The organism is Adlercreutzia sp. CNCM I-6216, assembly GCF_977113345.1.
Genome location: NZ_CDSBIE010000007.1, coordinates 1 through 57,671, shown reverse-complemented (window position 1 = coordinate 57,671; position 57,671 = coordinate 1). Strand labels below are relative to the sequence as shown.

Genomic DNA, 57,671 nt, shown 5'->3' with positions numbered 1-57,671 from the left:
TCCTTCGAAAGGGCCACCATGATGATGTCCTCAAGGTCGGGATCGATGTTCGGGTTGATGGAAGAGGGGGCCGCCGGTTCGTCCTTCACCTGCTGCATGGCCACTGATACGGCGTCCGGGCCGTCGAAGGGCAGCTTGCCCGTGGTGGCCTCGTACAGCACGATGCCCAGCGAGTAAATGTCGCTGGCGGCGGTGAGGTCCTTGCCCTGGGCCTGCTCCGGCGAGATGTAATGGGCGGTGCCCAGCACAGCGGAGGTTTTGTCGTTCACGGAGTTCTTCGCTCGGGCGATGCCGAAATCCATCACCTTCACGTTGCCGTCGGGCTGCACCATGATGTTCTGCGGCTTGATGTCGCGGTGGATGATGTCCTGGTTGTGGGCCACGGTGAGGGCCTGGCACACCTGGGAGCCGATTTCAGCGGCCTTGCGCTGGTTGATGGCGCCGCGCTGCTGAATGGCGGTCTTCAGGTCGGACCCGCGCACGAATTCCATGACGATGTAATAGGTGTCGTCGTCCTGGCCCCAGTCGTACACGTTCACGATGTAGGGGCTCTGCAGATTCGCGGCAGCGGCGGCCTCCTGGCGGAAGCGCTGGGTGAAAGAGGGGTCGGCGGCGAATTGCGGCAGCATCACCTTCACGGCGACGACGCGGCCCAGCGTGCTGTCCTGGGCGCGGTACACCTCGGCCATGCCGCCGATGCCGATGCGGTCCTTTATCTCGTAACGGCCGCCAAAGACCTTGCCCGTCATTGTTCCCTGTCCGGTCACCTTGATACTCCTTAAAGTTCCATGTACGAGTGCGTTTGCGGTTTAAGTATGCGAACTCTGGTGAGTCTTGCCATTGTACTACAGCGCCCCCGTCACTTCGAGAGCCGTTTCCAGAACGTCGTGGGCGGCACTGGCGCCAGCCCCCGATTCGCCCTTCTCGATGACGACGGCCACCACGACCTTGGGGTCGGCAGCGGGGGCCATTCCCACGAACCAGCTGTCGTCGCTGCCATCGCCGCGCTCGTGGGTGCCGGTCTTGCCGGCCACGGCCACGTCGTCCAGTGCCGCCTTGCCGCCGGTGCCTTCGGTGACGACGCCCTTCATGATGTCGATCTCAGCGGCGGCGGTGTCGGCGTCCATGGCCTGCTTCAGCTTCACGGGAATGGGCGAGAAGCTGCGCTCGCCGTTGGCGTTGTAGATGCCGTCGACCAGGTAGGGCTGCATGATGGCGCCCTCGTTGGCGATGGCGGAACCCACCAGCGCCATTTGCAGCACAGTGGCCTGGGGGCCGGCGGGGCTCTCATGCTCGCCCACCGGCTCGCCGCAGGCGGCCCAGGCCGTCTCCCAGGTGGTCATTTCCTCGGGGTCGGGCATGAGGGACGTGGCCAGGGGAAGGTCGAAGGGGATAGCCTCGTTGAACCCGAAGCTTGTGGCCATCTGCACGAGCAAATCGCTGCCGAGCTGCACGCCCACCTGGCCGAACACCGTGTTCGACGAGTACCACAGGGCCTGCTCCAGGGTGATCTTGCCGTAGGAGCGTTTCTTCACGTTGGTCACCGGCGCGTTGCCGATGTCCATCTCGCCGGGGGAGTCGTACATCGTGTCCGCCGTGGCGATGTGGTTCTGCAGCGCGGCGGCCAGGGTCACCATCTTGAAGGTGGAGCCCGGGGCGTACAGCGCCTGGGTGGCGCGGTTGAACAGCTCGGAGGAGTCGCTGCCGCCGTCCGCAGCCGCCGTGAGCAGTTCCTCGTAGTTGGCGGCGTCGAAGGTGGGGGAGGAGGCCAGAGCGTACACGGCGCCGGTCTCGGGGTTCAGGGCCACCACGGCGCCTACCTGGCCGGCCAGGGCGTCTTGCGCCGCCTGCTGGATGCGGGAATCGATGGAAAGCACGACGTCGTTGCCCTTGGTCTGGATGCCCGCGAGCGAGTTCACCACATCGGTAAAGCTGGCGAAGTTCTGCTCGCCGCGCAGGGTGTCGTTGTAGGCGGCCTCGATGCCGGCGGTGCCGAAGCGCTCGGAGGTGTAGCCCACGATGTGAGCCGCCAGCTCGCCGGCGGGGTATTCGCGCTTGTAGGAGCCGTCCTCTTGGCGCACCGATGTGGCGAGCACCGTGCCGTCGGCAGTGGAGATGGTGCCCCGCTCCATGCGGGCCTCTTTCGCGATGGTGTGGTTGTTCGACGGCATGCTCTGGTATTCCGGCGCCTTGATGACCATGAGGTAGGTGAGGTTGGCCACGAGCACTGCGAACAGCACCGAGAAGACGATCATGGTGCCGGTGAGTCGCTTGCCCAACGCCACGCGTCCCAGCACGGCGTCCGACCCGTGGGCGCCGATGGCCCCGGTCTGGCGCATTTCGGAATCGACGCCGGTGCCCTCGTCGCCGCAGCGCAGCAGGCAGCCGACGATGATGAAGCTGGCGATGAGTGAGGAGCCGCCCTGGCTGATGAAGGGCAGCGTGATGCCGGTCAGGGGAATGAGGCGCGTGACGCCGCCGACGATGATGAAGGCCTGCAGCACGATGATGGAGGTGAGGCCCACGGCAGTGAACGAGCTGACGTCGGATTTCGCCCGGGCCGCCGTGACGATGCCGCGGATGGCGAAGCACAGGTACAAAAGCAGCACGCCGGCCGCGCCGAGCAGGCCCGTCTCCTCGGCAATGACGGGGAAGATGAAGTCGCTCTCGGCGACGGGGATGCCGCCCTCGGCTACGGGCTGACCGCCCATGCCCCGCCCGATGCCGGTGCCGAACAGGTCGCCGTCGGCGATGGAATAGAGGCTCTGCACTAGCTGGAAGCCGCCGCCCTGAGCCTCGGCGAAGGGATCCTGCCAGATGGCGACGCGGGTCTGCACGTGGCCCATCATGCCGTAAAGGGCCACAGCCGCAATGGCCGCAAGCCCAATGGACACCACGAGGTAGAGCTTCTTCCCCGTGGCCACATACAGCATGATGACGAACACGGAGAACAGTACCAGGGCGAGGCCGAGATCCTTCTCCAACACGACGACGATGAAGGCGAGCGCCCACATGACGATGAGGGGCAGAAGGGTGGCGAGGCTCGGCAGCCACAGCGGCCCTACCTTCCACGTGAACACCGAAAGCATCTCGCGGTTGGCGGCCAGGTAGGCGGCGATGAAGAACACGATGAGAATCTTCGCCAGCTCGCCGGGCTGGAAGCTGAAGCTGCCGAAGCGCAGCCACAGCTGGCCGCCGCCGGATTCGTAGCCGATGACCGGCAACATGGGGGAAAGCAGCAGCAGAATGCCCACGATCATGAGCGTGTACTTGTAATTGGCGAGCTTGTCCAGGTTGCGCACGACGGCGAGCGTGGCGATCATGGCCGCGATGCCGATGAACAGCCACAGCAGCTGATTCACGGCCAAATCGGGCACAATACGGGTGACGAAGGCGATGCCGACGCCCGACAGCGCGAACGAGATAGGCAGGATGGCCGGGTCGGCCGCCGGGGCGAGCAAGCGCACGGCAATGTGGGCCACAAGGAATGCGGCGAAGATGCCGAGGGGCACGCCCAGGGTGTTGAAGGAGAGCTCCTGCCCGCCGGTGACCACCATCATGGCAAAAAGCACGATGACGATGGGCGAGGCGATGAGCAGAAGCATCAGCTCTATGTTGCGCCGGGTCATCGGTTGGTTCCTCCCGAGGTGCCCCCGGCCGTGCTGCCGCTTGCGCCAGCGTCGGGGTTGCCCGTGCCCTTGCCGGTCGTGCCGGAGCCGGCACCGGCCGGGGGTTCAGTGCTTTGCGAGTCCGTGCCACCCTGCTCGCCACCGGCTGCGCCGCCGCCAGCACCTTCTGTACCCTTCGCGGGTTCCTCAGGCTGGTTGGCCTCAGCCGCTGCCCGGGCCGCTTCCTCTTCGGCGGCGCGGCGGTCGGCGATTTCCTTCTCGTATTCCGCGACGAGGCTGTTGGCGGCTTCCAGGGAATCCACCTTGATGCCCTCCTCGCGCAAGCGGTTGGCGGTGCCCGGTTGCAAATCGTCCAGGGCCACGTCGGTCACGCGATCGAGGTGATTGAAAGACAGCCCGAACAGATCGCCGGGAATGCCCTGGTACACGGCGACTTTTCCGTCCTGGGCCACCAAATAGGCGGCGTTGGACGCCAGGTAGTTGAACCCATAGGCGCAACCGGCGATGATGGCCACCAGCAAAAGCGCCAGCATGATGGCCGTCGCGCGGCTCTTGCGCGTCAGCTTGCGGCGGTGCTGCTCGGCCAGGCCCGTCACGTCCACGACGATGACGGTGACGTTGTCGTAACCGCCCCGGCCCACGGCCTCGTTCACCAGCTGGGCCGCGCAGCGCTGGGGCTCGCTGTGGCTGGCGAGGATCTTGGCAATCTGGTCATCTTCCAACATCGTGGAAAGCCCGTCGGAGCATAGAAGCAGGCGGTCGCCGGCTTCCACAGTCAGCTCGAACAGGTCCGGCTGGGTGCGCGGGTCGCTGCCCAAAGCGCGGGTGATGACCGAGCGCTGGGGATGAACGCGGGCCTCGGCCTCGGTGATCTGGCCGGCTTCAATAAGATCGGCCACCAGGGAATGGTCGCGGGTGAGCTGCTGCATCTGCCCCTTGTGCAGAAGGTAGGCCCGCGAGTCACCCACCTGGGCGATGACGAGCTTGTCCTTCTCCAGCATGGCGGCGGTGCAGGTGCAGCCCATGCCGGCGCGGCCGACGCCCTCGCGAGCGGCGCGGATGATGGCGAGGTTCGCCTCTTCCACGGCCTGTCCCAAAGCCGAGGCATCGGGGTGCGCCGGCGCGCGGTCGCAGATAACGTCCACGGCGATTTCCGAGGCCACTTCCCCCGCGGCGTGGCCGCCCATGCCGTCGCACACCACGTACAGCGGCGGGGCAACGGCCAGCGAGTCCTCGTTGTGCTCGCGCACGCAGCCGACGTCGGTGCGACTGCCGAAAGTAGCGCCGCTCTTCTTGCGCTTTGCCCGGGCCATTACTGGTTCCTCACGCGGATGTCGACGTCGCCGATGGTGACGAGATCCTTGTTGCGCAGGGCTACCGGATCATGGACAGGGCGCCCGTTCACGGCCGTGCCGTTCTTCGAGCCCAAATCTTCCACGAAGAGATTCTGGCCCATCAGCTGGAAACGGGCGTGGCGACCGGACACGTAGCCGGCGCCGATGACGATGTCAGCCCCGGGCGAGCGGCCCACGATGACGGGCCCATGCACGGCGATGGAGACGCCGCGCAGCTCTTTGGGGCCGCGTTCCACCGACACCGTCCAGCCGCGCTCCTTCTTGCGGGAGCCTTTGACCATGCCGATGCCGGTGCGCATGATGGCGAACAGAAACAGATAGAGCAGCGCCACGAACAACAGGCGCGCGATGAGCAGAACGAGATCGATCACCGATAGCCTCCTTTGGCTCGCTGAGGTGCGGGCGGGCTAGATGAGCTGGAACTCGAGGTTGGTGGTACCCACGATGATGCGGTCGGCGTCGTGCAGTGCGGTGGACTTGATCTGGCGGCCGTTGACGAAGGTGCCGTTGGTGGAGCCCAAATCGGTGAGGATCCAGGCGCCGGACTCGTCCTGGCGGATTTCCGCATGCACGCGGGAGACGTTGATGTCGGGAATGACGATGTCATTCTTCGACTCACGCCCGATGGTCTCGGCCTGGCCGGGCAGCGTGAAGGCGCGGTCGTTGGTGATGTCATATATATAAGCTTGGCGGGGCTCGTCGTCCTCGTAGTAGTCGTCTTCCCCGTACTCGTCGACGGGCGCGGCCTGGTAGTCATAGCCGCCGGCGGGCGCGGGGGCCGGAGCCGGGGCGGGTGCCGGCGGCTGGTAGCCGTAGCCGGCTTGCGGGGCGGCCGCGCGGGCCGGACCGCCGCCGGGGCGGATGCCGTAGCGGGCGTACTCTTCCTGGCGCAGCTGCTCAACCAAGGGGGAGGCCACCATCTCGGCAATGACGTCGAACTTGCCGTGGCGCAAATCGTCGTCGACGATGAAGCGCACGAGGGGCTGCCCGTCCATGACGAGGCCCTGCTCGGCGGCTTTGGCGGAAAGGTAGGTTTCGGTCTCACCAGCCAGAGTGGGGTAGTAGCCCAGAAGGCGGCGGTCATCGTCGGCGTTGACGAGCACGGTATAAAGCGTGGGAGCGTACTGCTTGCCTGCGCCGACCATCTTCTCGCGGCGCATCTGCTTCTCGGCCTTCTTGGCAATCTGCACGGGAGACAGGGGCGCTGCGCCCATGCGATCGGCGGCGCCTTCCACGGTGTCTTCCATCTTGCCTTCGAATTTTGAGAGGAGTCCCATGTGCTTCTCCTTGTTCTTGCGTGTTTAAGCTGCGTTCTTCTTGCGTGATTGCGCTGCGCTTTCGGAGCAGCGTTCAGTAGCACAGCAGCTTATTTTGCCATAAAACCTATGCACGCACCTCATCGACCAACCATTTTACTTAATTGCCACAGTGACAATTTTGTTCGATTACCTCAACTGCGTTAACAGCGACAAGAGCGTTCTCTGGTTTCGGGGCGCCCCCGGCCCGGGCAAAAAGCGGCCTCGGGCTGCGGGACGGCGCCGGTTCTGGCAAAAAGCGGCCTCGGGCTGCGGTGTAAGCGATGGATGACTTTTCGAAAATTCGGGAAACCCCAGGTGAAACGAGTGTGGCCATTTGTTAGCTACGGAATACACCGCAGCCTGAGGCACAAAAATGCCACACGCCTTCCGCATGGCAGAATTCCCGGGTTTAGTACCTGGCGGCGCATGATGTGCGACAAAACTAGCGAGAAAATCCCTTCGCTGGGAACCAAACTACCTGTTTTTGCCACGCCGCTTTTCCGTCGCGTGCCGACGGGTGTTTTCTGCGCATGCAATTGATCAAGTATGTTCCGTGCGTTAGCCTGACGGCACCTGGCGCTGTCGAAATTCGGAAAATGCAAACTGCAATCTTCGGATTTTGCAAAGTGAAATTTTCGGAAAATGCAAACTGGAATCTTCGGATTTTGCAAAAAGCTAGTGAAAACACCTGGTGAAGAGATACAATGCACAAGAAAGTAAAGATGCACATAGGAGCGCGAGATGCCCAACGAACTTCCTCCGCGAGATGAATATCTGCCTCGCATCATCGATGATCAGGTAAGTCGCTATCTGGAGATATTCGGGGCGGTGGAAGTGGCCGGCACGAAATGGTGCGGGAAAACTTGGACGGCCTGCCGTCATGCCGAAAGCGTTAGCTACGTTGACGAGGCGCTGGCTCTGGCTCAGTCCGATCCTCAGGCAATGCTCGAGGGCGATCGGCCCCACGTCATTGATGAGTGGCAGCTTGCGCCGTCAATTTGGAATGCCGTTCGCCATGCCGTAGACCGTAAGCGGGGGTTGCGCGGAGCTTGGCTTTTGACGGGCTCCTCCACTCCTCTCTTGAAAGACGACGAGCAAGCTAAGGCGATGCACAGCGGAGCAGGCCGCATCGGGCGTATACGCATGCGCCCGATGAGCCTCGTTGAATCAGGCGATTCAACGGGTCAGGTCTCTGTCGCAGCGCTTTTCAGGGGTGAATTCTCGCGGGCCGTAGTTCCCGGCGATGCCGCATCGTTGGCCGCCGCGGCCTGCAGAGGAGGTTGGCCGGAGACATTGGATTTGTCACCGAGCCAATCGCTTCTCACGGCAAGGGAATACCTGAACCTTCTGTTTACGGAAAGCGTTCCTCGTCACGGCAAAGATGGGGAGTTGGCGCGGCGCATCGCGCTGTCCCTCGCACGGAATTTAGGACAAGCGGCAACATACAAGACGCTTCTTGCGGACATTTCGGGTGGTGATGAGCCGCTGGTGACAACAGCAACCGTGGCATCCTATCTCGGTGCGCTGAAAAGCATGTACGTGATTGAAGAGGTGCCGGGCTGGGTGCCGGCGAGGCGCTCCCCCAAGCGTCTTTCGGTGAAACCGAAGCGCTACCTCGCGGATCCCTCTCTTGCCGTAGCCCTCCTCGGCATGAACGAGGAAGCGCTTCTCTCCGCTTGGCAGACGTTCGGACTGGTGTTCGAGAATATGTGTATGCGTGATCTCATGGTGTACGCCCAGGCGTTGCCCGATGCTCCGGCTGTGCCCGTGAGGTACTATCGCGACGATGCCGGTCTTGAGGCGAACGCTATAGTCGAGTTGCCTGATGGCCGTTGGGCGGCCTTCGAGTTCAAGCTTGGCATTGCGAAGGCCGACGCAGGGGTGGCAACCCTGAAGCGAGTGCGCGAGAAAGTGACGCGCAACCCTCACGCGCGCACGCGCCCCCCTGAGTTCATGGTGGTTCTGACGGGTACGGGTGAGTACGCTTACCAAGCTGAAGAGGGAATCTACGTCATACCCTTGCGTGCATTGGGCGCTTAATCTGCTTTTTTGACTGTCGTTGCCCTGCCATATTGACAAGATGCCCTATCAAAAGTTGCCATTCATAAGCCATTCTGTTGACATTTTGAAATAAAAGGCGAATTATTAGTCGGTCAGTCGTGTATCAACAGTCTTGAGGATTGGTGGTAGAAAATGCACATTGCGAAAAGAAAGGGCAAAGGCGTTCTTGCTTGTTTCCTAAGCGTGCTTCTTGTCCTGGGGGGGGGTTCTCCTCTCTGACGCTTGGCGCTAGTCAAGCCCACGCCGTCGACGTCGGCGCCAACCCGGCTCCGCAAATCGATATTGCGGTGAATGTCCCCTCTGATTACGAAGGAACCTTCCTCGACTTCAAACAAGAGCTAACGGCTCAGCTCATTGAGCAAGGCCTTGATCCTTCTACGTTCCGAATTACCAACACGGCCGTCTCCATTGATACGAACGATCTGAATGGTTGGTATGTATACGATCACTATCGGAATGATTCTTGCTACGATGCCCTGAAGCTCAGTGCTGAACAGAAGTTAAAGCAGCCCAAACGTATAACAGTGGATAATTCTACAACGGGTGATAACAGCATTGAAGCGGTTGTCAATAAGAATACAAATAAGTTTACCATTAATAAAGTTGCTAATCTAAACCATCATATTCTCTCTTATTTAAATGAGCAGACTGGCACGAGTAATATGGCTTTTGCCGGTTATGGCACAAAGCCATATGCCGACTGGATGTTGTATCCTGCCTCTAGTAGCAGCACTCGTTCTTTCAGCTTTAACATAGATGCATCGGTTATTAATACCCATACGCTTACTGGCTTCGGTTTCTTCATGAACGCTGGGGTAGAGGATGGCAAGCTGTATGGGTATCTCCTGTATTTCGATGCAGGCAATGCGTATAGCGGAACCGGCGCAGTGTCTATCAAGAAAATCAATGGGATATCGGCTGATTCAGAAACTACGGTTTTTACGGGCCAGTCTACCGTTTCGGGTGCTGACAAATCATTTTCTTTGGGATCTCAAAAGAAAGTGCGCCTTACATGCGAATTGAAGGAGAACTCTCTCACGATACAGCAGCAAGCGTTTTCGTCTGATGGTAACCTTTCCGATCCTGTGAACGTCTTGACCAACTTTTCCATCCCCCAGTTTTACGGCGGAAAGAAGCTCAACGGGTTTGGCCCCTGGGTGGGATACTCTTCTCATGGCTGCACTGATTTTTCCTCTATTATCTATACCGATCTTGCGATGTCCTATGAGGCCAGTGCTTTCGATGCTTTGAAGAATGTTCAGTATTACCAAGGGGCCGACCAGAAGTACTTCATCAACCTCGCTGGTGAAAGTGGCGACTCTGGTGTACCTGATGAGTACACGAAGGGCTCTGATCCTAAGCTTAACGAAGGTTATGCCGATGGCATCAAGCGTATGATCGAGAACGAGATCTTCTACATCTCCAACGACAACGACGGTCAAGTGATCACCGATCCGACCAAGAACGAAGACGGGTCGTTTGCTCATCGCGGTATTGGATCCATGAATGGTGCCTATACGCCTGGCGATGATCACGTGGCTCTCATGGCCGAATACATTGCCAAAAACTATTTCGACAAGGTGAAGTTCACTCCGCAAGAGACCGATAGTGAAATCCCTCTGGCCAACTTCTATTTGAAGGATATGGCGACGGGCAACCAAATCATGACGCTGCATCAGCAGCACTTGGTGAATACCAATCAAACGGTTGAGGTAAACATCCAGGGTCAGTCGAAGACCGCAAACAGTGGTGCTGCGCTCACAAACAAGCGCTTGGTGGTGTACAACCCCGACAACACGGTCGTATACGATTCGGGCTGGGTGAATTATTCGGTCTCAATTCCCAATTACCAGTTCACGAAGGACAGTGCTGCTGGCAGGTGGAGCTTCGAGCTTGCCGTGCGGGATGCGAATGGGAAAGAATCCAAGGCATTCCAGACATACCTGACGGCCTTTAAAGACACCGAGCATCCCACCATCACGGGAGAGAATCAGAAGCGCAACATGGCCACTATCACGCTGACGGATACGGGCCAGGGCATCGATGACGATGGCATCACCTTCATTGAGGACGGTCGTGGTTCAGGTGTTGCCTATTACTACATCACGAACGATGAATCGTTCTTGTCGAATAGCACGACTACTACTCCCACCAAGCTGCCCGATGAGGAAGACTGGATTCAGGTTCCTGGTGGCCCTGTTCATTCTTACACTTTTGATGAGCCCATTGTTAACACTGACCCGATGATTGTATTGGTGCGCGACGAGTGCGGCAATGTAGGCGTTCAGGCAGTATTCCAGCCTGTTCATGTCGTAGTTAAGGATAAAGACGACAACGATATCGAGGATTACTATGTCATAACTGACGAGCCCATCGTTGTTCTCCCCGACGATCCCGAGCCCGATGATCCCGACGACGAATTTGCCGTTTGGGAAACTCCCGGCGGGGATCCAGTGACTCCGGGCACGCCTATCGCTCCGCCTCATAACAACGAGATTATTATCCGGCCCGTGTTCACCAATGACACCTCGATCATTGCGTTCAATGCAAATGGGGGCACCCTTGCTGATTCGGGCGTGGATGTAGGGGCTGCAACTACTCGTAAAGTTCCTGCTGGTTCGTCGGTGCTTGATAAAGTGAGCAAGATGGATATCGTTGCCACGCGTAATGGCTATGATTTTGTAGGGTGGAAAATCGGCACTGCTGAAGTGACTGACCAAGTTACCGTAAAGGACGGAACGGTTACTCTTACTGCTCAGTGGGAGGCGCGTGGCTACAAGCTGTTTGTCGACGGCAATGGCGGCACGGTCAAGAGCGGCCTTTCTTACGAGGTTCCGTTCGCAAGCAACATTTTTGCAACCAGCTATCTGCCGACGTCGGGCATGAAAATTCCCGTGAAGCCTGGCTATACGTTCCAGGGGTGGTCGACGACCAAGGTAGAGCCGTTCGAGTCTGATCAGGGAGCGGCGGCTTTAGCAGCGGTCGAGTTCTCTGCTACCAAAGCTGCTACCAAGGCAATGCCTGCTTCAGATATTACGGTATATGCTGTGTGGCTGAAGGATGCAAGCAAGTTTGTCGTGTCGTTTGATGCCCAGGGCGGTGACCCTGTAAAGGATCAGGCATACAATACGCAAAATGGAACTACCTACAATGTGTTCCGCACGCCCTCACGTAGCGGATATGACTTCCTCGGTTGGTTTACCGACCCTCATAACGGAACCGAAGTGCAGGGCGAAACCACGATACCCACTGATCGTCGGAAAGATCATACGCTGTATGCTCATTGGCAGGCACGTAGCGACTCTTCGTACATCATTGAGCACTACGTTCGATCCGACGCGAATCCTTCTGGCTATGAAAAGGTGGCGGCAGCTACTGAAAGCGTGAGCCCCAATTTGGCTTCGGGCAGCACGATCGATCTGACAGATGACACGGCATCGCACGTGCGCGACATGAGGGCTGGCAACTATGGACTTTCGGATGACTACTGGTTCAACGCGAGCACTTCGACTCTAACCGGTGAGCTAAGTCCCAAGTTGGTGCTGCGCTTTGAATACTTCCGTTACTTCGATGTTAGCACCGACGCGAAGGGCCCGGGAACCGTTGAAGGTGCGTCTCTGAACCTCAAAGAGGGCGATTCGCGGACTGTTACGTGGGCTCCTGCGGCCAACGCCAAGGTAGCTTCGGTGACCATCGATGGCCAGGTGCGTGACGATCTCATTGCCATTGGCAGCTATACGTTTGATAACCTAAAAGCAGATCATCGGGTATCGGTAGTGTTCGAGGAAGAAAAAGAAGCGCCGAAGCCGATCGTTCCTGATCCGGGCTCTACTTCAAAAGAGTTCTTCGACATAGTCGCCTCTATCGAAGGGTGCACCGATGGCACTTGCACCATCACCGGCAATGGTCGCGTGAAAAAAGGCGAAGACGCTCAGATTGCTTGGAAGCTGGGCGAAGGCTATGCAGTGACTTCTGTGACCATCGACGGCGTTGAGCATGAAGGCTATGCGGCGGATACGGTGGATTTGACCGAAGTGCAAGGGTCTCACAGCATTGTGGTTACGGTGCAAAAGAATAAGTTGCCCACCATTGGCGGCAACACAACCGATGGTAAGTATACGATCACGGTGAATCGTTACGGCGGAATAGTGAACGATGAGGAGAGCGAGAGCGTATTTGTCTCAGAATCGAAGACGGTGGCGCCTGGCGACCAGTACAAATTGACGGTTAAGCAAGATTCGAATAAGAGGTACACCATTTACAAGGTGATGCTTGATGGAAAGACCATATTCGATCTTGCGAAGAACGGTTCAAAGGGAACGGTGACCGACACGCGGCGAAACATTAGCGCCAACCACACCTATGATGTGTACTTCTGCGAGACGCCTGTTCCGGATGAAGAGGGGAATACCCCCGATCCGGTGCTCCCTGATTTCGAAGATAAGAGCCAGTTCATCACCATCAACACAAAGATTGAGGGCGGCGAGGGTACGATTACGGGTGGCGCCGTCATCGAGAAGCCGAAAGATGGCGTAGTGGAGAATGTGCCAGTGGAATGGACCGTTGGTGGCACAAACGAAGATGTGGACAGCGCCAACTATCGCTACTACGATGTCGATGAAGTGCAGGTAACCAGCAATGGAGAGACCAAAATCATCACGGCCGATGATCTGGCGAAGAGCGGGTATGATCTTGAGAATCTTGAAGCAGATGCCAGCGTTGTGGTGAAGGTGAAACCGGTCACCTATGACGTTGACGTGTACAAGTATGGGAACGGTACGGTGGCGGCCTCGAAGACTCTTTACAAGAACCAGAACTATACCGAGATCGCTGCCGTGGCGGCCGATGGGCACAAGATTGCTCGCGTATATGTTGACGGCAAATCTAGGTTCGAAAACAAAGAGGCCGTCAGCGTTGCAGCTCTCGATGCTGCTCCTATCGAGACGCTAGGCGAGGATTCTGCGGCTGATGAGCCCGTGGCGAGTCCTGCCAGCCAGATTGAGCCTACCGCAAATGACCTGCTCCAAACGTCCTTCGAGGCGCCGATTTCCGATGCAGGAGTGGAAGTCGATCAGCGTCAGGATGCCCCTGAGGAGGAATCAGCTGATAGCGATGCGGTAGCTGTGGATCAGCTTCCTGAGCCTCAGCAACCTGAAGAGCAGCCTGCCACAGAGGATAAGTCACCAATCGCTGCTCTGCTTGATGTCGTCAATCCTGTGGAAGAGGCTTATGCCGATGATCCAATAGATGTAGTTACCGTTGACAAGGATGATTCTACCAACCAATTTAATAAGGTATCGATTCGAACTATCGGTTCCGACCATGAGGTTCGCGTGTATTTCGTGAGAGAGGATATCCCCTGGGATGACTACGATAAGGAGCTGCCCCAGCCCAACGATCCAGAGCTGTTCAAGATCAGCGGTACCATTACGGGAGGAACCGGCGAGTTCAACGGCCAGGCCTTGGTAAAAAAGGGCGAGAGTGCTGAGATTTCTTGGAGCACGCCGTCAGGCTTCAATGTAACCGATGTGAAGATTAACGGTCAGAGTGTTTCTATCCCGGCCGACAACAAAATGACCCTGACCAACGTGGATAAGAACACTCAGGTTGAGGTGGTGGTTGCTCCCAAAAAGCCGCTCAACAACGATGAACGAGTTGTTCCTACTATCGATGGTGAGGAAGATGTCGCCCACTACAGGGTGAATACTAAGATCAACGGCGCTTCGGGTTCTATTACAAATTCAGCCTCGCTGGCAGAGGGCGCTACTTATGCAGTGAACTGGGACGCAATGGCGAATAATGCCGATCCTTCTAAGAACTATCAGGTGCTTCAAGTGAAGATAGACGGCAAGCTCATGAACCGACGTGCTACGTCTCGTGGAGTGAGCTTCACCGACGATGAAGGCAATGTGATTGGTGACGCCACTACAGGCGGCTACACCTTCTACAACATCAAGATCGAGCACAATGTCGTCGTGACGGTGGGCCCGGTGTCTGAGGTTAACAAAGACGGAGATCCTGAGGTAAACATCGACACCAACGGCGACGGCATTCCCGATGTGAACATTGATACTGATGGAGACGGTGTTCCTGATGTAAACGTTGACACTAAAGACGACGGCATTTGGAAGCCTGACACCAATGTCGACAAGGGCAATGGCGAGTTTGGCGATGATCCGACGCCTCCGGTGGACGAGGATGGCGATGGTATTGACGACAATTGGAAGCCGGAATTCATTGTCTTCCCTGACGACGATCCCGAGAAGCCTGCGTACAGCACAACCTATGTGCCGGTAAACCGCAACCTTGTTGAAAATGCTACCGTTCATGTAAAGGTGGGCACGCCGGTTACCAATGACGACATCTTGGCAAAGGCTCAACAGCTTTTGGACGAGATGGGAACTAACTTGCCAGAGGGGCTTGAAGTGAGTCTCGAGATCATCAAGGATGGGCAGCAGGTCGAGGGTGTCGATACTTCGAAGCCCGGCATTTACAACGCAACGGTTACCTACACTGATGAGTATGGCAATACGTTCCAAGTGCACATCCAATATGTAATCGACGACGAGCCGAATAACGGAAACGAATCGAACGGTGGCGACGATGTCGATGAGCCCAACGGCAATGGCTCAAATGGTGCCGGCGACGCCGATGACCCCAACGGTAATAGCTCGAATGGTGCTGGCGCTGGCGACAAGAGCAGCTCTGACGACAAGGGCGGCAAGTCCGACAGCGACAAGACGCGTCTTTCGCAGACCGGCGACCAGCTCATGCCGCTGATGGCGACCATGGCGCTGCTGGCGATGGCGAGCCTTTTCGTGGCGATGGGCGCTGGACGCCGCACGCGCCGCGCGAAGGCGGGCAAGCACGCGCGCTAACGCATACCGATGATCATGGCGGCCCTTCCACACCCTGGGGCCGCTTGATCGGGCGCCTCTCTACTACCGGGCGCCTGCCAGGTGGGCTCGCCAGTCACGACGGGCCCACCTTCGCAAATTGCCTTTCCCGAGAAAGCAGATGGCTCATGGAATCCTGATTACCCATGAGCCTCCTGCTTTCGTGTTTTTTGACCTGCTTGACCTGCTTGACCGATTGCCAAAACTAGTAACAGGAATTTACCAAAAGTAGTAACGTAAACTTACCAAAACTGATAAAATACCTGTTCAAGTTATCCTTTGATAAGGAGTGAATTGGGGGTCAAGAATGCGTGAGTATCTACCTAGAATATACGACCCATTGCTTAAAAAACGTGTAAGAGCGAAAGGCGCCGTTCTGGTCGAGGGGGCTAAGTGGTGCGGCAAGACCACTACATGCGAGAGGCTTGCTGAGAGTGCGATATACCTGCAGGACCCGAGCACCAAGGCGCAGAACATTCGCCTTGCGGAGATCGCTCCTCTTGAATTGCTGAGGGGCGCCACGCCGCGTCTCATCGACGAGTGGCAGCTTGCTCCGCAACTGTGGGACGCAGTTCGGTTCGAAGTTGACCATAGAGAAGAGTTCGGACAGTTCATTCTGACGGGTTCGGCGGTTCCCCCTGATCCTAAGAAAATGAGCCATACCGGTACTGGGCGCATCGCTCGTATGAAAATGCGTCCCATGAGTCTTTACGAGTCGGGAGATTCAACAGGTGCGGTATCTCTGAGCGCTTTGTTCGCTGGAGAGCAGGTTCCCATTGCGCGATCTGAGTGCAGCTTGGAACACATGGCCTTTTTACTTTGCCGAGGGGGATGGCCTCGCGCCGTGGGTCTGAACGATGAATCGGCGCTGCTGCAAGCGCCCGATTACCTGGACGGCGTGATAAACTCAGACGTGTCCCGCGTGGACGAAAAAGAGCGCAATCCTCGTGTGGCCCGTGCATTGCTGCGTTCTTACGCGCGCTTTTCGGCATCGCAAGGGAAAGTTACCGAAATGCTGGCCGATGTAAATGCGCAGGGAGTGCAGGCAAGTGAAAGTACGGTGCGCGACTACATTCGTGCGCTGGAACAAATTTTTGTTCTAGAGGATCTCCTTGCTTGGAATCCTAATTTGCGTTCGAAAACAGCTGTCCGGACTGCTCCTACGAGACACTTCGTTGATCCCTCTATTGCCGCAGCTGCTTTGGCGCTTGGTCCGGGAGACCTTATGGCCGATCTGAACACATTTGGCCTTTTGTTCGAGACGATGTGCTTACGTGATCTGCGCGTATATGCCGATGCGCTAGGAGGCGAGGTGTATCACTATCGAGATCGTTCTGGCTTAGAGGCAGATGCAGTCATCCATTTGCATAACGGAGCCTATGGATTGGTGGAAGTGAAGCTGGGTGGAGAATCGCTTGTCGACGAAGGGGCGAAGAGCCTCTTGAGTCTGCGCAACAAGATAGATGCTTCGACCACGGGATCGCCGTCGTTCCTCATGGTGCTTACTGCGGTTGGCGACTATAGCTACTATCGGGAAGACGGCGTGTTCGTCGTTCCTTTGGCGGTATTAGGCGCGTGACGGTTTTCTACCTGCTTCTCTATTGCAGGCAAAGCGGTTGAAACAACAGCTTGATGCCAGGTGAATTGATGAGGAGATCGCTCTTCGTTTCGCACGGTACCATGGGCTTTCCAGAAAGGAGGAACGCCCATGGCCACGTTCGAAGAGTTCATGAAAGTCGCCGAGATTTCCCTCAAGGACAAGACCTCTCATGCGCGCATGAATGAAATCGTGCGCATCATGCGCCAGTACAAGGTGCTGCATGGGCTGACTCCCGCTCAGGCGGTGGAGGTGCTGCAGGCGCTCGGTCCCACCTATGTGAAGATCGGCCAGCTGGCCTCGAACCGCTCCGACCTTCTGCCCAAGGCTTACTGCGATGCCTTCGAGAAACTGCGCGACGATGCAAACCCGATGCCCTTCGACGTGGTGATCGAGCAGATTGACCGCGCGTACGGGAAGTCGTGGCACGAGGTGTTCGCCTCCATCGACCCGGTGCCTTTGGGCGCGGCCTCCATCGCTCAGGTGCACAAGGCGACGCTGCTCGACGGCACGACGGTGGCCGTGAAGGTGCGCCGCCCGGGCGTGGCTGAGTCTATGGCCGAGGACATCATGCTCATGAAGCACCTGCTGGCCTTGGGTGAGTTCGCTTCCAATTCCCATCGCAGCATCTTGCTGTCGCTCGAAGGCTTCGTCGAGGAAATCGAGCGTACGACGGCCAGCGAGGTGAATTTCACCTCCGAGCTGCACAACCTCATGCGCTTCCACGACGAGCTGGCCGACGAGGAAGGGGTCACGTCCCCGGTGGCCTATCCGCAATATTCCTGCGAGTCGGTGCTCGTCATGGAGTTCGTCCAGGGAACCGAAATCTCCCACACCGAAGAGCTGCGCCAACAGGGTATCGACGTGAACGCGCTCGCGCGCCGCGTGTGCCAAAGCTACGTGACCCAGGTGCTCGACGACGGGTTCTTCCACGCCGACCCGCATCCGGGCAACATTCTCATACGCGACGGGAACGTGGTGTGGATCGATCTGGGCATGGTGGGCACGCTGACGGTGTCGGAGCGGATGCTCGTCGGGAAGGTGTTCACGGCGGTGGCCACCGACAACGCCTATCTGCTGAAGGAAGCGGTGATGGGCCTTGTGCATGTGTTGGGGCCGGTGGACCATGGGGCACTGCTCGAGGCGCTCTCGCGGCTGCTCGCCGAGTACAGCACTGCCGAGATGAAGGAGATCAACGTGGGCACGGTGCTCACCGAGGTCATCGAGGTGCTGCGCGGCCAGAACATGATGATGACCTCGTCGGTGACCATGCTTGCTCGCGGGTTTGTGACCATCGAGGGGGTCATTGCCCAGGTGGCGCCCGATATCAGCGTCATCGAGATTGTGTCGAAGCACGTCATCGCCCAGCAGGCCGACCCGAAGTTTCTGGCGACGCAGCTGATCGACCTTGCCACGACGAGCGCCGCCTCGGCCGAGGCCTTGGCGAAGCTGCCGACCCAGCTGTCGAACACGTTGGAGATGCTCGATCGCGGGCAGATCAAGGTGAACGGCGACATCGAGGTGTCCTCGCGCATTCTGGCTACCGCCTACGCCTCTGTGGGGCGCATTTCCCTGGCGACGCTGTCGGCGGGGCTGTTTCTGGGCTCGTCTATCCTGTGCACCACGGCCATGCAGCCGCAGCTGCTCGGCGTGCCCCTGCTCGGCGTGCTCGGCTACGTGGGCGCGTTCGTGCTGGGCGCCTACACGGTGTTCCATATCCTGGTCTCTCGCCATCGCCTTCTGAACAACGAGGAGCCGCGGTAGGTGATGTTGGCGCGGTTCGAGGCAGTACGTGAGCCACCGCTTTTTAACTGAATCGGAAGAATGAGAGAGCATTGAGTTAAAAACAGGGGTCGAATTTAACTCAATTACTCCCGTTTCACTCTTTGCTGTTAAAGCGTTAACTCGATAGAGCGCTTCAGCATCCTCTCAGAAGGAAGGCCTCCTCGTTGAGTTTGTAGAATACCTTTCGCCCTATCTTCTCCTCTTGCAAGAGGCCGAGTTTTCTCAGCTCGGACAGACGCTTATAAAGCGTCTGCCGGGAGAGATGCTCAGCCTCACAAAGCTCTTTTGCGGTTACGCCGTCAAAGGTGAACAGCGTGGCGGTGATAAGCGATTCGACAAGGGTGCGCAGCGGTTCTGGGACAAGCACGGCCGAGCGATGGAGATACATATCCATCTGGCTTTTCTTTTCTGTGAGAGCATCGCGAAGATTGCACATCGCATTCACGCATATCTCTGAGAAAGCGATGACAAAAGGCGTGATATCGCCTCTATTGAGGGGGTGCTCGCACCGAGAAAAGGCCTTATAGTATTTTTCAATCTCCTGCTTTACGGCGTAGGAGATGCCCAATCCCACGATAGGCTCGTATTGGCGGGAGATGAGATAGCTGCTAATGAAGCGATTTGTTCTTCCATTGCCATCGTAGAAAGGGTGTATGTAACCAAAAAGGAAGTGGAAAAGAGCAATGCGGAGAAGAGGCTCTCGTGACTCGTCGTTGAGGACGTCAAGAGCCTGATCCATCTCCTCTATGATTCTTGCCTCGGGTTCGATTCCGTCGTGGATGGGGATGCCTGCTTCGTTGATCGCATGCACCATTTTAGTGCGAAAGTAGGTGCCATCGGGGACGTTGTGGGGATCCGAGATGCGAACCTCTGCCAGCACAAGGTCGTCGTAGACATCACGCACATCGGTGCAGGTTCGAAGGGCGATGTCCGGTCGCGTCTGGAGGAGAGCATACTTTTGAACAATACCGAAAAAACGCCCACGGCGATCATTTTGCTTCAGGCGCTCGAGCACCTCGCCTATTTCGCGCCGCGTTGAGTGCACACCTTCTATTTCATTGGTCAGCACGATTTCGTCGATAAGGCAGCTGTCACGGTAGCTATCGAGGGCTCGCTGGGGAAGTGTGGCTTCCAGGCGAAGGATATCTTTGTCGATTTGAGCAGCTTCGAGCAGGGCTTCGTAGATTTCCGGAGCCATGTAGACAAAGGCGGGACTACCGGCGATAGACGTTTTGAGATGCCAGGTGCGCTCATCGTTGAATCGGCGATCGTATAGCTGATCCGCATCTTGCGCGGGGTCGTGAAAGGCCTTGCGGAGATCGAGATATGTCATAGCGCCTTCTTCTGAAGATACGGTCTGTATTGAGTTGAAATACTAGCATAATTTAACTGAATCGGAAGATGCGAGAGAGAATTGAGTTAAAAATGAGAGTCGAAATTAACTCAACTTCCTCCGTTTCGTCCTTTGTTGCTAAAGCATTAACCGATAGCCGTTGAAGTTGGCGAGTGCAGTTGGAACCGCGGTAGGGATGCGTAACGTCGTGTCTACAGGTGGGCGGCGGCGGGGGAACGGAAAAGGCCCGTGGTAAAATGGCAGTGGCTCATTAGGATGAGCCGCAGGGTAAGCATTATCCGGCGATGCTCGAGTACGCAAGCTGCATTCGGCTGATAAGCTTGCAGTTCGCGGGCGTCGTCGCTTGAGGTGCCGCGAGGGTAAGGAGGCCCCCATGTACAAGAAGATTCTCGTCCCCTACGATAAGTCCGACCCGGCGAAGAACGCGCTGGCCGCGGCGCTCGACCTGGCGGCCGGCGTGCCTGGCGCCCAGATCACCGTGCTGTCGGTGGTCGACTGGCACGACTTCAACGCCGAGACCTTCAAAATTGCCTCGCGCATGTCCGGCGTCATGGGCGACACCATGGACATGGACGTGATCTCCGAAGTGGAGAACGAGGCCATCAAGGCCGATATGGACGCCATTGCCGATAACATCGCGCCTCTGGTGGGCGACGCCGAGGGCATTGGCATCGCCGTGGTGAACGGCTCGCCGCACGATTCCATCACCGCTTACGCCGACGAGGGCGGCTACGACTGCATCGTTATGGGCCACCGCGGCCTTGGCGCCGTGCGCGGCATGCTCGGCAGCGTGTGCTATTCCGTGTTGCATAAGACCAACGTGCCCGTGCTCATTGTGAAATAGGTTCGGGGCCATGGGACGATCAGGCGGAGGCGGCGGCTTCTCGGGAGGCGGCGGCTTCGGCGGCGGCTTTGGAAGTAGCGGCGGCGGTTTCGGCGGCGGATTCTCTGGCGGCTCGGGGTCGGGCGGCCGCTCGGCCGGCCACGGTGGCTCTGGTTTCGGCGGGGGCTATCACGGCGGCGGCTACTATGGGGGAGGCTTCGGGGGCGGCAGCTTCTGGGGCGGGTTCCTCGGCGGCCTGATGGGCTCGAGCCGCAGCGGCGGTGGCGGCTCGGTGCCGCCGCAAATGTCCCCGCAGCCGAGCGGCCCGCAGCAGCCCGGATCGGGCGACGGCCCCGGCGGCAATGGCCCGCAACCCGGCTCCTCTCAGGGCAAGTCCTCCAACAGCGGATGCGGCACCGTGTTCGTCATCGTGGCGGCCGTGCTGCTGGTGCTGCTGCTGGTGGTGGCTCTCGGCGGCGGTGGCTGCACGGGCGCGAATGTGCCCGCATCCACGGTGGAGCGCACGGCCCTTCCCGCCGGTTCCGTGAACGAGACCGGCTACTTCACCGACGAAGACGGCGACTGGATTCACGACCCGGCCAAGCTCGAGCGCGGCCTGCGCCATTTCTACGAGGAAACGGGCGTGCAGCCCTACGTGTACATCCTGCCGAACGGATCGGTGCGCTCCTACCAGGAGCTGCAGTCCATCGCTCAGGAGAAGTACGACGAGCTGTTCACCGATCAGGCCCATTTCGTGCTCGTGTTCTGCGACGATGGCAACGGGCGCTTCAACGCCGCCTACTGGGCCGGCGCGATGACGGGATCGGTGCTCGACGACGAGGCCATCAACATCTTCAAAGCCTACCTCAGCCAGAACTACGACGACATGAGCCTCACGGAAGAGGAGATCTTCTCCGACGCCTTTGCCGACACGGCCGACCGTATCATGACGGTGACGCCTTCGCCGCTGCCGATCATCGCGGTATGCGCGGCAGTGATAATAGTGGCCGTCGTCGTGTTCCTCATCGTGCGCAACCGCCGTCTGGCGCAGCAGCGCGAGGCAGAGCGCATGCAGGAGATTCTGAACACGCCGCTGGAGTCGCTGGCCGACGCCGAGCTGGCGGATTTGGAAAAGAAGTACGCGCAGGCAGGCGCTTCGGACGCGCCGCCGGTGCAGCCGACGAAGCCGCGACCCTAGGTGGCGCTGCGGTATTCAACCCGGCCTTCGGGCCAGATAGGAGACAGACATGGGAATCCTCGATCGCTTCACCTCCATCGTGAAGGCGAACATCAACGAGCTTTTGGACAAGGCGGAAGACCCCGAGAAGATGGTCGACCAGTACCTGCGCGAGATGACCGAGTCGCTCGCCGAGGTGCGCGAAGCCACCGCCGGCGTCATGGCCGAGGAGAAGCGCTGCAAGAAGCTCCTCGATGAGAACCGCGAGGAAACGGAGAAGTACGAGGAACTGGCCCGCAAGGCGCTCGCCGCTGGCAATGAGGCCGACGCTCGCGTGTTCCTTGCGAAGAAGCAAGAGCTGGCCGGGCGCGCCGAGGGGCTGACCGTGGCCTACGAGGGCGCGAAGGCCAACGCCGACAAGATGCGCCAGATGCACGACAAGCTGGTAGCCGACATCGAGGAATTGAACGCGCGGAAGGCTACCATCAAGGCGAAGGCCGCCGTGGCGAAAACTCAGTCCAAGGTGAACGAGATGACCTCGGCTGGCGATCGTGCCGAGGGTGCTCGCAGCGCGTTCGACCGCATGGAGGCCAAGGCTGACGAGATGCTCGACCGCGCCAACGCCGTGGCCGAGCTGTCCGAGAAGCCGGCCGATCCCACCGAGGATCTGGCCAAGAAATACGCCGCCGCCGGCGCTGAAGCCGCCGTCGACGACGATCTGGCCCGCCTGAAAAAGGAGATGGGCCTGGAGTAGGCCGTTTCCTGCAAGGTGGAGGCGCGCAGCCTCTGCGGCGGGTGCCCGTGATGCCTGAGTAAAAGAATGGTTTCTCCTTGTGATATCATTGCGTTAACGCAATGATTAGTTTGAAGGAGGATGCCATGTTGTCAGTTAGGGAAAGTGCTCAACAGCTAGGGGTGAGTCCGTCCCGGGTGCGAGCGCTTATCAAGGAGGGACGTCTTCCTGCGGCGAAGAACGGCCGCGAGTGGATGATTCGGGAAGAGGACGTGCTGCAAAGGCTGATGGCCTCCCCTCGCGCGGGGAGGCCGCGCGTGGGTGCGGCCGACGCACTTGGGGAGCACTCGCAGGGATCGGCGGCCGCGGCTCGCGCAGAAGCCGTTGCTTGCGCGCACGATCTGTACGACGCATGTCGGCACGCGTTTGGGCACCTCCCTCCAACTGAGATGATGAAGGCGGCGCGGTGCCAGGAAGAGGCTTCCTTCTATATGGCCGTGTTCGACTTCTTTCTGCAGCAGCGCCAGCGGGAGCTGGTGAAGGAGGGCGTGTTCTGATGCAGCCCGTGTACGTGGTCTTCGCCGGCGTGAACGGGGCGGGGAAATCGACGTTCTATCGCACGGGTCTTTGGCGCACGGAGGACATGCCGCGCACCATGGCGCGTGTGAACTCCGACGAGATCGTCGTGGCCCAGGGCGGTGATCCGGCCTCCAGCGCCGATCAGCTGCGTGCCGGGCGTGAGGCGGTCCGCCTCATAGAAGAGTGCCTCTCTCGCCGGCGCAGCTTCAACCAGGAAACGACGCTGACGGGTCACGCGGTGCTTCGCAATATGAGCCGGGCGCGGGAGGCTGGATGCCGGGTGGTGCTGTACTACATCGGCGTCGATACGGCCGCAGTGGCCCTCGACCGCATTGCCCATCGGGTGGCCGTAGGCGGTCATGATATCGACGAGGGGGCGGTGCTACGTCGCTACCGAGCGTCCCTGGGGAACCTGTCGCGCGCTCTCGACCTATGCGACGAGGCGACGATTCTGGACAACACCGTCGAGTTCGTTGCCCTCGCTCGCTGGAGTGCCGGCGTTCTCTCATGGGTGGGCGACGTGGCTAAACATGGAGCCTGGTTCATGAACGCCGTGCGCGACAACGAGCTGTGGAGGGCGTAACCCCCTCTCCTCACATGCTCCATTCCAAAAGGCGGCTGAGGAAGCGGGTGAGTTCGGGGGTTTCGGGGTGGTCGAAGAGGCGGGCGGCGGCGCCGTATTCCAGAAGGCGGCCGCCGTGGAGGAAGGCGACGTGGTCGCAGGCGTGGCGGGCGAAGCCCATCTCGTGGGTGACGATGATGAAGCGCGTGCCGGCTTCGGCGAGGTCGCGCACGACGTCGAGCACTTCGGTGGTGAACTCTGGGTCTAGGGCGCTTGTGGGCTCGTCCAGCAGAAGGAGGCGCGGACGGGCTGCGAGGGCGCGGGCGATGGCGACGCGCTGCTTTTGACCGCCGGACAGCTGGGCCGGGCGCTTTGCTAGCGAGTCTTCCAAACCGAGGCGCGCGAGCAGTTCGCGAGCGCGGTCATCAGCCTCATCGGAGCTCGCGCCATGAACCACCTGCAAGGGGAGCGCCACGTTCTCCAAAGCGGTCATGTGGTGGAACAGGCCACCGTCTTGGAAGACGAAGCCCAAGGTGGCGCGGTAGGCACGCAGGGAAGTCTCGTCGAAGGAGACGGGGGAGCCATCCACCGCCATGGCGCCGGACGTGGGTGTCTCCAGGCCGCCGATGATGCGCAGCAGGGTGGACTTCCCACCGCCGGAGGGGCCGATGATGGCGAGCGCCGACACCTCTTCGTCGAAGGTGATGTCGCGCAGGACTTCCACGCCGTCGAAAGATTTGCACAGGTGGTCCAAGCTAATGCGCATAGTCGACCTCCGGGAAGGGGAGGGGGCGCGTGCTCTCACTCAACATGCGGTGCGCGGCTGTGCCGAGAAAGCATCTATGGGATAAGAGGCGAGCGGCGGTGTCGGTTCTAATGCGCATAATCCAGCCTCTTCTCGAAGTGGCGGCTTACCGCCATGATGGGCAGCGTGAGCACCAGATACAATGCGCCGAGCAGCAGAAACCCGCCGAAGAAGTTGTAGTTCGTGGCGGTGATCTCGCGCATGGTCTGGGTCAGCTCGATGACGGCGATGACTGACAGCAGCGACGAGTCCTTGATAATGGAGGCCACCTGCCCCGTAAGTGCCGGCAGCGTGCGCGCCACCAGCTGCGGCGCCACCACGTAGCGCAAGGTTTGGACGTGGGTGAAGCCGACGGCCCGGGCCGCTTCCATTTGCCCCGCGTCCAGCGACAGCAGGCTGCCGCGCACGATTTCGGCGATGTAGGCGCCGGAGAACAGCGACAGGATGATGATGCCGGCGAGCACGCGGTTGTCAATGCCCCAGGCCGTGCCGATGATGTAGTAGAAGAAGTACACCTGCACGATGAGCGGCGTGCCGCGGATGATTTTCACGTAGAAGTCGCACAGGTAGCGCAGCGGCAAGAAGCGCGCGCCTTGGCCTGCGGCCACCAAGACCCCGAGCGCCAGGCTCACCACAAGCGACGCCGCCGAGATGCCCACGGTCATGCAGAAGCCGTCCCAGATGCGCACGCGGTACTGGGCCACGAAGTCGAAGTTCAGCGAGATGCCCGCTGCGGCCAGCGATGCCCACACCACGGCGATCACCGCCACGCACACCGCCAGGTAGTTCAGGGCCGCCTTCGCCGGGCGCACGGGCGCACCGGTCGGGGCCATGAAGGGGCTCGCTGCGCGCCGACGCTGCGGGCGATCGGGGGTTGCAGTTGTTGCGGTTTCGGGCATCGGCCCTAATCGCCTCCTTCGCAAGCTTCGGGAATCGGGATGAGCGCCTGCGCTGAGCGCTCAGGTTTTCTGCGCGTGCTTTCTACAGAGTACTGGAAATTACTCGAAATCGAAGAACCACTTGAAGCCGTACTGGTCGAAGGCCTTCTTTTCCTCGGAGAGGTACTTCTCGGTGAGGCGGTCGAACTCGCCGTCGGTCTTCGACTGCGCGATGAAGGCGTTCAGCTGGTTCAAGAGCTCGGTGTTGCCCTTCTTCACGGCGATGCCCCATTCCTCGGCATCCTGAAAGGGGATGAACACGGCCTCGGTGGTATCCGGGTTCGCCTGGTGGTTGCGGTAGATGGTCAGCTGGTCGTAGAGGAAGCCGTCGGCCTTGCCCTGCACTACTTCAGTCACGCACGCGCTCTCGTCGGCCAGGCGCACGATTTCAGCGTTGGTCAGGTTCTTCGTGGCGTACACGTCCCCGGTGGAGCCGGTCTTCACGGCCACCTTCTTGCCCGGCTGGTTCAAGTCGTCGATGGAGGCCACGCCGGAATCCGCGTTCGCCAGAATGGCCAGCTGGGCCATGGCGTAGGCGTCGGAGAAGTCCACGGACTGCTTGCGCTCGTCGGTGATGGTCATGGAGCTGATGACCAGATCGGCCTTGTCCGACTGCAGCGACGGGATAAGCCCGTCCCAAGCGGTGTTCTCTATCTGCACGTCGTAGCCGTAGGCAGCTCCGAAGTCGCGGATGAAGTCGACGGCCAGCCCCTCGGGGTTGCCGGCGTCGTCTTTCGTTTCGAAGGGCGGGTAGGCCAGTTCCATGGCCACGCGCAGAGTCTTGCCGTCGGTGCTGGCGGAGGTGTTGTCGGCATCGGCACTGCTGCTGTCGGTGCCGCCCGACGCGCAGCCGGTCAAACTGCAGGTGAGGGCGACGGCGCAGGCGATGACGGCGCCGGTAAGAGCCGCCTTCGCGATGGGGAAGCTGCGGGATAGGGAAAGGTTCATCGGTGGTCTCCTCGGGTTTCGGATTCAGGTTCAGGGCTAGATCCGGGTGCTTAAGGATGCGCATTGTGGTTTGGGCTCGGTTGGGGCGATGCGTTCTCTTGCATGGCCACAATGGTACGGCAGGCAACCGCCAATCTGGTGGAAAAGCATGATCTGTCAGCGTCGTGATAAGCGCGCTGGATAACTGGCCCACGGCTAGCGTAAAGGCGTTTGCTCTAGGCAAAGCAAATCGCTTCTTGCATGCCCTATAAAATCGATGCGACGAAAAAAATTCCACGATTGTGCGAGACTAAGATTGGGTTACAATGAAGGTCGGTGCCCCGTCACGTCCGGGCGGCTTCGAGAAAGGAGCTACCCATGGACACACAAACTGTCATTGCCCTGTGCGATCTCATGCTTGTGTTTATCGGAATCATCGGGCTTTTCCTGGTGAGGAAGGAGTGACGGACGGTGTTGGTAAAGAAGAAGCCGGGCCCCGTGCGAAGGTAAACCCGGCTTAGTCATTAACCAGTGCCGCCCGGCTGAGCGGGGCACCGATTGCTTGCATTATAGCATGGTTCTTGGCGTCTGTGCAGAAGGTGTTGCGGAAAAGGAGGCGTCCGTGGGCAGCAAGAAGCGGTCGGCGTGGCAGAAGCAGAAAGCAGAGTTCGCCGCATCTCTCGGCGGCATGGACGACCTGTTCACCAGCGAGAACGCGCGCAGCCAGCGCCATGACGAGGAGCGCGCCGCGGCCCTTCGCCACAAGGCCTGCGAGCGCAAGAACCGCTATGCCAGCCGCTACGAGGCCGAACTCACCGCCGCCGAGTGCGCCGAGCACGGCGCCCCGCCCCTGCACGTCTACCGCTGCCCCTACTGCAACGGCTGGCACCTCACCTCAAAGGGGGAGTAACCAGACACGCGAACACTTCTGGTGTAGCCCCCAAGCCTTTCGCATCTTTCGCAGAGTTTTGCAAGTTTCGCAAAAAGGGGGAGGGGCCCGTTGCGCGGTAATTTCCTATTTCGGGCAGCGTGGCGGGCTCAGCGCCGGGCGCGGCGGTTCATGACGAAGGCGATGGCGCCGGCGGCCGCTGCTCCCAGGGCGATGCTTGCGATGATGGCAAAGGGGACGAGATCTCCCGTTTGGGCCAGCCGCTCGCCCTCCTTCAAGCCGGTCTCGTAGACATTCTTCACGTAGTCGGCGTCGGACTTGCTCACGGGGTTCTCGATCATTTCGTCGGTGATTTCCGTCTTGTCTTGAGCGTCGCCCGATTCGATGAAGTCCTTCACGACCTCGTCCTTCACATCGTCAGGCAGGGCGTCTTCGATCTCGTCCTTATCGAAAGTGGTGTCGCTCGGCATGCTCGGTGCGGTGCTTCCGTCAGCGCTCGGCGTATCGGCGGGCTTGCTGGCGCTGGAATCGTCCGCTGGCTTGTCGGCGTTGGAGTCATCGGCGGGTTGGTCGACGGAATCGTCGCCGTTTTCGCTATCGTCGGGCTGCGCCCCATCGCCCGGCTGCGCCCCATCGCCCGGCTGCGCCCCATCGCTGGGCTGCGTCGTGTCGCTGGGAATCTCAATATCGTCGGGCAGGTTCGCGGAATCGGGCACATAGAGCACATTGATGACGTTGTCGTCGGGATTTACGCCCACATGTATCTCGGAAGGATAGGTGTCCACCACATAGGTGCCGTCAATCTTGTACTCGTAGGCATCCCCCTTGACGAGTTGGTCGAAGCGCTGGTTGGTGAAGGTCTCCGATCCCATCTTAACGAACTTCACGTCATCGGGCGCCAGCGCGTCCTTCCAGTTGTCGGCGGTCAGGTCGGCGTTTTCCATGAGGTAGTAGTTCACGGTGTACTCGTTGTTCCACAGCTTGAAGTAGAAGAGGTTGATGACGTTATCGGAAGGGTTCTCAGTCAACGTGAGATTCTGCGGCCAACCGTCCCAGAAGAAATGCCCGGGGATGTCGACTACGTAATCCCATGCGTTGATCGTTTGCCCGACGTGTACGTCGGTGAGCTCGTAGGAACCCAGCAACACCCGGCCGTTCTCGTCGGGCTCGGTATCGCCGTCGTCGTAATTGACGTTTTCGTAGTACATGATCGTCGCCGTGGTCGGTGCCCCCTCAGCAGCCTTCTCTTTGCTTTCATGGGCGTCGGGAGAGGCGTTGCCTTCTGCTGGTGTCGCCTCGGCCGCTGTTGCGTCGGTGCTGGTGGAGCCTTCAGTGTTCTCGGCCGCTGAGCTTTCATCAGATGTATCGGCCGCGGGGGCGGCGTTGTCTTCCGCTGCGGCATCGCTGGTCTCGGCAGCTTCCGCGTTCGTGTCGGAAGCCGTCGAGGCCAGGGCCTGGATGGCGCTGCTTCCCTGCTGGTAGGCGCACGCCCCGAGGGGGATAACGAGGCACAGCGCCAGTATCCACAGGGCGACAACGCGGACAGTTCGTTTCTTTGAAGCGGTCATGACGGTCTCCGATCCTCGGCTCCATCGATTATTTCTGAGCAAAAATATCGACTTTAGTATAGGAGGAGTCTTTCGCGCGGCCGCTCGTGCCTGCAAGCTGTCATCACTTCTCACGCAAGCCGTTTTCCCGCGGAAACATTGGCTCTCGCCGGGCCTGCCGAAAGCAAAGGGTGGCGGGACGGCGCAGCTATTCCCTCGTCGGGAACGAGTACACGTACTGGCCGCCATAGAACTTGCCGAGCAGGTAGAGGTTGCTCGCCGCCTCGTTGGCCAGGTACACCTCGCCGTTCACGTCGTCGATGCCCTCGGCCATGGGCGGCACGGTAAGCGTCTCCACCCGCGTGGCCTCGTCCAGGAAGTACAGCGGCGCCTTGTGCCCTTCCACGAGATAGCTGCCGCCGCGCTTGGCCTGGGCCGGGTCGTAGATGCGCACCTCGGCGTCGCCGAACCCCCACGCCAGGCTGAGGACGATGTTCCCCTCGGGCGTGACGCACATGCCCTGCACGTTGCCGGGAATGGAGTACACCGCCGAGGGATGCTCGCCGAAGCCGAAGGGGCCGCCGTCGTGCGGGGCGTAGGCAAGCAGAAGAGCCGGGTTCGTCTCGCCGGAGGGGCAGCGCAGCCAGTGGCTCTTCGGTGTGGGGTAGAACAGCCGATGGGAGAACTCGCCGATGTAGAGCATGTCCTTCTGCACGGTCATGAAGGCGGGCATAAGCGGCACGGCGCGGTGCCCGGTTGCCTGCAGCACGTCGCCGTCGGCCGCCTTGGCTAGCTCGGCGCGATCCAGCGCGATGAACCCGTCGCGCACGGTGAGGAACACGAAGGGCCCGGCAGCTGTCACGGCGGCGCCGTGACCGCGGTACAGCGAGCCCTCGGGCAGGCGCACCTCGTGGCGGCGCACCGTACCGTCGACGCCCACCTGGTAGATGGGGGAGGGCCGGCGGTTCGCCAGGTAGCCGCTGAAGAGCCAGGTTTGCTCATCGGACAGGTAGAACAGGTCCTGGGGCACGAAGCCCTCGCTGATGCCGGGAATCTTGAAGCGGCGCGTGGCCTCGGCGTAGAACGGCTTGCACGTGGTGCGCACCGCGCGGCGCTTCAGCAGAAACCCCGCGAAGGCCACGGCGGCACCGGCGGCAATGCCGGCGCTCGCGACGACGATGGTGGGCAAGGCCTTGGACTTCCCGCTCATAAGGAACCTCCCAACGGCGAAAGATTGCGCGTCGTGCGCAGATCCGCGCCGAAGAGCCGGCACGGGCTGCGCATCGGTTCCATTGTGCGTCCGTTTCCCCGCGGCACAGGCCGCCCGTCGCGTTTGTTACGCGCAGGTCAGAAACACCTTGCGGGACTGTGGCTATCTTCTCAGCGCCCTTGAGGGGTCGATGTGCTTGAGAAGCTGGGGATTGTCGAAGAGCTCGGGGCAGAGAAGGGCCTCGCGATTAAGGGCGTGCTCGGCGCCTAGCAGCAGATTCTCGTAAAATGCCTCCAGCGGTTTTCGCTCGGGCAAGATACCGGCCTCGTTGTTGCGGTAGTTGGCCCGCACCAGGGCGTCGCGGTAGTAACGCGCGTGCTTTTGGAAGGGCTCGTTGCCCACGGTGAAGCCGAGCGAGCCGAGGTACAGTTCCGAGAACACAGCCACGGTGCGGGTGTTGCCCTCGACGAAGGGGTGCACCTGCCAGAGAAACGCGATGAACTGCGCGAGCCGCGCGACATCGGCCTCGGAGAGCGTCGTTCCGTAAGTCTGGCGGCCTTCCTCGCGGAACAGGTAGTCCAGCGACGTCTGGATCATGGCCGGGTCGGCGTACAGCACGCTGTCGCCGTTGAGAATATCCTCCTGCTTTACGAGTCGCTCGGTTTTGAACTGGCCCGGTCGATAGGTCTCGGCATCGAGATCTTGGAACAGCGCGCGGTGGATAAGGGAGAGCATGTCGGGGGCGAAGACGAAGCTGCCGGCCTCCAGCATCTCGGCGATGCGCTGGCTGACCAGATCGGCCTCGGCCGTGGCCTCCCGCCCGTCCGCTTCCCCCCTGTGATAGGCGCGGATGAGCTCGCCTGTCTCCTGCAAGGTGTACTGGCCCTGTTCGTAGCTGCGGGCCAGGTCGTGCAGGTAGGGAGATACTTCCAGCCCGTCCACCGCCTGCAGCCCGATGGCCACAGCCCAGTAGTGCCGCCGCGCCTCTGCATCGGAGGCATGGGTGTCGGTCTCATAGGGGAAGTCGTCGAAGCTATCGGCAGACATAGCCCATCCTTCTCGTTGACCCTTTCTGCTGAGTGGAGGTGACGGAAAGTAAAACGCCCTCCGAAGAGGGCGTTCGTTTCAAATGGTGCGGGCGAGAGGACTTGAACCTCCATGGGGTTGCCCCCATACGGACCTGAACCGTACGCGTCTGCCAATTCCGCCACGCCCGCAGGTGCTTTTTCGGCCTTGCCAAAAGAGCGTTGACTATCTTACCCGACTTACGCCACCGGTGCAAGAAGTTTTTGGGAAATGCCGCGTTTTCGTTAGGACCATGGCTCGGAGAAGAGGACGCTGCGTTGGTCAGGCGGGGTCGGCCTATTCCCCGCGCAGGATGGTGTCGGCGGTCTCGGTGAGGGCGGCGTCGGTTTCGTTCTGCTGGCGACGCTCGGCCTTCTTCTCGTGAGCGATCTCGTCGCCGATAGCTTCGTGGAAGCCGTGGGCTTCGCGCTCCTCTTGTTCCTTTACTTTGCGAATCTCGTCACCGATATGGTCTTCGACGTGCTTTTCCTTCTGCGTCTCGTGCTGGTGGTACGTTTCCTGGCTCACGGTGGCCTCCCTTTCGAAGCAGCGGCAACGGTGTTTCCATGTCGCTCGATCAATTGCCATTCATTTTGCGATAGGTCCAGCGGCATCTGCTCTTCGCTGCCCCAACCGTCAACGAACCGCAACGGCTTTGTCGGGATATCTATCCTTCTATGATCATGATGTTCCGTTAATCTCCGTTAAGTTCCGTTATTCTCCGTTAAATCTCTTGAACAGGAGGAGGCCGTTGGCTGAAAACGGAATCTCCAGTCTGTTTGCCTGCAGGGGCGTGCGGCTATAATAACGGCGACAGAGCACAAGGCGATAGAACGTAGCCGCACAACAAGCACCGAGGGAAAGGACGCGGATATGGCAGAGGCAACGCCGGTCGTGGGTATTATCATGGGGTCGGAATCGGACATGCCGGCCATGGAGCCGTGCATGGCCCAGTTGGACGCCATGGGCGTGCCCTACGAGGTGAAGGTAGCGAGCGCCCACCGCAAGCCGGCCGTAGTGCACGAGTGGGCCGAAACGGCCCACGATCGCGGCATCAAGGTGATCATCGCCGCCGCCGGCAAGGCCGCGCATCTGGGCGGCGTGGTGGCCGCCTTCACGCCGCTGCCGGTCATCGCCGTGCCCATGAAGACGAGCGACTTGGGCGGCCTGGACTCGCTGCTGTCCATGGTGCAGATGCCCTCGGGCGTGCCGGTGGCCTGCGTGGCCATCAACGGCGCGAAGAACGCCGCCATTCTGGCCGTGCAGATGATGGGCACGGGCGATGCGACCATGCTGCAAAAGGTGGCCGACCTGAAAGCGGAGATGGCGTCGTAGGAATTCCCGTTATGGCCTCCCCGGTGGCATGGTGCAAGGCCCGCGCGGCGCTCGACGAGTGCCTCGGACCGGGTGCGCTCTCTGCCGAGGACGTGGCCGCCCTGGCGGCGGTCTCCCGATCTCAGCCTCTCACGGCCACGGAGCTGGCCTGCTCCCTCGCGTTGTCGAAGGCGAAGGCGGCGCGCCTGCTGAGGCGCCTTATCGACCTCGATCTCGTTGCCGAGCGGGTGAGCCCGCGCGACCGTCGTCGCAGCTTGCTGCGCATGACGCCTCGCGGCGAGAACATCTTGTTCGAAGTGGGCTACAGCCTCGATGGCGCCGTGCTCGATACGGCTCTGACCGGCATGGGTGCCCTGCGCGAGGCGGCCCGGGCCGCCTCGACCCTTGATGCGCCCCTCGCGCCCGGGCAGGTGCTCCTGCTCATGGTATGCCACGAGCAGGAGCACCTGGGAGTGGGGGACGCCGCGCAGCTGCTCGGTTGCGGCCAATCCTCCGTGTCTATGACGGCTCGTCAGCTTGCCGTCCGCGACTTGCTTACCGTGCGCGCCGCATCTCGCGATCGCCGTCGGCACTGCCTGGCCCTCACTTCGCGGGGCGCCTCGGCGGCCGCAGGGGCCCTTCGAGCGTGGAATGCGACTTGGGAACAGTAGTTATACGCTTATAACCAGCGATTCATCAAAAGTGAAACTAATACTGGTATCTAGTTGCTACACCCATTTACGGCTTATTTACCCCTCGTTATAATGCGTGTCATTCGGTGGCACAAGGTTTCCCGAGGCGTTGGAGGAGAGCGCCCCGGAATCCGGAACCTTCTCCTTTGCCGCCGTCGTTGGAGTCCGCGGAAGCGCGCAAGCGCGAGGGAGGCCGTCGACCACACGATGTCTTCCCCCCACCTGCGCGTCGATGCGGCGTCACCGTCGCGGTCGCCTTCGGGTAGCCGCGCCTCAAAGGATAGGGGAATCTATGACTACGTCTTTGACTCGCCGTACCTTCCTGAAGGGAACGGGTCTCGCCGCCGCCGGCGCGGCGGTTGCGGGCACTTTGGCCGCCTGCAGCCCTGCCGGCGACATGCAGAACCTGGAAACCGATCAGAACGAGAAGAAGGAGACCAGGCTCTCCGTCACCGGCGACGAGTACTTCTGCACCTGCAGCTGGAGCTGCTCGTTCTGCCAGTACAACATCTACGTGCGCGACGGCAACGTCGTGAACATGCGCCCGAAGAAGGACTACCCCTTCCGCACCTGCCTGAAGGGCAAGTCGCGTATCACCCGCACCTACTCCGAGGCGCGCATCCAGTACCCCATGAAGCGCGTCGACGGCACGCCCCGCGGCGGCGGCCAGTGGGAGCGCATCACTTGGGAAGAGGCCGGCGAGCTTATCGGCGCCCAGTGGAAGAAGACCGAGGAAACCTACGGCCCGCTCGCGAATTCCGTCTACATGGGCGGCGGCGGTGCCCAGGGCTCGCTCCACGGCTCTTCTGGCCTCATCATGCGCATGTTCAACGCCACCGGCTGCACGAAGTGGGACTACTCCTTCGACAACGCCACCAACACCGGCCTTACCCGTGGCGGTATCCAGTGGTTCGACCAGAACGAGCCCACCGACTTCGTGAACTCCGACTACATCGTCATGTTCGGCGCCAACCCCATCTTCGCCCAGATCCAGATGGCGAAGTTCCTCTTCGACGCCCAGGACGCCGGCGCGAAGGTGGTCGTCATCGACCCGCACTATTCCGCCACCGTGGCCAAGGCCGACAAGTGGATTCCCGTGAACATGGGCAACGACACGGCCCTGTTCCTCGGCCTCATCAAGCGCTTCATGGACGAGGAGACCTATGCCAAGGACTTCGTCATGAATCACACTTGCGCTCCCTACCTCATCAACAAGGAAACCGGCATGTACGTGCGAGGCTCCGAGTTCGGCGAGGGCCTGCACGAGGGCCCCGTGTTCTGGGTGACCGGCGAGCCCACCGAGATCGATCCCATTATGGTGTGGTCGGAAAGCGAGAAGAAGCCGGTGCCCTTCGACACCTGCGCCGATCCGGCCTGGAGCTGCCCCGACGACAAGTACGTCACCGCGTGGGATAAGTTCAAGGAACATGTGTCCGAGTGGACCTTCGAGAAGGTCGCCGAGGTGTGCGAGATCTCCCGCGAGGACTTCGACTACCTCTACGACGTGCTGCAGCCTAAGAACAAGGTGGCCCACTACATCAATTTTGGCACCGGCGCCTATGAGAACGGCCTGCATGCGGCCTATGCCATGACGGCGCTCATCGCCATGACCGGCAACTTCGGCGAGCCCGGCCGTTCCGTCGGCGGCTTCGACATGATGTACGGCAACTTCTTCGGCCACGCCTCGGCCGTGCCCTCCAACGGCAAGATGTGCAGCGCCGTGACCTTCCTGGCGGCGGCCGACATCATGAACTCCGGCAAGCTGGGCGACCAGGACTACCCGGTGAAGACGCTGTGGGTGTCCCATGGCGGCATGATCGGCGGCTCGGTGAACTCCAACCGCGTGAAGAAGGAGATCCTCGATCCTATGGAGATGATCATCGTCGAGGACAACTTCATGACCGACACGGCCCGCTATGCCGACATCCTGCTGCCGGCCTGCGACATGTACGAGTACGAGGACGTGGTGCCGCTGGGCCACATGCGCACCGTGCGCCTGTCCGAGAAGTGCATCGAGCCCATGTACGAGGCTAAGCCCGACGCCGAGATCACCCGCTTCATGGCCCCGTACCTGGGCGTGGGCGACATTGTGAACGAGGTGGACGACGATATGTGGTGGAAGGGCACCTTCGAGGACGTGGCCGCCGCTCGCGAGAACGGCATCACCATGGAGACCCTGCGTCAGAACAAGGAGATGCGCTACACCAAGGAAGAGCCTTACATCGGCAACGTGGGCCTCACGAACTTCATCACCGAGACCGGCCGCCTCATGTTCTACGTGGATACGCCGGTGCCCCGCACGCCCTCGAACTACGACATCTCCAACGTGGAGCGCGAGCAGATGCCCACCTGGTTCGAGAACAAGATCTCCGGCGCCCATTCCGAATATGCCGCCGACTACCCGCTGACCTGCATGTCGTGGCGCAACCCCTCCCGCGTGCACATGACCATGTTCATGGACACCTGGGCCCGTCAGTTCAATGACCAGCCGCGCCTGTTCATCAACCCCGCCGACGGCGCGAAGTACGGCGTGCAAGACGGCGAGGAGATCCTCGTGTCCAACTGGCTCGGCGAGTGCGTCATGGTGGCCAGCTTCAACAGCGGCATCCGCGAGGGCTGCACGGTGTACTACAAGGGCTATGCCGAGAACGAGACCAAGCGCGGTTCCATGGGCGCCATCACCACCGACTACGCCGACCCCTACGCGGTGAACTGCTCGTTCTTCGACAACCGCGTGAAGATCGAGCCGTGGGACGGCTCGGGCGCCAACGACGAGTCCGCATTCACGCCCACCATCCAGGGTGCCTAAGAGGAAGGGACGGAGATACTCATGGCTCATAAATACGGCATTGCGATCGATTACCGTCGCTGCATCGGCTGCGGAAGCTGCTCGGTTTCCTGCAAGCTGGAGAACAACCTGCCCAACGACGTGTGGTACTGCACGGTGAACACTGTGGGCGGCGCGAGCAAGGACTGCCCCAGTGGCTCCTACGGCTCCAACACCATCGCCTACCAGCCCCTGCGCTGCCAGCACTGCGAGAATCCGGCTTGCGTTGCGGTGTGCCCCACCGGTGCCACGACCAAGGACGAGGAGACCGGCATCGTCACCCAGGACACCGAGACCTGCATCGGCTGCCAGAGCTGCGTGGAGGCCTGCCCCTACCAGGCCGTCGGCGCGGGCGTGCGCACCTACCTGGAGGCCGAGCCCGAGTTCCTCGTGGGCTTCCCCGTGGGCAACAGCGAGGCGCCGACCCACGTGAAGAACACCGTGGAGAAGTGCAACCTGTGCTACCAGCGCATCTCCGAGGGCGACCTGCCGGCCTGCGTGGAGGGCTGCCCCACTCTGGCCATGACCTTCGGCGACCTGAACGATCCGGAGAGTGACATCTCGAAGCTCATCGCCGAGCGTGAGTGCGAGCAGCTGCTCGTGGACGCCGGCACCGGCCCGTGCATGTACTACCTGAAGTAAGCTAAAGGCTCCGCTGCGATGCCATGGCGGCCCGAAATGGGTTACCATGGCATCGCTTGCGTGGGAGGAGAGGGGTTTTCCGTGAACACCGTTTTGGGGACCATGTTCAAACTTCTGGCCGTGGCCTGGCGGCCGCCGACAGCCGGCCCGTGGATCGAGGCCGTCGTCTCCGGCATGATGGCCCGCGACCTGGCCGAGGCATCCGCTGCGTTGGAGCTTTCCCCGGCGGCCATCGAGGCGTTCTCCGCGGCCTTGTCCACCTACGAGGGAGCCGATGCGGAAGAGGCGCTCCACGCCATCCGCCGCGAGGAGACGCGCCTTTTCATCGGCCCCGATCCCGTGGTAGAGAACTCCGAGGGCACCTGGCTGCAGCGGGCTCACGGGGTGGCCCATCCCATCCGCATGATCAACAACCACAGCGTGGCCGTGGCCGACTTCATGAAGGAGTGCGGCGTGGTGCGCAAGGGGAAGTACAACGACTGCATCGACTACCTCTCCAACGAGTTCGACTTCTGCGGGCATTTGGCCGATGGCGGCACGCTGTCGGTTCCGTCGGATATCGACGCCGCCGAGCGCCTGCAGGCCTTCGCCGACGAGCACCTGTGCGCTTGGGTGCCCGGTTTCTGCGCCGAGGTAGAGGCCGACGCCGCCGAGCCGTTCTACCGGGGCCTGGCGGTGCTCACGGGGGAATTCACGCGGGCGCTCTCGTGAATGCGAGCAAGCGCTACGGCAGCGATCGGCCCATCAAGGTCGATATCCTGTTCACCGAGGATCGCTGCATGCACCACAAGAGCGTGTTCGCCCAGTGCGATTCCTGCGTGAACGCCTGCCCGAGCCACGCGATCCATCGGGGGGAGGGCACCTCGGTTCCCCTCTTCGACCCAGCACTGTGCCTCCATTGCGGCACATGTCTGTCGGCCTGCCCCTTCGAGGCGTTCCAGGCGACGAACTTCTCCGAGCGGCGGGCCCTCAAGCGCATGGGCAGCGACGGCGCGGTGCGCGTGCGCTGCTGGCTGCCCCATGGCGAGATTTCCGCCCTCGCCTCGCCGGTGGACACCTACCAGATGGCCGTGTGCCTGGCCGCCCTCACCCCCGCGGCGCTGTTCTCCATGGCCTGCGAGCGGGAATGCACGCTGGTGACGGATCGCTGCGAGACCTGCGCGCTCTACCGGACCGTGGGTCCGGTGCTACGCGGGAATATGGAGCGGGCCCGGGCGCTTCTGGGCGATTGGCACCGGGAGGGCAACCTCGTCGACAGCGGCGGGATCGTCTTTCCCGAGAGCGGGCCCGTGGGCGCCGATGATGCCGAACGTATCGGGAGAATCCGAGATGCTGGGGATGGCGGTTGCGGCGCTATCAGGGCGAAAGAGCCAGGCGGGAAAGGGGCGTCCGATGCTCCCGCACCGCGCTCCTCGGCCCGGGCGCTCTTCCGCCGCGTGGCGGCCGAGTGCGACGAGGCCGGTGATGTCGCCCGGGGCGACGGGCTTCCCGAACGGTCGGTGAAGCGCCATGCCATCGGCTGGCGGCTCCAACTTGAGAAACGTTGGCATGACGCGGCGGACCGGCCGGACGGCGGCGCCTATCTGTGGCCCGTGCAGCGGGTGAACGAGACGCGCTGCGCCGGGTGCGGCACCTGCGCTCGGATGTGCCCCACCGGGGCCATATCGCTGACAGCGGAAGACGGCGCGCTCGCGTACCGCTTCAACGCCGGGCAGTGCTCGGAATGCGGGCTGTGCCTGCGCTCCTGTGCGCAGCAAGCCATCGAGCGCGAGGTCGCGCCCTCCTCCGATCCCTTCGAGGCGCGGGAGGTCTACCGCCAGTCGGTGGCGCCATGCCGCCGCTGCGGCTCCCTTGCGCCGATCCGCTCCCAGGTGGACGGTCTGTGCCGCCTGTGTGCCTTGGAAACGGGCGCGGTGCCCTGGCCCGCTTCTCCCGCTTCCGCATCCCTTGCTCCCGATGACGGGGAGATTCGCCCATGATCTTTTCCATCGAGCGTCTCTTGCTGCTGCAGCGGTTGTATCGGCTCCTCACGCGGACGGCTCTCGCCCTGGGCGACATGACGCTCATCGAGAGCGCATGCCTGGCCTTGGCCGCGCAGCAGGAGGAGGGCGCGACGGCCGCTGAGGCCGCGGCGATTCTGCGCATCGAGCGGGCGCAGCTCAATGGAGCAGTGGCGCTGCTAGAGGATCGCGAGCAGGTTCGCTGGGAGCGCAGCAGCCGCGATCGGCGCACGTTCGCATTCCGCATCACGGCCAAAGGGGCCGAGGCAGCGGCGTTTCTCGATGAGGCGCTGGCCATCGCGCTCATCAATCGGAGCCGGTTTCTTACCGAGGAGGGCTTCGACCGGCTCGTGGGGCTGCTGCACCAATGCTTTGCCGATGCGGAACCCGATGGCGAGGCGTACCTTTTGCCCGCGGCCGCCCTCGGGGCGCTTGGCGCCTTCGGGGCGGCGCTGGCCCAGGCGGGGGCCCAGCGCGGCATGCCCTCGGGCCAGGTGATGACGCTGGCCCTGCTCAAGCGGGCCGGGGGGCCCGTGAATGTCGCGCCTTTGGCTGCGGCGCTCGATCTGTCGCTGCCCGCGGTGCGCCTGCAGATCGAGGGGTTGGTCGAGAAGGGCCTCGCAAAGCCGGGATCATCTCCCAACGAGGTGCTGTTGGAGCCATCGGGCGCCCAGCGTTTGGAGGCGGTGCTCGCCCACGAGGCCGTGGGACGCGTGCGAGCTGCCTCTGCTGCGTCTTGGGCGCGCGATGCGTCTCGCGCCGAGGCCTTCGACGAGCTGATGAGCCTGCTGGACTATGTGCTCGACGGCCAGGCGGAAGAAGCCCCTTCCGTTGCCGCGACGCCCCTGGGCGCCACAGCGAGCAATCGCCCTTCGGCGCTGGCGGCGCTCTACGCGCTTCTGGCCCGCCTGTTCTCCTATCCCGAGCGGCGTCAAGCCGAGGATCATACCTCCATCGAGCTGCTGCGGCAGGTACGAGAGCTGTTGGAGGGCCTCGGGCCGCGCGAGGGACTGCCGGTAGATGTGGCCGTGCGCTTCGAGGCATGGGCAGCCAAGAGCCCGACGGCCCGCGGCCGCGATTTGCGGGCGGAGTTCACGCGCCTGTTCTACGGGTACCCGCGCCTGGTGCCCCTCACCGGCTCGCGGTGGGTGACCCAGGGCCGCACGGAGTTCTCCCTGGCTCACGGCGAGCGGGCGGCGGTGGGGCTGGAGTACCGCAAGTTGGGCCTGAAGAACCGTCCCGGCAACGGCGACCCGTTCGATGCGCTCGTGAGCGAGTTGGACTTCCTCTCCTACGTCACCTCGCTGGAAGCCCGCGCCTTCGAAGGGGGAGACGCCGGCAGCGCCCGCGAGTGGGAGCTGCTGCGCCTCGATTTCTGCGCCCACCACTTCGGCGAGCTCGCGAGCGGCGTCGCCCGGGCCATCACGCAGCACAGCGACAACGCCTTCCTCGCCCTGTACGCGTGGCTTCTCAACCTCGTCGCCGACGGAGTCGCCTAGGGCGGGGCCGCTTCCCGTCGGAAAGGCGCCTGGACAGTGGCGATGGGGAATTCCGCGTCCTGCCGCCTGCGCTCATTTTGACTTCATCGTGGCCGATCGGCCTCTCGTTTTGAGGAGATCGGGCCTCGGGTTCCAGCCCCTTGCTATACTACTCGGGAAAAGTACGAGGGATAAGGGACGGTTCATGGCGAAGAAACTTTTGATGGGCAATGAGGCGTTTGCCCACGCGGCTCTGGAAGCCGGGGTGAACGTGGTGGCGGGCTATCCGGGCACGCCGTCGTCCGAGCTGGTGGAAACTGTGGCGAAGCTGCACGCGGCGGGCGCGGCCCAGGACGTGCATGTGGAATGGTCCACCAACGAGAAGGCGGCGCTCGAGATGCTGGCCGGCGCGTCCTACTGCGGCGCGCGGGTGCTGTTCACCTGCAAGCAGGTGGGGCTCAATGTCGCTTCCGATGCGCTCATGTCGCTGAACTACGTGGGCACGGGCGGCGGCTGCGTGCTGTTCGTGGCCGACGATCCGGGCCCCATCTCCTCCCAAACCGAGCAGGACACGCGTCGGTTCGGCGCCTTCGCGAAGGTGCCGGTGCTCGATCCGGCCACGCCCGAGCAGGGCTTCGCCATGATGCGGGCCGCCTTCGATCTGTCCGAGCGCTACCACACGCCGGTCATCGTGCGTCCCACGACGCGTATCAACCATGCTTCCACGTTCTTCGAGGTGGCCGAGGAAACTCACGGTCGTCCGCTGCCTGAAGGGGGCTTCCAGAAGGATCCCAAATGGGTCATTTTTCCCAAGCGTGCCTACGAAGGCCACGGCGAGATTAACCGCCGCCTGGCCCAGATAGCTTGGGACTACGCTCACGACCCTGCATTTGCGCAGTTCAACGAAGTGTTCGAAGGGGGCGGGGAAGGTGAGACGATTGGCGTCGTGCAGAATGGCGTCGAAGGTGCTGGAGCGTCCGCTCCTGCGGTGGGCATTGTGGCTGGCGGCGTATCGGCAGCCTATGCTCGCGAGGCGCTGACGCTCATCACGTCTCAGGCCGCTCGTGCCGGCATCCCCGTGCCGCGCTACCGCTTCATAGCTGTGGGGACGCCGTATCCTTTCCCGACTGAGACGGCGGCGGCCTTTGCCGAGGGGCTGACCGATGTGATCGTCTTCGAAGAACTCGATTCCGTGCTGGAAGAGGAGATGCTGAAGCTGGCCGGGGCGCGCCATCTGCCGCTGCGGGTGCACGGCAAGCTGACTGGCGAGGCTAACGACCGCGGCGAGAACATGACGGAGAACATCGCCGGCCGCCTGGGCCGGTTCTTCGATCGCACCCACCGCTCCAATGGGCTCGCCGCCCTGGTGGCGTCCACCATCGGCGCCAACGATCTCAGCTACGAGGGCCCGTTACCCGTGCGGCCGCCGGTGCTGTGCGCGGGCTGCCCTCACCGCGGCAGCTTCTATGCCGTGAAGCAGGCGCTCCGCGGTCGCGAGGCCGTGCTGTGCGGGGACATCGGCTGCTACACGCTCGGCAACGCCCAGCCGCTCGATGCCGTGGACACCTGCCTGTGCATGGGCGCGGGCATCACCATGGCCCAGGGCTTCGCCGTGGCCGAGCCGGGCAAGAAGCAGGTGGCCTTCGTAGGCGACTCCACGTTCTTCGCCAGCGCTATGACCGGCATCGCCAACGCCGTGTACAACGGGCACGACGTCACCTTCGCCATCCTGGACAATGCCACGACGGCCATGACCGGCAGCCAGCCGCATCCCGGCACGGGCGTCACGCTCATGGGCGAGCGGCGACGGCCCATTGTGATTGAGGAAGTGCTGCACGGTCTGGGCGTCCAGCACATTGGGTTCGCGAATCCGCACAGCCTGGAAAGCTCCGTGGCGGCGGCCCGCGCGGCCATCGACTTCGAAGGCCCGTCGGCGATCATCTTCCGCGCCCCGTGCATCCAGCTGAAGAAGCCCGATGCGCCGGTGACTATCGACGCTGATACGTGCACGGGCTGCAAGAAGTGCATCACCTCCATCGGGTGCCCCGGCATCGGCTTCGACGAAGGGCTGCGCGGCCCGAAATCCGGCGGACGCGGCCAGGCGTTCGTGGACACAAGCCTGTGCGACGGCTGCGGCCTGTGTACTCAGGTGTGCTCCTTTAACGCCATCCAGGGTGCCGTGGGTTTCGGCGGGGCGGCTCCAGTGGAACCGACCATCTACGCCCCGAACCCCGATCCGTTCCAAACCGGCCCGATCTCTGGTTTGACTTTCAGTGGGGAAGAGTTGGAATGCGGCGGAGATGCAGTGGAAGAAGGGGGTGCCCGATGATTGACATTCTGCTTGCGGGCGTGGGCGGCCAGGGCACGGTGCTGGCTGCGAAGGTTCTGGCCCAAGCGGCGCAATCCAAGGGCTGGCAGGTGCGCACGGCCGAGACCATCGGCATGGCCCAGCGCGGCGGCAATGTGACGAGCCACGTGCGCATGGGCTCGAACGGCGAGGCGGTGTTCTCGCCGCTCATCACCCCCGGCACGGCCGATATCGTCATCGCCCTGGAGCCCGGCGAGGCAGCCCGCGCCCTGCCGTTTCTGGCGCCCGGCGGCGTGCTCGTCACGGCGACGACGGCTATCCAACCGGTGACCGCGGCCCTGTCGAGCCAGCCCTATCGCGCTGGCGACGTGGTGGCGGCTTTGGCGAATTCTCTTCAGGCGGAGGCGTCCCGCGAGCAAGCGGCCGAGGTCGCCATTGCGCCGAATGCCAAGGCCAACACCCAGGACGCCGAAGCCCCCGGTGTGGAAGGCTACCCGGTGCCCCTGTTCATCCCCGTGGACGACGAGGCCCTCGTGCGCGAGGCCGGTGCGAGCTCCCGCAAGTCCCTCAACATGATGCTGCTCGCCGTGGCCGTGGCCCAGGGCCGTGTGCCGCTCACCGTCGACGAGCTGAAAGATGCGGTGCGCGCCCGCGTGAAGCCCCAGTTCGTCGCCATGAACCTCGCCGCCATTGACACCGCCGTCGCCAACTTCGGATAACAGAGGGCCTCGGATAATTTGCTCTAGCTGAATAACATGCAAGAGTTCTCATAGACGTGTTGCTTGATTTGTCAATTAAAGCATCTATAATTAATACCATAATTATGGTAATGAAAGTAGGTGCCTTATGACAGCCGCTGTGGCAGCGCTTCCGCTTATTCGACCTATCACTGATTTGCGCACGCAGTTCAATGACGTGTGCGCTCAGGCGACGGAGAGCCAGGAACCCATCATCCTCACGAAAAACGGCGTACCGGCCTATGTGCTGGAAGACTGCGCCGCTTATGAGGCCGCCGCTCAGCGCAACCGCATGTTCCTCGCCTTGCGTGAGGCGGAAATTGAAGAGCGCTACCGCCCGGAGGCGCTCACAGCGGAGGAATCCGACGCGCGCATGGCCGAAATCTTCAAGGTATGGGGGCTCGACTATGCTTGATCTTGCATGGCGTCCGCGGGCGCAGCTCGATCGGGAGTCCATCGCCATTTACCTCGGCCTCGAGCGGGGAATGCCCCAGGCGGCCCTCGATGCGATAAAGGGTATCGATGCGGCTTTGGAAACCGTACGAACCTTTCCGGACGCCGGCGGCCACTTTACCGACGACCATCTCGAGCACGAGTACCGCACGACGCTTGCGGGCCCCTACATCATCTACTACCGTTACAATGCCACTACGCTTACGGTGTACCGCATCATGCATCAGCGCCAATCCATCGACACCTACAGCCTGATTGAGTATTAACACTCAATCCAGAATCAGTATAGGTTGCCAAGGTACAATTCGAAAACAGTTGATCAATCAACCCTCAACCGATCAAACTCGGAAAAACATGAATCAAAAACTCGGAAAACCATGAATCAAAAACTCGGAAAACCATGAATAGTTTGATAGTATAGGGTCGATGCAAAGAAGCCGCTCGTAGAGAAAAGGTTGCGTGGGCCATGCCTCGGAAAACGCTTGTAAAGAATGGATATCTGCCGCGTCTTGTGGACGAGCAAATAGAGCGCTATCTCGAGGTCTTCGGGGCCGTAGAGGTGGCTGGTACGAAGTGGTGCGGAAAGACGTGGACGGCTTTGGCCCACGCGCAAAGCGTCAGCTATGTGGATGAAGAGTTGGACATGGCTCGTGCCGACCCAAAACTCATGCTCATAGGCGATCGCCCCCACGTTATAGACGAATGGCAGCTTGCGCCTGCGATTTGGAATGCAGTTCGTCATGCCATAGATGACGAGCGGGGGTTAAGGGGGGCGTGGCTGCTGACTGGGTCGTCCACCCCGATCTCGTCCGATGACCAAGAGGGCCAGAGCAGGCATAGTGGTGCGGGTCGGATTGGCTCTGTGAGGATGTATCCCTTCAGCTTGGCCGAGTCTGGGGAGTCTGAACGTTCTGTCTCGCTCCGCGGTCTATTCGCTCACCGGTTTCAGCCAGCGAAAGTTGAAAACGATACGCGTCAGCTAGCTGAGTTGATCTGCCGTGGGGGATGGCCCGAAGCCCTCGATCTTTCCGCTGAAAACGGTCAGCTCGTTGCAAGAGAATATCTGCGTCTTGTTTTCGAAAAGAGTGCTCCTAAACATGGCAAGAGTGGAGAGGTGGCCCGTCGGTTGTGCTTGTCGATTGCCCGCAATTTGGGACAGTCTCCAACCTACAAGACCATCATCAGCGATATGTACGGCGGAGAGGACAATCCATCATCCCTCGTAACCGAGCAGACGCTCGCCTCGTATCTGGAGTTTCTTCGCTCGATCTACCTTGTCGAGGAGGTGCCGGGCTGGGTGCCGCCAAAGCGCTCAAAAAAGCGCCTAGCGACGAAGCCGAAGCGCTACTTCGCCGATCCGTCGTTGGCCGCCGCCCTGCTATTGCTTTCGCCGGATTCCCTCCTCGCGGATGGGCAGACCTTCGGTCTTGTTTTCGAGAATCTTTGCATTCGCGATCTCAAGGTATACGCCCAGGCGATGGATCCTTCGATGCCGGCGGCTGTTTACTACTATCGGGACGATTCGGGGTTAGAGGCCGATGCTGTCATAGAGACCCTGGATGGTAGATGGGCCGCCTTCGAGTTCAAGCTCAGCGAAGAGAAGGTTCCCGATGCGGTGAAATCTCTCAGGCGGCTGCGGAAGAAAGTTGCAGAAAACCCACGAGCGCAGGGGCGTCCTCCAGAGTTCCTCTGTGTGATAACCGGCATTGGCTCGTATGCTAGAGAAGTGGAAGAGGGCATTTACGTCGTGCCCCTCAGGGCGCTGGCAGACTGATACGGTGTACCGCATCATGCACCAGCGCCAATCCATCGACACCTACAGCCTGGTCGAGTATTAAAGGACTTCCAGCGGGATTTACCGCTTGGAGTGAAAGAATTTTCTTCCATGATAGCTTCTAAGTTCCTCTAAGTTTGCAAGGGGTTCCCTGCAAAGACCTATTAGAACTACGGAGGGGAGGAGTACGGGTAATTCTGATTTGGGAGAAAAATTCGTGAAATAATCTCCCGCAGCGGAGATTTTTACGGCAAAGAGGATTATCTGCACTCGCTCGAAGAACGCTTGGCCTCGGGGCAATTAATAATTCGGAAAGAAAGATTGCGGATGGCGGTAATGGCTATTGGGGTCTGGTTCTCGTACTCTTGTAGACACGTTGAGGAGAACGTGCTTCTGAGTAAGGGAGAAGAGGAGGACCTATGGCTCGCAATGAAGAGACGCTCCACGTTGATTCGCACCCGACGACTCGGAACGCTGCTCATCTGACTCGCCGCAGCTTTATCAAAGCCACTACGGCTGCTACGGCTTTGGCCGCGGCTAGCTCGCTGACTGCTTGCGCTCCGGCTACGAGCGATTTGGCCGCTACGGGTGAAGATGCTGAAGCTGCCCATCCGGTCGGTCGCGATATCGTGTCAGGCGAGTGGAAGACGGCGGCCTGCTGGCACAACTGCGGTGGTCGCTGCCTGAACAAGGTGCTTGTGCAAGACGGCGTTGTCGTGCGCCAGAAGACCGACGACACCCACGAGGACAGTCCGGACTATCCGCAGCAGCGCGGGTGCCTGCGCGGCCGCAGCCAGCGCAAGCAGGTGTTCGCCGAGGATCGCATCAAGTATCCGCTCAAGCGCGCCGGCTGGAGCTTGGACGCTCCCAATGGCGAGTTGCGCGGCAAGGACGAGTGGGAGCGTGTGAGCTGGGACGAGGCGCTCGATCTGGTGGCTCAGGGCCTGACTCGCGCCAAGGAGCAGTATGGCAACCGCTCCATCCTGCTCCTGAAGGGTTGGAATCCCGAGATGACCCGCACCATGGGCGCCTTCGGCGGCTTCACGAACTTCTGGGACACCAACTCCTATGGCTCCTGGTCGAAGACTCCGTTCGTCATCGGGTTCCATCACGACAACATGCAGGACCAGACTATCAACGACCGTTACGACCTGCGCAACTGCGAGACCATCGTCATGATGGCTATGAACCCGGCCTGGAGCGCTGCGGGCAGCCAAATGTGGAACTACTGGCAGGCCAAGGCCGCCGGCGCGAAGTTCATCGTCGTTGATCCCATGTACAGCGAGACGGCGGCCACCTTGGATGCGGAGTGGATTCCCATTCGCCCGGCCACCGACATGGCCTTCCTGCTCGGCGTGGCCTACGCCATGCTGGAGGCCGACGAGGCTGAGGGCCTCATTGACTGGGACTTCCTGAACCGCTGCACCGTGGGCTTCGATGCCGAGCATATGCCGTCCGATGCTAAACAGCAGACGAACTTCAAGGACTACGTGCAGGGCGCCTACGACAACACGCCGAAAACGCCGGAATGGGCCAGCGAAATCTGCGGTGCCTCGCCCGAGGCCATCCGCAATCTGGCCCGCGCTATGGGCAAGGATCACAAGGTGGGCTTCCTCGTGTCGGCTGCCTCGGCCCGCGTCAACAACACCGACAACCTGCCCCAGCTCGTCATGACCGTGGGCGCCATGGGCGGCCACATGGGCAAGTCGGGCCACATGACGGGTTCCACCATGCATGTGACTTCGGGTAATGGCGGGCCGGCTCTCATTAAGGCCGGCAAGGACGGTCTGCCCGAGATCAAGAACCCCGTGGATGACCACATCAATGGCAACGAGGTGTGGGATGCTGTCATCGATGGCACTTATACTTTCACGGGCACGAAGCACTACGACCCGGCCGAGAAGCGCGATATCGACATCCACGTCATCTACCATTCAAGCGGCAACAAACTGCAGACCAACGTGGGCATGGCCCGCGCCATCGAGGCCCATCGCAAGGTGGACATGGTGGTGGCCCATGCCCAGTTCTTTACCTCGGCCGCCCGCTATGCCGACATCATCCTGCCCCTCACCACCGAGTGGGAGCGCTTCGACGGTCTGTTCGGCGGCACGCTCGGCCATAAGTCGAACCGCGAGATGATGGTGGCCTATCAGCAGATCATCGACCCCTTGTACGAGGCAAAGTCCGACCAGGACATTGCCTGCGAGCTAGCCGAGAAGCTGGGCATCGCGCGCGCTGATGTGTACCCCTTCGATGTGAAGCAGCAGTATTTCAATCAGCTGGCTTCCATGGAGGTGTGCGACGAGGACGGCAAAACCTATGTGCCGGCCGTGGGCATCACCCAGGAAGACATCGACGAGCTGGGCGTGGAAGGCGAGCCCCAGGAGGGCAAGCTGGCCTATCAGGAGCTCAAGCAGCTCGGCGTGTATCAGGTCAAGCGCACTCCCGACGACAACTACGGCTATATTGCTTTCAAGGACTTCGTGGAAGACCCCGAGGCTAATCCGCTGGAAACGCCCTCCGGTAAGCTGGAGATATACAGCCAGACGCTTGCGGACACGTTCTCGGCCATGGGTTGGGACACGGTGACCCCCATTCCCACCTATGTGAAGGTGACCAACGGCTACGAGGACGCCTCCGCGTCCGGGGCTGAGTATCCCCTGCAGGTGATGAACCCCCACTATCTGCGTCGTGCTCACTCGGTGTTCGACAATATCGGCTGGTTGCGCGAGGCGTGGACGAACCCGGTGTTCATCAGCACTGCCGACGCCGATGCGGCCGGGGTGTCCGACGGCGACACGGTGCTCGTCTCGAGCCCCTACGGCCAGTGCGTGCGCAACGCCTGCGTGTATGCGGGCCTCATGCCCGGCGTGGTGGCTCTGCCTCACGGCGCGTGGGTGGCCGTGGACGAAGAGACTGGTATCGATGTGGCCGGCGCTGACAACTGCCTGACGGGCCCCGCCCCCAACGGTCAGGGCGTGTCGGGCTACAATTCCGCGCTCTGCAAGATTGAGAAGTACACGGGCGAGGCTTTGGCTCCCGATGCCGAGCAGCCGCTTCGCATTGTCTGCAAGGATGGTGAGTAACCTATGGCCGACGTGAAAGAGAACAAGAACCCGCAGGGATTCTATTTCAACCAGCAGATGTGCATAGGCTGCCGTACGTGTCAGGTGGCCTGCAAGGATAAGAACGACCTGGAAGTAGGCTACCTCTTTCGCCGGGTGGAAAGCTTCGAAGTGGGGGAATTCCCCGCTCCCGCCACTTTCCACTACTCCGGGGCCTGCAACCACTGCCATACTCCGGCCTGTGTGGAAGTGTGTCCTGCTGGCGCCACTTACATCAACGAGGAAGACGGCACGGTGCAGCATGACGATGAAGCGTGCATCGGCTGCGGCTACTGCGTGAAGGCTTGCCCCTATGGACACCCGGTGCTCATCGAGGAGTTGAACGTCGTGCATCGTTGCGACGGATGCATCGATCTTCGCTCGGCAGGGGAGAAGCCGGCTTGCGTGGCGGCTTGCCCCATGCGCGCACTCGATTTCGGGCCTATCGAGGAATTGCGCGCTGCTCATCCTGACGGGGTGAACCAGATCTCGGTGCTGCCCGAGCCCACCACCGATCCCTCGGTGGTTATCGATGCCCGTCAGGCGGCCTTTGCCGGCGAGCTGAAGCAGCTCGTTCTGTAGCCACCTTTCCGCCGAGCCGGGCCGTGCGACCTCCCTCCCGTCGTACGGTCCGGCTTTCCGCGCTACACTGGTCGAAGGTGGAAGGGGGGCGAAAGTGAAGCTGAAAACCAAATTTCTCTGCCTGATCGCCGTGCTGCTGGCGGTGTCGCTCGGTGCGAACTTGGTTTGGACTTCCGCAAACAAGCATGCCCAAATGGAAAACGAGTTGCGGGAGCAGGCGCGCGCCCTCGCTCAGCAAATGGATGCCGTCTGGGAATTCATGGTGGCCAATCAAGACCGCCTGGCCCAAGTGGCCTTCACGGAAGATGGCGTGTACCAAGGGCTTCACTGCGCCATTGCTGGTCGCATCATCGGTCAGTCTTTCACGATGCATTCCGATTACACGACGCGGTTCGTGAATTTCAATCCGCGCAATAAAGCTGGTGAGCCCGATGGCTACGAGGCGGCCGCGCTCTCCGCGTTCCACGACGATGCAAGTCGTGCCGACTACTACGGCTTTACCGACTATGAGGGACACCAAGTCTTTCGATATGTGGCTCCCATGACCATAGATGAGGCCTGCCTGCAGTGCCATGGCGAACCGGCTGGGGAGCTGGACGTGACCGGCACTCCCAAAGAGGGGTGGAAAATGGGGGATATCGGTGGCGCCATCAGCATCATTATGCCGCTCGACGTGTACCAGGCCAATGAGCGCGATTCCATTGCTCAAGATGTCCTGTTCTTCGCCGTCATGCTGGCGGTGTGCTTGGTCGTGGTGTATGTGGCGCTGACCTATTTGGTCACACGGCCTTTGGGCAAAATTCGTTCCGGTGTGGACGAGGTGTCAGAAGGCAATCTTGATGTGCGTCTCAGCTATAGCGAATCGTCCCAAGAAATGAGTTCGCTCACGACGGCCTTCAACGACATGGCCCACGAGCTTGCTGATGTTTACGCAGGACTTGAAGACGAGGTGGCTGATCGGACGGCTCAGCTGCAGCAGGCTAACGAGGTGCTCGAGCAGCAGCGCCGCCAGCTGGAAGCGGTCAACGCTCAGCTGGTGGATGAGAATCAGTACAAGAGCGACTTCCTCTCTATGGTGAGCCATGAGCTGCGCACGCCGCTCACTTCCATCGTGGCCTTTGCCGATCTGCTGAGCAAGCATCGTGCAGGAGCTGACGAGAACGAGGCTAAGGCCTTGGCGGGCATCGAAGCTAACTCCCAGGCGCTCATGCTGATGATCAACGACATCCTGGAGATGAGTCGTCTTGATGCCGGTCGCGTGAAGCTGAGTCTGGAAGTGGTGGACGTCGGCGATGTGGTGGGCATCGTGCGCGCCACGGTAGGGCCCCTGGCGGCTAAGGAGCATTTGGAGTTCACGAACGAGGTGGCTCCGGACGTGCCGCTCGTGCAGGGCGATTTCGACAAGCTCGTCCACGTGCTACAGAATTTGTGCGGCAACGCGGTGAAATTTACGCCTGACGGGGGTACCGTGCATCTTGGGGCCGCTTTCCACCCTGCCAGCTCAAAAGACGCTGTCGATGAGGTATGGCTTACGGTGGCTGATAGCGGCATCGGCATAGATGCCGCAGATCAGGAACGTATCTTCGAGAAGTTCGTGCAGGTGGATTCCTCATCCACCCGGCGCTACAACGGTACGGGATTGGGACTCGCCATCGTGCGCGAGTACGCCGAGATGCACGGGGGCTCTGTGAGCGTGGAAAGCGAGCTGGGCCAGGGAGCTTCCTTTGTCGTGCGCATCCCTGTGTCTGGCCCGGTTTCGCGAGAAACGGCAGAGAAGGACGAGAAATCTGGTAGCGGGCCTAGTGGCGAAGACCTTCCGAAGGGGGAACAATCATGAATCGACCCATCAAAGTGATGCTTATCGACGACGATCCGGGCATTCACGAAAGTCTTCGAGCCGTCGTAGAAGAAGCGGGCTACGAGTTCTGCGGGGCTCTTGGCGGGCGAGAGGGGCTTCGGCTGTTGGATGACGAACACCCCGATCTGTTGCTTCTCGACGTGATGATGCCCGGCATGAATGGCTTCGACGTCTGCCAGCAAATGCGCGAGGAGGGACGTCGCATTCCCGTTATCTTTCTCACGGCGAAAAACGACATCGTAGACAAGAGCACGGGTTTCAAGGCCGGTGCCGATGACTACGTGACCAAGCCCTTCATCGCCGATGAGCTGCTGCTGCGCATCGACGCTCACGTGCGGCGTCACCGCGGCGACATCGAACATGCGCGCAAAAATTCAACCGATGCCAGCGAGCTGGCGCGCCGCGAACCGTGCCGCATAGGAGATCTGGAAGTGTTCTTCGATCGCTACGAAGTGCATTTGCACGGCGAGACAGTTCCTCTGACGGCTAAGGAATTCGAAATACTTGCGCTTTTGGCCGAAAGCCCCGGAGAGGTGTTCACGCGACGCCGCATCTACGAGCACCTGTGGGGCGAGACGGCGGAGGTGGATGAGAACTCCATCACGGTGTTCATGCGCAAGATCCGCGAAAAGATTGAGAACAATCCCAGCGAGCCGCGATATCTGCTCACTGTCTGGCGCGTTGGCTATAAGCTGGCGGCAGAGTAGCGAGTGACGGGATAGGCTGTCGCTGCGTTTCTCATTTTTGGTTCTGATCGGCCATTTTCCCTAAAATCATACCTTTCGGATGAGTGCTTTAGGACATATCGCCGCTTTCGTGAGACTGACGGCGAGGCGCCAATGTCCTTACGATGCAGGGGTAACCGAACCGGCAGGGACGCTGGTTCGCCGAAAGGAGGAAGTAATGGGAGAAATCAAGGGAATGGGTCGTCGCGACTTCTTGAAGACGGCTGCTCTCTCTGGTCTGGCGCTGGGAGGCGCTGCTGCACTGACGGGTTGTGCCCCCTCGACGGGCGCGGAAAAGGGCGCGAGCGCGAATGCGAGCGCCGGCGCCGATGTTGCTTGGGATAAGGAAGTAGACGTGCTCGTCATCGGCTCGGGCACCGGTGCGTTCGCGGCTCTGGTCGCCGCGGCCAAGGGCGCCGAATCGGTGTGCCTTGTCGAGAAGGGAACCATGTGGGGCGGCACTGCCGCTACCTCGGGCGGCGGCCTGGCTGTGCCGCTGACCTACGCCGCCACCGACGCCGGCATCACCGACAGCAAGGAAGAGGTGGTCAAGTACTTCACCAACGCCACCGACGGTCGCGTCGATCAGGCTGTGCTCAACTCGTTCATCGATAACGGCAGCACCTTCATCGACTGGATTTCTGAGGAGATGGGCTGGAAGTTCGCAGCCTCGCCGCTATTCGGCGATTACTACGAGCCCATGGATGGCTGGATTCCCATGGGTCGCGGCAGCCTCGGCGCCGCCGACGCCAGCGGTTCGCTCTCGGCTGCTCAGATGTGGGATCAGATGTCCCTACGACCTGTTCAACCAGGCGTTCGCCTACTATGACACGGGCGAGCCGGGCCATGTGAACATCCCCGCCTACTTCATTTGCGATGCTGCCTGCTGGGCTACCTACTCGCTTCCCGGCCACACGGTAGGCGCCGTGGGCGATGGCGAGGACAGCTACTTCAACGAGACCTACGGCGGAGAAGCTTCCGACCCGTCGGAGGTGCCGGCGCATTTCGTGAAGGCCGACACTCTGGAAGAGCTCGCCGAGAAGCTGGGTATCGACGCGGCTGGCCTCGCTGCCGAGATTGCGACCTTCAACGAGAACGCTGCCAAGGGCGTTGACCCGGTGTACCATCGCGGCGAGAAGCACCTGGACATCAACACCACCGGCGTTATGGCCGGTAGCCGAACCGATCTGGCGAACCCGGTGCTCGCGCCGCTGGCCACGGGCCCGTTCTACGGCGCCGTGTATGTGCCCGGCACCTGCGGCACCGCCGGCGGTCTCACCATTAACGAGAACGCTCAGGTCGTGAACGTGAACGGCGAGCCCATCGAGCACCTGTACGCCGTGGGCAACTGCTCCTCCGGCGTATCGGGTGGAACGTACGTGCACGGCGGCATCAGCCTGGGTTCGGGCGCCGTCATGAGCTGGGTGGCCGTGAACCACGTCCTGGCCGCCAAGGCTTAAGCCAACTTCTGCTGGCAGCGGATCCCTCCCTACGCTGCCAGCCCATACCCTTTCCTTTGGCGGCTTCGCTTCGGCGAAGCCGCCTCCTTTATCAACGGAAGGAAGGCGCTTTAATGGGGAGCATTCCTTTTGCTAATGAGGGAGGTTCTGCTTGAAGTAGTCGATAAGCTCCTGTTTGGAGTGGATGCCGAGTTTCGCGTAGATGCGCTTCGCGTGGGTGCGGGCCGTGCCCTCCGAGATGAACAGCTCTTGCTGCACAATGCGCAGGCTTCGTCCCTCTAGGAGAAGGGACGCCACTTCGGTCTCCCTTTTGGTGAGGCCTGCCTTTCGAGCTACGTCCTCTACGGCCGATTCGCGACTCATGCTTGCCGTGCGTCCCAAAGTGTTCACCCATATCCCCGAGAAGGCGAAGAATCCCACCAGGGTGAGAAGGCAAACGAAGGAGGACAGGTCGACGAGAATGGGATCTGGCAACGGAATGAAATGCTCGCGTCCAATCATCCCGATCGTAACGCCGGCGCCCCAGCACAGGTTGATGAGGGCGAAGTAGGTGGCCTTGCGCAGATCGAGGCCAAATGCCGTGATGACGCCGAGCAGCAGGAAGAGCAGCTGCGAGATGAGGAACAGCGGCGCGGGGTGAGTGAACAGCTCCGAGGGCGAGGTGGCCATGGATACCGTGCCGAGTGCCACCACCAAACCGGTTGCGAGACCGACGAGGCACGGTACGACGATAGGCGAGGACAGGCGTACCTTCTTGGGCAGAGGCCCCAGGCGTGTGGAACTTGGTGCGGGGTTGTTTGCGCCTGCGAGCATGACGAGGGGTGCGGCTATGATGCAAGCGTCGTATACGGCTCGCGGCACGAGCAAGAGCCCCAGGTTTAACAGGTAGAAAAGCAGCAGCGAGCCGGACAGCGCCACCGATAGCGTGGAAAAGTCATCGCATTTCGCCAAGGTCTCCAGTCGAAGCAATGCGGCGAAAGTGCAAGCCACGGTCAAGGAAAGAATGAGCGTCGCATGCAGTGTGGCACTGGAGATGGGCATGTGGGGCTCTAGGGCCAAGCCGAGGGTCGTGAACGTGGCCGCAAGGGCGCCGCCGATGCGAATGGCTTTGGGGATGCGATCCCATCGCGCCCGGCCTATGCCTATGACCAAGGCGATGCCGATGAGTGGGCCTGGTATGGCGGGCGTTGCAACAGAGTCGATAAAGGATACGGTGAAAAGGCTGTCGTAATTAATTTGATGCAGCCAGAGCCAGATGATGGCATCGAGTAGGGCTATCTGCGCTGCCTGTTTCCGGTTGACCCTATGGGCCTTCAGATTGATTTGCACGATCCCCTCCCTTGAAATAAGCAAACCATGTCTTTTGGTCGAGAAAAGCCCAAGTATCCGTTTTTGTTAGACGGGCATTTTCTGGCCCGCTGGATATGCTTCCTGCGGGTTTGGTCTCGGGCTCTGCAATTTGCTCGTGGAAGACAATGTAGCAAACCTGGGGCCGAGCCTATCCGTTGGAAGTTTTTTTGTCAAGAAAGAGGCCGCGGCATGAGACGGCTTTCGAGCCCCTGGAAAAGGGATTCATTTTTGTGTCCGTTTTGAAACCAATATGAGTGTTTTATCAGGCTTAACCTCCACTTATGCCGAATCTGTTCTTGATAAAATCGAAGGGTTTTTGAGAGAGCGAAATACGTGCGAGAAGGAACGGTCTTATGGTTTCTCGTTTCGAATATCATGGCAAGGAAAGCTTGATGGAAAAGCGCCGCCAAAGGCGCAAAGAGCAGCTGAGGAATCGGACGGTGGCCCTGGCGGCGGGCTTGTTGCTGGCGGGTGTTTGCGGTGTGTCGAGCGCCCTTGCGGCTACTGGGGGTTCGGACGGGTTCGATGTGGTGGACGTCCTGCAGGATACCGCCTCGTTGAGCGCCGCGCCTTCCAGCCTTGTTCCTGCTGAGGACGACGCGCTCTGGCAGGTGGCTGCCGAAGGTGGGAGCGATGCCGCCCTGAAGGAGATTGCGAGCCGGGGTGCCAATCTCCTAGCCGCCCGATCTGGAGGTCAGAGAGCGGTTGAGGGAATGCGAATTACGACTGCCCTGATTAAGGTAGAAGGTGTACTCGATCAAAATTTGGCAAATGATAGCTCCTTCTCCGTCGACTTCAACAAGCAATTCACCCTGCACATTGAGGTGGAAAGCGAGTTGAATCTGGCGAATAAAAAGGTGGAGATCACCGTGCCCGACGGGCTGACCGTGGTGGAGTACCCCATCCCTGAGCGGGGCGGTATGGCAGAAAGCGTAACGCCTGAAAGCATTGACAATCTGCATAGTAAGAACAACTACGGCGGATACTGTCCTACAAATGGCACCATCACCTATTCCCTCAAAAATACGGCGGAAAAGAACAGCTTTAATATCGTTCTGGCCCCGGACACCGTTCTCTGGAACAGAACAAAGGAGCAGGAGCTTAAGGATTCGCTCAAAATCGAAGTCTACACAGGCGATCGAACATATCAGACAATCTCTGCCACTCCAAAGATTACGGGCAAATACAATGATACGCCTAGTGACAACAGAGCGATCCAGACCGGCCCCAGACTGTCCCGGATTGGCGTGAAGACTGGTGTACCCACGGCGGCGAATCAGCCCTTTGCCCTGCGGCAAATCTGGATAAACCCGGACAAGGACTACATCGATATGCCCCAGTTCTTCAAAAAGCTGGAGATCACCATTGCCTTGCCACACTACACAAAAAATGGCAGCAATATTTATGCGGAACTCGATCATATCACCTGGGATCCTGCGGGAGAGTCCACCAGGCCCAACCTGCTGGATCCGAAAAATCACAAGGGCGAGGACGGCAGCTATAAGGACGGGTTTACCTTTACACAAAAGACAAATGAAAACGATCATACCGTCACACTGACCTGGGAAAACCTGTACCTGGAGTATGCGCAGGACTACTTTACCCCCTATTTTAAGTGGGTGTCTGATTGTGACGTCACAGACACAAATGCCGTCAAGTGGGACAGCGCTTCGATTCTCAACACCGGTAAGACAGCCCCTGGATGCTACGAGGGGAAGACGCCCACTACTGGCGATGCCTCCGCAGTGGGCGGAACGATCACCTGGCAGGATGACAGTACATGGTATCTCTATAATGGTGACTGCACTACGTTCAGCTTTACGGCCCGTGAAGGCGAGAGCATGAGTGTGGCGGGAAAGGCCAACGATCAGCCAATCTATAATTACGCAGGCGATTCCGGTATTACCTATTATCTGGGACAGTTCCATGTGGTCAACCAGGGCGCCGCCGCCAGCGCCAATAAGACGGTGGAATTCACCTACGCAAACAATGATAGAATCGGCGTCACCGCCCAAAAGATTCCTGCAAGCACGGGCAATACTGTGGAAGTCTGGTACACGACGACAACGAACTCAACCGAGCAGAAGTACAACGGCACCCTCACCAGCAGCGGCGGCTTTGTCACCTTTACCGCCCAGATGGCAGGACTTGGTGAGGACGAGTATTTCACCAAGATCAAGGCCAACGTAGGCAGCTATGAGAAGGATTACGTGGGCTATGTGGCCTCCCGTGCTCAGGATCCCACGTCGGGATACGCCACTACCTTCGGCAAGCTGCTGACCGCAGAGGAGGCTACGTATTCCAACTTTGCTTCCATGAAAATGTACGATACTGGTTCAGGTGATAGCACGGCCAAATCGGGCGACTATACCGTAAAGGTCACAAACACAAGGGGCGAGATTCCTCTGGCCATGGAGCAGGCGTATAAAGAAGGAACTTTGGAGCGAGTGCCTATCCTGAGCAAGACCTCCACAACGGCGGGAGAGACCATTACCTTCAACGGCCTGCTCAGCTCGTCCGCCTATCCTTATTCCTCCAACAATGTTACAACGGATCAGGAAATCTATATCCGTCTGCCGGAGAAGATAACTGTTGAAAATCTCAAGCTGTATCAGGAGGTTGGTAGAATAGCGGATAAGGTTTTTCTGCTCGATGCAGTCGTGGAGACTGTGAAGAGTCCCCAAAGAACAGAAATACCCAAAACCGCATACAAGTTTGAGGCTGTGACATCTGCCGAAGCAGGCTACAAGCTGTACAAGATTACCTTTACGAACCAAGATAACCCCGCAAAGGTTGGCTGGTTCACCGATGGGCTGGGGCAGTACCAGATCGGGATTTCCTTTGATATGAATATCGCCAAGGATGCCGACGCCATGACCCTGGATATGAGAGACTGCGTGCGGTTCAAGAGCGCATCACTGACCTCAACATCAAACAACGGTACCTTGGCACAATATCAAGTTATGGATAATGGGGTGCGGTACAGCACCTTCAACGTCAACGCAAAGGGCACGAAGCTGTCTGTGGTGGCGGCGCGTTATTGGAGTCAGGTTAAATCAGCCACACCCAAGTCGGAGATAAATCGCCAATCCCGGCCAATTTAATTTCGCCAATACGCCAGTGATTCTAGTTGCGAT

43 protein-coding genes and 1 tRNA gene (1 of these 44 running past the window's edge) are annotated in these 57,671 nt (G+C 60.5%); 29 read left to right on the top strand and 15 right to left on the bottom strand.

Annotated features, from left to right (window positions below):
• The 5 genes from pknB to ACYVRU_RS07955 all read right to left on the bottom strand — a co-directional run.
• On the bottom strand, positions 1-749 hold the start of the coding sequence (gene pknB, locus ACYVRU_RS07975) for a Stk1 family PASTA domain-containing Ser/Thr kinase (RefSeq protein WP_461186014.1). 1,168 nt of this gene lie to the left of the window's left edge; only the first 749 of its 1,917 coding nucleotides appear in the window; it begins with the start codon at positions 747-749; its stop codon lies beyond the left edge, outside the window.
• A gap of 96 nt (positions 750-845) precedes the next feature.
• Positions 846-3,629 carry an FtsW/RodA/SpoVE family cell cycle protein gene (locus ACYVRU_RS07970; RefSeq protein ID WP_452040478.1) on the bottom strand — a complete coding sequence of 928 codons (2,784 nt, stop codon included), beginning with the start codon at positions 3,627-3,629 and terminating at the stop codon, positions 846-848.
• Positions 3,626-4,942 (bottom strand): Stp1/IreP family PP2C-type Ser/Thr phosphatase, encoded by a 1,317-nt coding sequence (locus ACYVRU_RS07965; RefSeq protein WP_461185992.1) that lies wholly within the window; start codon positions 4,940-4,942, stop codon positions 3,626-3,628. Before ACYVRU_RS07965 ends, ACYVRU_RS07970 begins: the two co-directional genes overlap by 4 nt.
• A complete protein-coding gene (locus ACYVRU_RS07960) occupies positions 4,942-5,355 on the bottom strand; it encodes an FHA domain-containing protein (protein WP_022741684.1) in 414 nt (137 codons plus the stop codon). Before ACYVRU_RS07960 ends, ACYVRU_RS07965 begins: the two co-directional genes overlap by 1 nt.
• A 36-nt stretch (positions 5,356-5,391) precedes the next feature.
• Positions 5,392-6,261 carry an FhaA domain-containing protein gene (locus ACYVRU_RS07955; RefSeq protein WP_461185991.1) on the bottom strand — a complete coding sequence of 290 codons (870 nt, stop codon included), beginning with the start codon at positions 6,259-6,261 and terminating at the stop codon, positions 5,392-5,394.
• A gap of 762 nt (positions 6,262-7,023) precedes the next feature.
• Here ACYVRU_RS07955 and ACYVRU_RS07950 point away from each other — a divergent pair.
• From ACYVRU_RS07950 to ACYVRU_RS07935, 4 genes are all read left to right on the top strand, one after another.
• Complete coding sequence (locus ACYVRU_RS07950) at positions 7,024-8,322, top strand: ATP-binding protein (protein ID WP_461185990.1); 1,299 nt, start codon at positions 7,024-7,026, stop codon at positions 8,320-8,322.
• Between the two features lie 191 nt (positions 8,323-8,513).
• Positions 8,514-15,221 (top strand): InlB B-repeat-containing protein, encoded by a 6,708-nt coding sequence (locus tag ACYVRU_RS07945; protein WP_461185989.1) that lies wholly within the window; start codon positions 8,514-8,516, stop codon positions 15,219-15,221.
• Between the two features lie 325 nt (positions 15,222-15,546).
• Positions 15,547-16,818, top strand: coding sequence for an ATP-binding protein (locus ACYVRU_RS07940; protein ID WP_461185988.1), 1,272 nt, complete (start codon positions 15,547-15,549; stop codon positions 16,816-16,818).
• A gap of 129 nt (positions 16,819-16,947) precedes the next feature.
• Positions 16,948-18,600: an ABC1 kinase family protein gene (locus ACYVRU_RS07935; protein ID WP_173111076.1), complete on the top strand. Its 1,653-nt coding sequence runs from the start codon at positions 16,948-16,950 to the stop codon at positions 18,598-18,600.
• A gap of 154 nt (positions 18,601-18,754) precedes the next feature.
• Here the strand turns inward: ACYVRU_RS07935 and ACYVRU_RS07930 are convergent, their stop codons facing one another.
• Positions 18,755-19,954, bottom strand: coding sequence for a Fic family protein (locus ACYVRU_RS07930; RefSeq protein WP_461185987.1), 1,200 nt, complete (start codon positions 19,952-19,954; stop codon positions 18,755-18,757).
• Between the two features lie 394 nt (positions 19,955-20,348).
• Between ACYVRU_RS07930 and ACYVRU_RS07925 the strand changes: the two genes are divergently transcribed.
• The 5 genes from ACYVRU_RS07925 to ACYVRU_RS07905 all read left to right on the top strand — a co-directional run bounded on the left by ACYVRU_RS07925 (position 20,349) and on the right by ACYVRU_RS07905 (position 23,870).
• Positions 20,349-20,819 (top strand): universal stress protein, encoded by a 471-nt coding sequence (locus ACYVRU_RS07925; protein WP_198160982.1) that lies wholly within the window; start codon positions 20,349-20,351, stop codon positions 20,817-20,819.
• Positions 20,820-20,829: 10 nt separating this feature from the next.
• Positions 20,830-21,996: a hypothetical protein gene (locus ACYVRU_RS07920; RefSeq protein ID WP_461185986.1), complete on the top strand. Its 1,167-nt coding sequence runs from the start codon at positions 20,830-20,832 to the stop codon at positions 21,994-21,996.
• A gap of 49 nt (positions 21,997-22,045) precedes the next feature.
• Complete coding sequence (locus ACYVRU_RS07915; protein ID WP_461185985.1) at positions 22,046-22,729, top strand: PspA/IM30 family protein; 684 nt, start codon at positions 22,046-22,048, stop codon at positions 22,727-22,729.
• 125 nt (positions 22,730-22,854) lie between these two features.
• Positions 22,855-23,265: a helix-turn-helix domain-containing protein gene (locus tag ACYVRU_RS07910; protein ID WP_461185984.1), complete on the top strand. Its 411-nt coding sequence runs from the start codon at positions 22,855-22,857 to the stop codon at positions 23,263-23,265.
• Positions 23,265-23,870, top strand: a complete 606-nt coding sequence (locus tag ACYVRU_RS07905) for an AAA family ATPase (protein WP_461185983.1) — start codon at positions 23,265-23,267, stop codon at positions 23,868-23,870. The genes ACYVRU_RS07910 and ACYVRU_RS07905 overlap by 1 nt, the downstream gene beginning before the upstream one ends.
• A 10-nt stretch (positions 23,871-23,880) precedes the next feature.
• On the opposite strand, the gene ACYVRU_RS07900 is transcribed toward ACYVRU_RS07905, so the two are convergent.
• The 3 genes from ACYVRU_RS07900 to ACYVRU_RS07890 all read right to left on the bottom strand — a co-directional run bounded on the left by ACYVRU_RS07900 (position 23,881) and on the right by ACYVRU_RS07890 (position 26,540).
• A complete protein-coding gene (locus ACYVRU_RS07900) occupies positions 23,881-24,615 on the bottom strand; it encodes an amino acid ABC transporter ATP-binding protein (RefSeq protein WP_461185982.1) in 735 nt (244 codons plus the stop codon).
• 107 nt (positions 24,616-24,722) lie between these two features.
• Complete coding sequence (locus ACYVRU_RS07895; protein ID WP_461185981.1) at positions 24,723-25,553, bottom strand: amino acid ABC transporter permease; 831 nt, start codon at positions 25,551-25,553, stop codon at positions 24,723-24,725.
• 99 nt (positions 25,554-25,652) lie between these two features.
• The gene (locus tag ACYVRU_RS07890) at positions 25,653-26,540 is read right to left on the bottom strand and encodes a transporter substrate-binding domain-containing protein (RefSeq protein WP_461185980.1); all 888 of its coding nucleotides are present in this window, start codon (positions 26,538-26,540) and stop codon (positions 25,653-25,655) included.
• A 601-nt stretch (positions 26,541-27,141) separates the two neighbouring features.
• Between ACYVRU_RS07890 and ACYVRU_RS07885 the strand changes: the two genes are divergently transcribed.
• Positions 27,142-27,429, top strand: coding sequence for a hypothetical protein (locus ACYVRU_RS07885; RefSeq protein ID WP_302222683.1), 288 nt, complete (start codon positions 27,142-27,144; stop codon positions 27,427-27,429).
• Between the two features lie 128 nt (positions 27,430-27,557).
• Here ACYVRU_RS07885 and ACYVRU_RS07880 read toward each other — a convergent pair whose 3' ends face one another.
• From ACYVRU_RS07880 to ACYVRU_RS07860, 5 genes are all read right to left on the bottom strand, one after another.
• A complete protein-coding gene (locus ACYVRU_RS07880) occupies positions 27,558-28,976 on the bottom strand; it encodes a hypothetical protein (RefSeq protein WP_461185979.1) in 1,419 nt (472 codons plus the stop codon).
• A gap of 187 nt (positions 28,977-29,163) precedes the next feature.
• Entirely contained in the window at positions 29,164-30,165 is a 1,002-nt protein-coding gene (locus ACYVRU_RS07875) for a hypothetical protein (RefSeq protein WP_302807734.1), read from the bottom strand.
• Between the two features lie 162 nt (positions 30,166-30,327).
• Positions 30,328-31,212 carry a Fic family protein gene (locus ACYVRU_RS07870; RefSeq protein WP_461185978.1) on the bottom strand — a complete coding sequence of 295 codons (885 nt, stop codon included), beginning with the start codon at positions 31,210-31,212 and terminating at the stop codon, positions 30,328-30,330.
• Between the two features lie 83 nt (positions 31,213-31,295).
• Positions 31,296-31,382: transfer RNA gene (locus ACYVRU_RS07865), tRNA-Leu, on the bottom strand.
• Positions 31,383-31,527: 145 nt separating this feature from the next.
• Positions 31,528-31,758: a hypothetical protein gene (locus tag ACYVRU_RS07860; protein WP_157011873.1), complete on the bottom strand. Its 231-nt coding sequence runs from the start codon at positions 31,756-31,758 to the stop codon at positions 31,528-31,530.
• A 345-nt stretch (positions 31,759-32,103) separates the two neighbouring features.
• On the opposite strand from ACYVRU_RS07860, the gene purE reads away from it, so the two are divergent.
• The 18 genes from purE (at position 32,104) to ACYVRU_RS07770 (ending at position 53,184) form a co-directional block, all read left to right on the top strand.
• The gene (gene purE / locus ACYVRU_RS07855) at positions 32,104-32,565 is read left to right on the top strand and encodes a 5-(carboxyamino)imidazole ribonucleotide mutase (protein ID WP_114538933.1); all 462 of its coding nucleotides are present in this window, start codon (positions 32,104-32,106) and stop codon (positions 32,563-32,565) included.
• A gap of 11 nt (positions 32,566-32,576) precedes the next feature.
• A complete protein-coding gene (locus ACYVRU_RS07850; RefSeq protein WP_412668953.1) occupies positions 32,577-33,215 on the top strand; it encodes a MarR family transcriptional regulator in 639 nt (212 codons plus the stop codon).
• Positions 33,216-33,528: 313 nt separating this feature from the next.
• On the top strand, positions 33,529-36,045 hold the full coding sequence (locus tag ACYVRU_RS07845) for a molybdopterin-containing oxidoreductase family protein (RefSeq protein WP_461185977.1): 2,517 nt from the start codon (positions 33,529-33,531) through the stop codon (positions 36,043-36,045).
• A 21-nt stretch (positions 36,046-36,066) separates the two neighbouring features.
• On the top strand, positions 36,067-36,705 hold the full coding sequence (locus ACYVRU_RS07840; protein ID WP_461185976.1) for a 4Fe-4S dicluster domain-containing protein: 639 nt from the start codon (positions 36,067-36,069) through the stop codon (positions 36,703-36,705).
• 81 nt (positions 36,706-36,786) lie between these two features.
• Positions 36,787-37,416 (top strand): TorD/DmsD family molecular chaperone, encoded by a 630-nt coding sequence (locus tag ACYVRU_RS07835; protein ID WP_461185975.1) that lies wholly within the window; start codon positions 36,787-36,789, stop codon positions 37,414-37,416.
• A complete protein-coding gene (locus ACYVRU_RS07830; protein WP_461185974.1) occupies positions 37,413-38,684 on the top strand; it encodes a 4Fe-4S dicluster domain-containing protein in 1,272 nt (423 codons plus the stop codon). The genes ACYVRU_RS07835 and ACYVRU_RS07830 overlap by 4 nt, the downstream gene beginning before the upstream one ends.
• On the top strand, positions 38,681-40,204 hold the full coding sequence (locus ACYVRU_RS07825) for a molecular chaperone TorD family protein (RefSeq protein WP_461185973.1): 1,524 nt from the start codon (positions 38,681-38,683) through the stop codon (positions 40,202-40,204). Before ACYVRU_RS07830 ends, ACYVRU_RS07825 begins: the two co-directional genes overlap by 4 nt.
• 184 nt (positions 40,205-40,388) lie before the next feature.
• Complete coding sequence (locus ACYVRU_RS07820) at positions 40,389-42,512, top strand: thiamine pyrophosphate-dependent enzyme (RefSeq protein WP_461185972.1); 2,124 nt, start codon at positions 40,389-40,391, stop codon at positions 42,510-42,512.
• Positions 42,509-43,210 (top strand): indolepyruvate oxidoreductase subunit beta, encoded by a 702-nt coding sequence (locus tag ACYVRU_RS07815; protein ID WP_461185971.1) that lies wholly within the window; start codon positions 42,509-42,511, stop codon positions 43,208-43,210. Before ACYVRU_RS07820 ends, ACYVRU_RS07815 begins: the two co-directional genes overlap by 4 nt.
• Positions 43,211-43,337: 127 nt before the next feature.
• Positions 43,338-43,643 carry a type II toxin-antitoxin system prevent-host-death family antitoxin gene (locus ACYVRU_RS07810; RefSeq protein ID WP_022741620.1) on the top strand — a complete coding sequence of 102 codons (306 nt, stop codon included), beginning with the start codon at positions 43,338-43,340 and terminating at the stop codon, positions 43,641-43,643.
• Positions 43,636-43,947, top strand: a complete 312-nt coding sequence (locus ACYVRU_RS07805; RefSeq protein ID WP_114538936.1) for a type II toxin-antitoxin system RelE/ParE family toxin — start codon at positions 43,636-43,638, stop codon at positions 43,945-43,947. Before ACYVRU_RS07810 ends, ACYVRU_RS07805 begins: the two co-directional genes overlap by 8 nt.
• A gap of 200 nt (positions 43,948-44,147) precedes the next feature.
• Positions 44,148-45,455 (top strand): ATP-binding protein, encoded by a 1,308-nt coding sequence (locus ACYVRU_RS07800; RefSeq protein WP_022741614.1) that lies wholly within the window; start codon positions 44,148-44,150, stop codon positions 45,453-45,455.
• A gap of 419 nt (positions 45,456-45,874) precedes the next feature.
• A complete protein-coding gene (locus ACYVRU_RS07795; RefSeq protein WP_114548466.1) occupies positions 45,875-48,541 on the top strand; it encodes a molybdopterin-dependent oxidoreductase in 2,667 nt (888 codons plus the stop codon).
• Between the two features lie 3 nt (positions 48,542-48,544).
• Positions 48,545-49,141 carry a 4Fe-4S dicluster domain-containing protein gene (locus ACYVRU_RS07790; RefSeq protein ID WP_114548465.1) on the top strand — a complete coding sequence of 199 codons (597 nt, stop codon included), beginning with the start codon at positions 48,545-48,547 and terminating at the stop codon, positions 49,139-49,141.
• 94 nt (positions 49,142-49,235) lie between these two features.
• On the top strand, positions 49,236-50,978 hold the full coding sequence (locus ACYVRU_RS07785; RefSeq protein WP_114548464.1) for an ATP-binding protein: 1,743 nt from the start codon (positions 49,236-49,238) through the stop codon (positions 50,976-50,978).
• On the top strand, positions 50,975-51,706 hold the full coding sequence (locus ACYVRU_RS07780) for a response regulator transcription factor (protein ID WP_231699539.1): 732 nt from the start codon (positions 50,975-50,977) through the stop codon (positions 51,704-51,706). Before ACYVRU_RS07785 ends, ACYVRU_RS07780 begins: the two co-directional genes overlap by 4 nt.
• Before the next feature lie 196 nt (positions 51,707-51,902).
• Positions 51,903-52,553 carry an FAD-binding protein gene (locus ACYVRU_RS07775; protein WP_452039425.1) on the top strand — a complete coding sequence of 217 codons (651 nt, stop codon included), beginning with the start codon at positions 51,903-51,905 and terminating at the stop codon, positions 52,551-52,553.
• Between the two features lie 19 nt (positions 52,554-52,572).
• On the top strand, positions 52,573-53,184 hold the full coding sequence (locus tag ACYVRU_RS07770; RefSeq protein WP_198160984.1) for an FAD-binding protein: 612 nt from the start codon (positions 52,573-52,575) through the stop codon (positions 53,182-53,184).
• Between the two features lie 132 nt (positions 53,185-53,316).
• Here ACYVRU_RS07770 and ACYVRU_RS07765 read toward each other — a convergent pair whose 3' ends face one another.
• Positions 53,317-54,513, bottom strand: a complete 1,197-nt coding sequence (locus ACYVRU_RS07765; RefSeq protein ID WP_461185970.1) for a helix-turn-helix transcriptional regulator — start codon at positions 54,511-54,513, stop codon at positions 53,317-53,319.
• A gap of 374 nt (positions 54,514-54,887) precedes the next feature.
• On the opposite strand from ACYVRU_RS07765, the gene ACYVRU_RS07760 reads away from it, so the two are divergent.
• Positions 54,888-57,638 (top strand): hypothetical protein, encoded by a 2,751-nt coding sequence (locus tag ACYVRU_RS07760; protein WP_461185969.1) that lies wholly within the window; start codon positions 54,888-54,890, stop codon positions 57,636-57,638.
• Positions 57,639-57,671: the final 33 nt, after the last annotated feature.

Excerpts from the sequence above, each read along its gene's own strand:
- ACYVRU_RS07905 (WP_461185983.1), top strand. The coding sequence starts at position 23,265 with ATGCAGCCCGTGTACGTGGTCTTCGCCGGCGTGAACGGGGCGGGGAAA.
- ACYVRU_RS07895 (WP_461185981.1), bottom strand. The coding sequence starts at position 25,553 with ATGCCCGAAACCGCAACAACTGCAACCCCCGATCGCCCGCAGCGTCGG.
- ACYVRU_RS07910 (WP_461185984.1), top strand. The coding sequence starts at position 22,855 with ATGTTGTCAGTTAGGGAAAGTGCTCAACAGCTAGGGGTGAGTCCGTCC.
- ACYVRU_RS07815 (WP_461185971.1), top strand. The coding sequence starts at position 42,509 with ATGATTGACATTCTGCTTGCGGGCGTGGGCGGCCAGGGCACGGTGCTG.
- ACYVRU_RS07845 (WP_461185977.1), top strand. The coding sequence starts at position 33,529 with ATGACTACGTCTTTGACTCGCCGTACCTTCCTGAAGGGAACGGGTCTC.
- ACYVRU_RS07880 (WP_461185979.1), bottom strand. The coding sequence starts at position 28,976 with ATGACCGCTTCAAAGAAACGAACTGTCCGCGTTGTCGCCCTGTGGATA.
- ACYVRU_RS07795 (WP_114548466.1), top strand. The coding sequence starts at position 45,875 with ATGGCTCGCAATGAAGAGACGCTCCACGTTGATTCGCACCCGACGACT.
- ACYVRU_RS07955 (WP_461185991.1), bottom strand. The coding sequence starts at position 6,261 with ATGGGACTCCTCTCAAAATTCGAAGGCAAGATGGAAGACACCGTGGAA.
- ACYVRU_RS07760 (WP_461185969.1), top strand. The coding sequence starts at position 54,888 with ATGGTTTCTCGTTTCGAATATCATGGCAAGGAAAGCTTGATGGAAAAG.
- ACYVRU_RS07930 (WP_461185987.1), bottom strand. The coding sequence starts at position 19,954 with ATGACATATCTCGATCTCCGCAAGGCCTTTCACGACCCCGCGCAAGAT.
- ACYVRU_RS07870 (WP_461185978.1), bottom strand. The coding sequence starts at position 31,212 with ATGTCTGCCGATAGCTTCGACGACTTCCCCTATGAGACCGACACCCAT.
- ACYVRU_RS07825 (WP_461185973.1), top strand. The coding sequence starts at position 38,681 with ATGATCTTTTCCATCGAGCGTCTCTTGCTGCTGCAGCGGTTGTATCGG.
- ACYVRU_RS07965 (WP_461185992.1), bottom strand. The coding sequence starts at position 4,942 with ATGGCCCGGGCAAAGCGCAAGAAGAGCGGCGCTACTTTCGGCAGTCGC.
- ACYVRU_RS07840 (WP_461185976.1), top strand. The coding sequence starts at position 36,067 with ATGGCTCATAAATACGGCATTGCGATCGATTACCGTCGCTGCATCGGC.
- ACYVRU_RS07900 (WP_461185982.1), bottom strand. The coding sequence starts at position 24,615 with ATGCGCATTAGCTTGGACCACCTGTGCAAATCTTTCGACGGCGTGGAA.
- ACYVRU_RS07890 (WP_461185980.1), bottom strand. The coding sequence starts at position 26,540 with ATGAACCTTTCCCTATCCCGCAGCTTCCCCATCGCGAAGGCGGCTCTT.
- ACYVRU_RS07800 (WP_022741614.1), top strand. The coding sequence starts at position 44,148 with ATGCCTCGGAAAACGCTTGTAAAGAATGGATATCTGCCGCGTCTTGTG.
- ACYVRU_RS07970 (WP_452040478.1), bottom strand. The coding sequence starts at position 3,629 with ATGACCCGGCGCAACATAGAGCTGATGCTTCTGCTCATCGCCTCGCCC.
- ACYVRU_RS07940 (WP_461185988.1), top strand. The coding sequence starts at position 15,547 with ATGCGTGAGTATCTACCTAGAATATACGACCCATTGCTTAAAAAACGT.
- ACYVRU_RS07875 (WP_302807734.1), bottom strand. The coding sequence starts at position 30,165 with ATGAGCGGGAAGTCCAAGGCCTTGCCCACCATCGTCGTCGCGAGCGCC.
- ACYVRU_RS07920 (WP_461185986.1), top strand. The coding sequence starts at position 20,830 with ATGGGACGATCAGGCGGAGGCGGCGGCTTCTCGGGAGGCGGCGGCTTC.
- ACYVRU_RS07925 (WP_198160982.1), top strand. The coding sequence starts at position 20,349 with ATGTACAAGAAGATTCTCGTCCCCTACGATAAGTCCGACCCGGCGAAG.
- ACYVRU_RS07820 (WP_461185972.1), top strand. The coding sequence starts at position 40,389 with ATGGCGAAGAAACTTTTGATGGGCAATGAGGCGTTTGCCCACGCGGCT.
- ACYVRU_RS07850 (WP_412668953.1), top strand. The coding sequence starts at position 32,577 with ATGGCCTCCCCGGTGGCATGGTGCAAGGCCCGCGCGGCGCTCGACGAG.
- ACYVRU_RS07935 (WP_173111076.1), top strand. The coding sequence starts at position 16,948 with ATGGCCACGTTCGAAGAGTTCATGAAAGTCGCCGAGATTTCCCTCAAG.
- ACYVRU_RS07950 (WP_461185990.1), top strand. The coding sequence starts at position 7,024 with ATGCCCAACGAACTTCCTCCGCGAGATGAATATCTGCCTCGCATCATC.
- purE (WP_114538933.1), top strand. The coding sequence starts at position 32,104 with ATGGCAGAGGCAACGCCGGTCGTGGGTATTATCATGGGGTCGGAATCG.
- ACYVRU_RS07805 (WP_114538936.1), top strand. The coding sequence starts at position 43,636 with ATGCTTGATCTTGCATGGCGTCCGCGGGCGCAGCTCGATCGGGAGTCC.
- ACYVRU_RS07775 (WP_452039425.1), top strand. The coding sequence starts at position 51,903 with ATGGGAGAAATCAAGGGAATGGGTCGTCGCGACTTCTTGAAGACGGCT.
- ACYVRU_RS07915 (WP_461185985.1), top strand. The coding sequence starts at position 22,046 with ATGGGAATCCTCGATCGCTTCACCTCCATCGTGAAGGCGAACATCAAC.
- ACYVRU_RS07810 (WP_022741620.1), top strand. The coding sequence starts at position 43,338 with ATGACAGCCGCTGTGGCAGCGCTTCCGCTTATTCGACCTATCACTGAT.
- ACYVRU_RS07790 (WP_114548465.1), top strand. The coding sequence starts at position 48,545 with ATGGCCGACGTGAAAGAGAACAAGAACCCGCAGGGATTCTATTTCAAC.
- ACYVRU_RS07780 (WP_231699539.1), top strand. The coding sequence starts at position 50,975 with ATGAATCGACCCATCAAAGTGATGCTTATCGACGACGATCCGGGCATT.